At 53.2% G+C, this 57000-nt stretch carries 58 protein-coding genes and 2 pseudogenes (1 of these 60 cut by a window edge); 38 read left to right on the top strand and 22 right to left on the bottom strand.

Annotation, left to right across the window (positions count from 1 at the left end):
- The 3 genes in view from gsiB to gsiD are tightly spaced (at most 17 nt apart) and all read left to right on the top strand, a layout consistent with a single transcriptional unit that may run on beyond the window.
- Window positions 1–564: the end of a glutathione ABC transporter substrate-binding protein GsiB gene (gene gsiB, locus OGY35_RS16575; RefSeq protein WP_286632855.1), read on the top strand. Its footprint begins 975 nt before the window's first position; 564 of the gene's 1539 nt are visible here — the last part of the coding sequence; the start codon falls outside the window, past its left edge; its stop codon occupies window positions 562–564.
- 17 nt (window positions 565–581) lie between these two features.
- Entirely contained in the window at window positions 582–1502 is a 921-nt protein-coding gene (gsiC, locus tag OGY35_RS16570) for a glutathione ABC transporter permease GsiC (RefSeq protein ID WP_286632854.1), read from the top strand.
- Between the two features lie 2 nt (window positions 1503–1504).
- Window positions 1505–2416: a glutathione ABC transporter permease GsiD gene (gene gsiD / locus OGY35_RS16565; RefSeq protein WP_286632853.1), complete on the top strand. Its 912-nt coding sequence runs from the start codon at window positions 1505–1507 to the stop codon at window positions 2414–2416.
- A gap of 85 nt (window positions 2417–2501) precedes the next feature.
- Here gsiD and rimO read toward each other — a convergent pair whose 3' ends face one another.
- Window positions 2502–3827: a 30S ribosomal protein S12 methylthiotransferase RimO gene (rimO, locus tag OGY35_RS16560; RefSeq protein WP_286632852.1), complete on the bottom strand. Its 1326-nt coding sequence runs from the start codon at window positions 3825–3827 to the stop codon at window positions 2502–2504.
- Window positions 3828–4057: 230 nt separating this feature from the next.
- Here rimO and bssR point away from each other — a divergent pair, with 230 nt between their 5' ends.
- Together bssR and OGY35_RS16550 are read left to right on the top strand one after the other, a co-directional pair.
- Window positions 4058–4441 (top strand): biofilm formation regulator BssR, encoded by a 384-nt coding sequence (gene bssR / locus OGY35_RS16555; RefSeq protein WP_152405320.1) that lies wholly within the window; start codon window positions 4058–4060, stop codon window positions 4439–4441.
- Window positions 4442–4547: 106 nt separating this feature from the next.
- Window positions 4548–5675, top strand: coding sequence for a PQQ-dependent sugar dehydrogenase (locus OGY35_RS16550; RefSeq protein WP_286632850.1), 1128 nt, complete (start codon window positions 4548–4550; stop codon window positions 5673–5675).
- On the opposite strand, the gene OGY35_RS16545 is transcribed toward OGY35_RS16550, so the two are convergent.
- Complete coding sequence (locus OGY35_RS16545; protein ID WP_286632848.1) at window positions 5647–6726, bottom strand: glycoside hydrolase 5 family protein; 1080 nt, start codon at window positions 6724–6726, stop codon at window positions 5647–5649. The genes OGY35_RS16550 and OGY35_RS16545 overlap by 29 nt on opposite strands.
- Window positions 6727–6952: 226 nt before the next feature.
- On the bottom strand, window positions 6953–7579 hold the full coding sequence (locus tag OGY35_RS16540; RefSeq protein WP_286632846.1) for a glutathione S-transferase family protein: 627 nt from the start codon (window positions 7577–7579) through the stop codon (window positions 6953–6955).
- A 247-nt stretch (window positions 7580–7826) separates the two neighbouring features.
- On the opposite strand from OGY35_RS16540, the gene dacC reads away from it, so the two are divergent.
- Window positions 7827–9029: a serine-type D-Ala-D-Ala carboxypeptidase gene (dacC, locus tag OGY35_RS16535; protein ID WP_152405316.1), complete on the top strand. Its 1203-nt coding sequence runs from the start codon at window positions 7827–7829 to the stop codon at window positions 9027–9029.
- Window positions 9030–9078: 49 nt separating this feature from the next.
- On the opposite strand, the gene deoR is transcribed toward dacC, so the two are convergent.
- Together deoR and ybjG are read right to left on the bottom strand one after the other, a co-directional pair.
- Window positions 9079–9837 carry a DNA-binding transcriptional repressor DeoR gene (gene deoR, locus OGY35_RS16530; RefSeq protein WP_152405315.1) on the bottom strand — a complete coding sequence of 253 codons (759 nt, stop codon included), beginning with the start codon at window positions 9835–9837 and terminating at the stop codon, window positions 9079–9081.
- A gap of 71 nt (window positions 9838–9908) precedes the next feature.
- Window positions 9909–10517, bottom strand: coding sequence for an undecaprenyl-diphosphate phosphatase (gene ybjG / locus OGY35_RS16525; RefSeq protein WP_286632845.1), 609 nt, complete (start codon window positions 10515–10517; stop codon window positions 9909–9911).
- A 293-nt stretch (window positions 10518–10810) separates the two neighbouring features.
- Between ybjG and OGY35_RS16520 the strand changes: the two genes are divergently transcribed.
- Window positions 10811–12043 (top strand): MFS transporter, encoded by a 1233-nt coding sequence (locus OGY35_RS16520; RefSeq protein WP_286632843.1) that lies wholly within the window; start codon window positions 10811–10813, stop codon window positions 12041–12043.
- An 89-nt stretch (window positions 12044–12132) separates the two neighbouring features.
- Here OGY35_RS16520 and OGY35_RS16515 read toward each other — a convergent pair whose 3' ends face one another.
- Window positions 12133–12945: a Cof-type HAD-IIB family hydrolase gene (locus OGY35_RS16515; protein ID WP_286632842.1), complete on the bottom strand. Its 813-nt coding sequence runs from the start codon at window positions 12943–12945 to the stop codon at window positions 12133–12135.
- Window positions 12946–14154 carry an MFS transporter gene (locus OGY35_RS16510; RefSeq protein WP_152405311.1) on the bottom strand — a complete coding sequence of 403 codons (1209 nt, stop codon included), beginning with the start codon at window positions 14152–14154 and terminating at the stop codon, window positions 12946–12948.
- A gap of 83 nt (window positions 14155–14237) precedes the next feature.
- Here OGY35_RS16510 and OGY35_RS16505 point away from each other — a divergent pair, with 83 nt between their 5' ends.
- A complete protein-coding gene (locus OGY35_RS16505; RefSeq protein ID WP_286632841.1) occupies window positions 14238–14774 on the top strand; it encodes a TetR/AcrR family transcriptional regulator in 537 nt (178 codons plus the stop codon).
- 7 nt (window positions 14775–14781) lie between these two features.
- Here the strand turns inward: OGY35_RS16505 and OGY35_RS16500 are convergent, their stop codons facing one another.
- The gene (locus tag OGY35_RS16500) at window positions 14782–15579 is read right to left on the bottom strand and encodes an SDR family NAD(P)-dependent oxidoreductase (protein WP_286632840.1); all 798 of its coding nucleotides are present in this window, start codon (window positions 15577–15579) and stop codon (window positions 14782–14784) included.
- A gap of 279 nt (window positions 15580–15858) precedes the next feature.
- Between OGY35_RS16500 and OGY35_RS16495 the strand changes: the two genes are divergently transcribed.
- Window positions 15859–16266 (top strand): hypothetical protein, encoded by a 408-nt coding sequence (locus OGY35_RS16495; protein WP_286632838.1) that lies wholly within the window; start codon window positions 15859–15861, stop codon window positions 16264–16266.
- Here the strand turns inward: OGY35_RS16495 and OGY35_RS16490 are convergent.
- From OGY35_RS16490 to OGY35_RS16475, 4 genes and pseudogenes are all read right to left on the bottom strand, one after another.
- Window positions 16267–16945, bottom strand: a pseudogene (locus OGY35_RS16490) (phage integrase); the annotation flags it as partial.
- A 302-nt stretch (window positions 16946–17247) separates the two neighbouring features.
- Window positions 17248–17727 carry an Hcp family type VI secretion system effector gene (locus OGY35_RS16485; RefSeq protein ID WP_286632837.1) on the bottom strand — a complete coding sequence of 160 codons (480 nt, stop codon included), beginning with the start codon at window positions 17725–17727 and terminating at the stop codon, window positions 17248–17250.
- A gap of 194 nt (window positions 17728–17921) precedes the next feature.
- Complete coding sequence (locus OGY35_RS16480; RefSeq protein WP_286632836.1) at window positions 17922–18635, bottom strand: hypothetical protein; 714 nt, start codon at window positions 18633–18635, stop codon at window positions 17922–17924.
- Window positions 18636–19355: 720 nt separating this feature from the next.
- The gene (locus OGY35_RS16475; protein WP_046477790.1) at window positions 19356–21041 is read right to left on the bottom strand and encodes an aspartate:alanine antiporter; all 1686 of its coding nucleotides are present in this window, start codon (window positions 21039–21041) and stop codon (window positions 19356–19358) included.
- 267 nt (window positions 21042–21308) lie between these two features.
- Between OGY35_RS16475 and OGY35_RS16470 the strand changes: the two genes are divergently transcribed.
- A complete protein-coding gene (locus tag OGY35_RS16470) occupies window positions 21309–21671 on the top strand; it encodes an inner membrane protein YbjM (RefSeq protein WP_152405308.1) in 363 nt (120 codons plus the stop codon).
- A 54-nt stretch (window positions 21672–21725) separates the two neighbouring features.
- Here OGY35_RS16470 and OGY35_RS16465 read toward each other — a convergent pair whose 3' ends face one another.
- The gene (locus tag OGY35_RS16465) at window positions 21726–21989 is read right to left on the bottom strand and encodes a GrxA family glutaredoxin (RefSeq protein WP_152405307.1); all 264 of its coding nucleotides are present in this window, start codon (window positions 21987–21989) and stop codon (window positions 21726–21728) included.
- 172 nt (window positions 21990–22161) lie between these two features.
- Here OGY35_RS16465 and OGY35_RS16460 point away from each other — a divergent pair, with 172 nt between their 5' ends.
- The 10 genes from OGY35_RS16460 to rlmC all read left to right on the top strand — a co-directional run bounded on the left by OGY35_RS16460 (window position 22162) and on the right by rlmC (window position 30911).
- Window positions 22162–22449, top strand: coding sequence for a DUF1418 family protein (locus tag OGY35_RS16460; protein ID WP_152405306.1), 288 nt, complete (start codon window positions 22162–22164; stop codon window positions 22447–22449).
- Window positions 22433–23155 (top strand): nitroreductase NfsA, encoded by a 723-nt coding sequence (gene nfsA / locus OGY35_RS16455; protein WP_286632835.1) that lies wholly within the window; start codon window positions 22433–22435, stop codon window positions 23153–23155. Before OGY35_RS16460 ends, nfsA begins: the two co-directional genes overlap by 17 nt.
- A gap of 60 nt (window positions 23156–23215) precedes the next feature.
- Window positions 23216–24118, top strand: a complete 903-nt coding sequence (rimK, locus tag OGY35_RS16450) for a 30S ribosomal protein S6--L-glutamate ligase (protein WP_046477799.1) — start codon at window positions 23216–23218, stop codon at window positions 24116–24118.
- Between the two features lie 89 nt (window positions 24119–24207).
- Window positions 24208–24684 (top strand): type III secretion system chaperone family protein, encoded by a 477-nt coding sequence (locus tag OGY35_RS16445; protein WP_286632834.1) that lies wholly within the window; start codon window positions 24208–24210, stop codon window positions 24682–24684.
- 362 nt (window positions 24685–25046) lie between these two features.
- Window positions 25047–26159, top strand: a complete 1113-nt coding sequence (potF, locus tag OGY35_RS16440; RefSeq protein WP_152405303.1) for a spermidine/putrescine ABC transporter substrate-binding protein PotF — start codon at window positions 25047–25049, stop codon at window positions 26157–26159.
- Between the two features lie 97 nt (window positions 26160–26256).
- Complete coding sequence (gene potG / locus OGY35_RS16435; RefSeq protein ID WP_152405302.1) at window positions 26257–27390, top strand: putrescine ABC transporter ATP-binding subunit PotG; 1134 nt, start codon at window positions 26257–26259, stop codon at window positions 27388–27390.
- Window positions 27391–27399: 9 nt separating this feature from the next.
- On the top strand, window positions 27400–28353 hold the full coding sequence (gene potH, locus OGY35_RS16430) for a putrescine ABC transporter permease PotH (protein ID WP_286632833.1): 954 nt from the start codon (window positions 27400–27402) through the stop codon (window positions 28351–28353).
- Entirely contained in the window at window positions 28350–29195 is an 846-nt protein-coding gene (potI, locus tag OGY35_RS16425; protein ID WP_042320333.1) for a putrescine ABC transporter permease PotI, read from the top strand. The genes potH and potI overlap by 4 nt, the downstream gene beginning before the upstream one ends.
- A 59-nt stretch (window positions 29196–29254) precedes the next feature.
- Window positions 29255–29743, top strand: coding sequence for a YbjO family protein (locus OGY35_RS16420; RefSeq protein ID WP_152405300.1), 489 nt, complete (start codon window positions 29255–29257; stop codon window positions 29741–29743).
- A 40-nt stretch (window positions 29744–29783) separates the two neighbouring features.
- Window positions 29784–30911, top strand: a complete 1128-nt coding sequence (rlmC, locus tag OGY35_RS16415; protein ID WP_286632831.1) for a 23S rRNA (uracil(747)-C(5))-methyltransferase RlmC — start codon at window positions 29784–29786, stop codon at window positions 30909–30911.
- 112 nt (window positions 30912–31023) lie between these two features.
- On the opposite strand, the gene artJ is transcribed toward rlmC, so the two are convergent.
- From artJ to OGY35_RS16385, 6 genes are all read right to left on the bottom strand, one after another.
- On the bottom strand, window positions 31024–31755 hold the full coding sequence (gene artJ, locus OGY35_RS16410) for an arginine ABC transporter substrate-binding protein ArtJ (protein ID WP_152405298.1): 732 nt from the start codon (window positions 31753–31755) through the stop codon (window positions 31024–31026).
- A gap of 169 nt (window positions 31756–31924) precedes the next feature.
- The gene (gene artM, locus OGY35_RS16405) at window positions 31925–32581 is read right to left on the bottom strand and encodes an arginine ABC transporter permease ArtM (RefSeq protein WP_286632830.1); all 657 of its coding nucleotides are present in this window, start codon (window positions 32579–32581) and stop codon (window positions 31925–31927) included.
- Window positions 32581–33297: an arginine ABC transporter permease ArtQ gene (gene artQ, locus OGY35_RS16400; protein WP_046477814.1), complete on the bottom strand. Its 717-nt coding sequence runs from the start codon at window positions 33295–33297 to the stop codon at window positions 32581–32583. The genes artM and artQ overlap by 1 nt, the downstream gene beginning before the upstream one ends.
- Window positions 33298–33303: 6 nt before the next feature.
- Window positions 33304–34035, bottom strand: a complete 732-nt coding sequence (gene artI, locus OGY35_RS16395; protein ID WP_152405296.1) for an arginine ABC transporter substrate-binding protein ArtI — start codon at window positions 34033–34035, stop codon at window positions 33304–33306.
- Between the two features lie 16 nt (window positions 34036–34051).
- Window positions 34052–34780: an arginine ABC transporter ATP-binding protein ArtP gene (artP, locus tag OGY35_RS16390; protein WP_152405295.1), complete on the bottom strand. Its 729-nt coding sequence runs from the start codon at window positions 34778–34780 to the stop codon at window positions 34052–34054.
- Window positions 34781–35009: 229 nt separating this feature from the next.
- Window positions 35010–35525, bottom strand: coding sequence for a lipoprotein (locus tag OGY35_RS16385; RefSeq protein ID WP_286632829.1), 516 nt, complete (start codon window positions 35523–35525; stop codon window positions 35010–35012).
- Between the two features lie 128 nt (window positions 35526–35653).
- Between OGY35_RS16385 and OGY35_RS16380 the strand changes: the two genes are divergently transcribed.
- From OGY35_RS16380 to OGY35_RS16370, 3 genes are all read left to right on the top strand, one after another.
- The gene (locus tag OGY35_RS16380; protein WP_042320310.1) at window positions 35654–35977 is read left to right on the top strand and encodes a heavy metal-binding domain-containing protein; all 324 of its coding nucleotides are present in this window, start codon (window positions 35654–35656) and stop codon (window positions 35975–35977) included.
- Window positions 35974–36804 carry an N-acetylmuramoyl-L-alanine amidase gene (locus tag OGY35_RS16375; protein ID WP_286632828.1) on the top strand — a complete coding sequence of 277 codons (831 nt, stop codon included), beginning with the start codon at window positions 35974–35976 and terminating at the stop codon, window positions 36802–36804. Before OGY35_RS16380 ends, OGY35_RS16375 begins: the two co-directional genes overlap by 4 nt.
- A 269-nt stretch (window positions 36805–37073) precedes the next feature.
- Window positions 37074–37697: a helix-turn-helix domain-containing protein gene (locus OGY35_RS16370; RefSeq protein WP_286632827.1), complete on the top strand. Its 624-nt coding sequence runs from the start codon at window positions 37074–37076 to the stop codon at window positions 37695–37697.
- Here OGY35_RS16370 and OGY35_RS16365 read toward each other — a convergent pair whose 3' ends face one another.
- Together OGY35_RS16365 and OGY35_RS16360 are read right to left on the bottom strand one after the other, a co-directional pair.
- Complete coding sequence (locus OGY35_RS16365; protein WP_286632826.1) at window positions 37698–38339, bottom strand: type II secretion system protein GspB, cryptic system variant; 642 nt, start codon at window positions 38337–38339, stop codon at window positions 37698–37700. It lies immediately after the preceding gene.
- On the bottom strand, window positions 38339–39916 hold the full coding sequence (locus OGY35_RS16360; protein WP_286632825.1) for an ExeA family protein: 1578 nt from the start codon (window positions 39914–39916) through the stop codon (window positions 38339–38341). The genes OGY35_RS16365 and OGY35_RS16360 overlap by 1 nt, the downstream gene beginning before the upstream one ends.
- A 300-nt stretch (window positions 39917–40216) precedes the next feature.
- Between OGY35_RS16360 and gspC the strand changes: the two genes are divergently transcribed.
- The 15 genes from gspC (at window position 40217) to OGY35_RS16285 (ending at window position 56575) form a co-directional block, all read left to right on the top strand.
- Window positions 40217–40948: a type II secretion system protein GspC gene (gene gspC, locus OGY35_RS16355; RefSeq protein WP_178824230.1), complete on the top strand. Its 732-nt coding sequence runs from the start codon at window positions 40217–40219 to the stop codon at window positions 40946–40948.
- Between the two features lie 13 nt (window positions 40949–40961).
- The gene (gene gspD, locus OGY35_RS16350) at window positions 40962–42884 is read left to right on the top strand and encodes a type II secretion system secretin GspD (protein WP_286632824.1); all 1923 of its coding nucleotides are present in this window, start codon (window positions 40962–40964) and stop codon (window positions 42882–42884) included.
- 13 nt (window positions 42885–42897) lie between these two features.
- Entirely contained in the window at window positions 42898–44376 is a 1479-nt protein-coding gene (gene gspE, locus OGY35_RS16345) for a type II secretion system ATPase GspE (protein WP_286632823.1), read from the top strand.
- Window positions 44376–45584 (top strand): type II secretion system inner membrane protein GspF, encoded by a 1209-nt coding sequence (gene gspF / locus OGY35_RS16340; protein WP_286632822.1) that lies wholly within the window; start codon window positions 44376–44378, stop codon window positions 45582–45584. The genes gspE and gspF overlap by 1 nt, the downstream gene beginning before the upstream one ends.
- Window positions 45585–45587: 3 nt before the next feature.
- Window positions 45588–46037: a type II secretion system major pseudopilin GspG gene (gspG, locus tag OGY35_RS16335; RefSeq protein WP_286632821.1), complete on the top strand. Its 450-nt coding sequence runs from the start codon at window positions 45588–45590 to the stop codon at window positions 46035–46037.
- Window positions 46037–46522, top strand: coding sequence for a type II secretion system minor pseudopilin GspH (gene gspH, locus OGY35_RS16330; RefSeq protein WP_286632820.1), 486 nt, complete (start codon window positions 46037–46039; stop codon window positions 46520–46522). The genes gspG and gspH overlap by 1 nt, the downstream gene beginning before the upstream one ends.
- Window positions 46515–46895: a type II secretion system minor pseudopilin GspI gene (gene gspI / locus OGY35_RS16325; RefSeq protein WP_286632819.1), complete on the top strand. Its 381-nt coding sequence runs from the start codon at window positions 46515–46517 to the stop codon at window positions 46893–46895. The genes gspH and gspI overlap by 8 nt, the downstream gene beginning before the upstream one ends.
- Window positions 46892–47584 carry a type II secretion system minor pseudopilin GspJ gene (gene gspJ, locus OGY35_RS16320; protein ID WP_286632817.1) on the top strand — a complete coding sequence of 231 codons (693 nt, stop codon included), beginning with the start codon at window positions 46892–46894 and terminating at the stop codon, window positions 47582–47584. The genes gspI and gspJ overlap by 4 nt, the downstream gene beginning before the upstream one ends.
- A complete protein-coding gene (gene gspK, locus OGY35_RS16315) occupies window positions 47584–48594 on the top strand; it encodes a type II secretion system minor pseudopilin GspK (RefSeq protein ID WP_286632919.1) in 1011 nt (336 codons plus the stop codon). Before gspJ ends, gspK begins: the two co-directional genes overlap by 1 nt.
- Before the next feature lie 15 nt (window positions 48595–48609).
- A complete protein-coding gene (gene gspL, locus OGY35_RS16310) occupies window positions 48610–49752 on the top strand; it encodes a type II secretion system protein GspL (RefSeq protein WP_286632815.1) in 1143 nt (380 codons plus the stop codon).
- Window positions 49749–50234 carry a type II secretion system protein M gene (locus OGY35_RS16305; protein WP_286632814.1) on the top strand — a complete coding sequence of 162 codons (486 nt, stop codon included), beginning with the start codon at window positions 49749–49751 and terminating at the stop codon, window positions 50232–50234. The genes gspL and OGY35_RS16305 overlap by 4 nt, the downstream gene beginning before the upstream one ends.
- Window positions 50231–51028: a prepilin peptidase gene (locus OGY35_RS16300; RefSeq protein ID WP_286632813.1), complete on the top strand. Its 798-nt coding sequence runs from the start codon at window positions 50231–50233 to the stop codon at window positions 51026–51028. Before OGY35_RS16305 ends, OGY35_RS16300 begins: the two co-directional genes overlap by 4 nt.
- 260 nt (window positions 51029–51288) lie before the next feature.
- Window positions 51289–54027 (top strand): glycosyl hydrolase family 18 protein, encoded by a 2739-nt coding sequence (locus OGY35_RS16295; protein ID WP_286632812.1) that lies wholly within the window; start codon window positions 51289–51291, stop codon window positions 54025–54027.
- A gap of 139 nt (window positions 54028–54166) precedes the next feature.
- A complete protein-coding gene (iagB, locus tag OGY35_RS16290) occupies window positions 54167–54613 on the top strand; it encodes a type III secretion system invasion protein IagB (protein ID WP_286632811.1) in 447 nt (148 codons plus the stop codon).
- Window positions 54614–54751: 138 nt separating this feature from the next.
- Entirely contained in the window at window positions 54752–56575 is a 1824-nt protein-coding gene (locus tag OGY35_RS16285; RefSeq protein ID WP_286632810.1) for a glycoside hydrolase family 19 protein, read from the top strand.
- Window positions 56576–56613: 38 nt separating this feature from the next.
- Here the strand turns inward: OGY35_RS16285 and OGY35_RS16280 are convergent.
- Window positions 56614–57000 (bottom strand): annotated as a pseudogene (locus OGY35_RS16280) (IS4 family transposase); the annotation flags it as partial.

Here is a 57000-nt window from a genome sequence, read left to right as displayed (position 1 = left end):
GCCTGGCCTTACGATCCGGCAAAGGCACGAGAACTGCTGAAAGAAGCGGGTTACCCGAACGGTTTTAGCACCACGCTGTGGTCATCGCACAATCACAGTACCGCCCAGAAAGTGTTGCAGTTTACCCAGCAGCAGCTGGCGCAGGTGGGGGTTAAAGTGCAGGTGACGGCGATGGATGCCGGTCAGCGCGCGTCTGAAGTTGAAGGGAAAGGGCAGAAAGAGAGCGGTGTGAGAATGTTCTACACCGGCTGGTCGGCCTCGACCGGTGAAGCGGACTGGGCGCTGTCGCCGCTGTTTGCTTCGCAAAACTGGCCGCCAACGCTGTTTAACACCGCGTTTTACAGCAATCCGCAGGTTGATACCGACCTTGCCGATGCGCTGAAAACAACCGATCCGCAAGAGAAAGCGCTGCTGTACAAAGCGGCGCAGGATATCGTCTGGAAAGAGTCGCCGTGGATCCCGCTGGTGGTGGAAAAACTGGTCTCGGCGCACAGTAACAAACTGACCGGTTTCTGGATCATGCCAGATACGGGGTTCAGCTTTGATGATGCAGATTTGAAATAAGCCACAGCGGAAACCTGATGCTTAACTATATTCTCAAGCGCCTTCTGGGGTTGATTCCGACCCTGTTCATTGTTGCGGTGCTGGTGTTTTTATTTGTCCACCTGTTGCCGGGTGATCCGGCGCGGCTGATTGCCGGGCCGGAAGCCGACGCGCAGGTGATTGAACTGGTTCGTCAGCAGCTCGGTCTCGACCGGCCGCTGCACGTCCAGTTCTGGCATTACATGACGAATGTGTTGCAGGGCGATTTTGGACTCTCGATGGTTTCTCGCCGACCGGTCTCGGAGGAGATCGCCAGCCGGTTTATGCCCACGCTGTGGCTGACGTTGACCAGTATGATCTGGGCCGTTCTGTTCGGTATGGCGGCGGGGATTGTCGCGGCGGTATGGCGTAATCGCTGGCCGGATCGCCTCAGCATGACGCTGGCGGTGACCGGGATCTCCTTTCCGGCGTTCGCGTTGGGGATGTTGTTGATGCAGGTGTTCTCCGTGGAGTTAGGCTGGTTGCCGACCGTCGGGGCCGATAGCTGGCAGCACTATATTCTGCCATCTGTCACTCTCGGTGCGGCGGTGGCCTCGGTGATGGCGCGCTTTACCCGCGCCTCGTTTGTCGATGTGCTTAATGAAGACTATATGCGCACCGCACGGGCGAAAGGGGTCAGTGAAACATGGGTGGTGCTCAAACACGGACTGCGCAATGCGATGATCCCTGTCGTCACCATGATGGGGTTACAGTTCGGCTTTTTGCTCGGCGGTTCTATCGTGGTCGAAAAGGTCTTCAACTGGCCTGGTCTCGGACGGCTGCTGGTGGACTCCGTGGAGATGCGTGATTATCCGGTGATTCAGGCGGAAGTCCTCCTGTTCTCACTGGAATTTATTCTTATCAACTTAGTGGTGGATGTGCTGTATGCCGCCATTAACCCGGCTATCAGGTACAAGTAAGGATGCGATTACTTAACTGGCGCCGTCAGGCGATTTTAAATGCCATGCCGATGGTGAAACCCGAACGGGTGCGCACGCCGTGGCACGAATTCTGGCGACGTTTTCGTCGCCAGCATGTGGCGCTGATTGCAGGTCTGTTTGTGCTGTTGCTGATCCTGGTGGCAGTCTTCGCTCGTTGGCTGACGCCCTTTGATGCAGAAAACTATTTCGATTACGACAGGCTGAATGACGGACCGTCGATGATGCACTGGTTCGGCGTGGATTCGTTGGGCAGAGACATCTTCAGCCGCGTGCTGGTTGGCGCGCAAATCTCGCTGGCGGCAGGCGTGTTTGCGGTATTGATTGGCGCGGCCATTGGCACCGTACTGGGACTGCTGGCGGGCTACTATGAAGGCTGGTGGGACCGGGTAATCATGCGTATCTGCGACGTGCTGTTTGCGTTTCCAGGGATCCTGCTGGCGATTGCCGTGGTGGCGGTGCTGGGTAGCGGCATCGCAAACGTGATTATCGCGGTGGCGATTTTCTCCATCCCGGCGTTCGCCCGTCTGGTACGCGGTAATACGCTGGTACTGAAGCAGCAGACGTTTATCGAATCGGCGCGCAGCATTGGTGCCAGCGATACGACGATTATTTTCAGCCATATCCTGCCAGGAACCGTCTCGTCGATTGTGGTCTTTTTTACCATGCGCATTGGCACCTCGATAATCTCAGCGGCAAGCCTGTCATTTCTGGGGCTGGGCGCACAGCCACCGACGCCGGAGTGGGGCGCGATGCTAAATGAAGCGCGGGCGGATATGGTAATAGCACCGCACGTGGCGCTGTTCCCGGCAGTGGCCATCTTTCTGACGGTACTGGCATTTAATCTGCTCGGCGATGGCCTGCGCGACGCGCTGGATCCGAAGATTAAGGGGTGAATCGTAGGCCTGATAAGACGCGTTAGCGTCGCCATCAGGCATTGCCGGATGGCGGCACAAATGCCTTATCCGGCCTACGTTAGCATTAAACGCGCGTGCCCCACAGATCGTACTCGTCGGCGTTTTCCACCTTCACGCGGATCACGTCGCCCGGTTTCACCTTGGTTTCACCATTCAGATAGACCGCGCCGTCGATTTCCGGTGCGTCGGCCATACTGCGGCCAATCGCGCCTTCTTCGTCGACTTCATCGACGATCACCAGAATTTCGCGACCCACTTTCTCCTGCAGGCGTTCAGCGGAGATCTGCTGCTGCAGTTGCATAAAGCGGTTCCAGCGCGCTTCTTTAACCTCTTCCGGTACCTGATCCGGCAGTTCATTGGCACCTGCGCCGTCTACCGGGCTGTATTTGAAGCAGCCTACGCGGTCAAGACGCGCTTCTTTCAGGAAGTCGAGCAGCATCTGGAAATCGTCTTCCGTTTCCCCCGGGAAACCGACAATAAACGTCGAGCGCAGGGTCAATTCCGGACAGATTTCGCGCCATTGTTTAATGCGCGCCAGTTGACGGTCGACCGAGCCAGGGCGCTTCATCAGTTTGAGAATGCGCGGGCTGGCGTGCTGAAGTGGGATATCCAGGTATGGCAGGATCTTGCCTTCCGCCATCAGCGGGATGACGTCGTCGACATGCGGATACGGGTAGACATAGTGCAGACGCGTCCAGATGCCCAGTTTTGACAGTTGTTCGCACAGGCTGACCATACTGGTTTTCACCGGCTCACCGTTATAGAACCCGGTGCGGTGCTTCACGTCTACGCCGTAGGCGGAGGTATCCTGTGAAATTACAAGGATCTCTTTGACGCCCGCATCGACCAGACGTTTTGCTTCGCTCAGCACATCGCCAATCGGACGACTGACCAGATCGCCACGCATCGAGGGAATGATGCAGAAGGTGCAGCGATGGTTGCAACCTTCAGAAATTTTCAGGTAGGCATAATGGCGTGGAGTCAGCTTCACGCCTTGCTCTGGCACCAGGCTCAGGAACGGATTGTGCTTCGGTTTCGGCACGTAGTGGTGGACGTGTTCCAGAACCTGTTCATAGCTATGCGGACCCGTGATTTCCAGCACTTTCGGATGGACTTCACGGATCTGATCTTCTTTCGCACCCAGACAGCCGGTGACGATCACCTTACCGTTTTCATTCAGCGCTTCGCCAATGGCTTCCAGTGATTCCTGCACTGCGCTGTCGATAAAACCGCAGGTGTTGACGATCACCATATCGGCGTCGTCGTAGCTCGGGACAACATCGTAGCCTTCGGTACGCAGTTCAGTCAGGATACGTTCCGAATCGACGAGGTTTTTCGGACAGCCGAGGGAAACGAAGCCGATTTTCGGCTGGTGGGTTACTTTGCTCATAGCTTAAAAATTGTTCAGTTATTGGAATGTTCAGGGCAGGGATTCTACAGAGTTCCGCACAAAAATTGTATTGCTATCTCACCCGATCGGTGAGGGGAAAGCGGCATCGGCTTATAACTAGTATGTAAATAATGTTAATTCTGAGTGAATTGTTGATCCCAGGCATCATTTTGTACAAAAAATAGCCATACTATTAAGTTGCACCATGGCTGGAAGAGGAGGAACGAAGTATGTTCGTTGACAGACTGAGAACCGATCTGCTGAATAAGCTCATCAACGCCAGGATCGACCTCGCTGCGTATCTGCAGCTAAGGATGGCGAAAGGATACATGTCAGTCAGCGAGAATGATCATCTACGTGAGAACTTTTTCGAACTGAACCGCGAGCTGCACGATAAATCGTTGCGCTTGAATCTGCATCTCGATCAAGAAGAGTGGGATGCATTGCACCATGCCGAAGGTGCACTCGCCGCTGCGGCGGTGTGCCTGATGAGCGGACACCACGACTGTCCGACTTTTATTGCCGTCAATGCAGAAAAACTCAATACCTGCCTGACAGCCTTAACGCTGAGCATTCAGAGTTTGCAGGCTCATTCAACGCTTGAAAATGCCTGATTTTCGGGGGGAGGCGACTCCCCCCTTCATCGTTAAGTTTTTGTAAAAATGCCCACCTGACGTTCCTCGCTGACTACGCTTTAACCAGAGTCAACAAGGAGGCGTTATGCGTCGCTCGCTTATCCCTTTAATTCCATTGTGCATTATTCCCTGGTTTACACAGGCCGAAACGCCTCGGGTTAATGTCGAGGTGCTGCAAACCAAACTTGACCATCCGTGGGCGCTGGCCTTTCTGCCAGGCGACAACGGCATGCTTATCACCCTGAAGGGCGGACAGTTGCGCCACTGGCAGGCAGGTAAAGGGCTTTCTGATCCGATCCCTGGCGTACCTAAGGTCTGGGCGAACGGTCAGGGCGGCCTTCTGGACGTGGCGTTGGCGCCGGACTTTAGCCAGTCGCGACGCGTCTGGCTCAGTTTTGCGCAGGCCGATACGCAGGGTAAGGCAGGAACCGCGGTGGGCTATGGTCGACTTAGCGACGATCTTTCGCGACTGGAAAACTTCCAGACCGTCTTCCGCCAGATGCCAAAACTGTCAACCGGCAACCATTTCGGTGGGCGGCTGGTTTTTGATGGCAAGGGCCACCTGTTCATTGGACTGGGAGAAAACAACCAGCGGTCGACCGCGCAGGATCTCGACAAATTGCAGGGTAAAGTGGTGCGTCTGACCGAACAGGGGAAAATCCCGCAGGACAATCCGTTTGTCAATCAGCCGGGGGCGCGTGCGGAAATCTGGTCTTACGGCATCCGCAACCCGCAGGGGATGGCGATGAACCCGTGGAGCGATGTGCTGTGGCTGAACGAACACGGGCCGCGCGGCGGTGATGAGATCAATATCCCTGAAAAAGGGAAAAACTATGGCTGGCCGCTGGCGACCTGGGGTATCAACTACAGCGGGCTTAAGATCCCGGAAGCGCAGGGCGAAAAGGTAGCAGGCACCGAACAGCCCATTTTCTACTGGCAGAAATCACCTGCCGTCAGCGGAATGGCATTTTATAACCGCGAGACGTTCCCCCAATGGCACAAGAAACTGTTTATTGGTGCACTGAAGGAGCAGGATGTGATTGTGATGAGCGTTGACGGCAATAAGGTGACTGAAGACGGACGTATTCTGGGAGAACGGAGGCAGCGGATCCGTGATGTACGCGTCGGGCCTGACGGTTATCTGTACGTGTTAACCGACGAGTCCGACGGCGAGTTACTTAAAGTCAGTCCCCGTTCCGCCGGGAATCCGTAAGCCGTTTCACCAGTTGCATTTCCTCCTCACACCAGGGCGTGCCATCCGGTTTCAGAACATCGTGAAACCACAGTGATTGCGGAACCGGATGAGATTGATTCACACCAGGCCAGGGGATCCAGGTCTGGGTTTTTCCCTGCACCAGTCCCCAGTGATAACAACCTGTATCAAAAGCGCTAAAAAGGGGAAGCTGTTCGCTGAACACGCAGTGGGTATGGCGTGAAAGCCACTCGGTACACAGCACCGGGCGATTAAACTGCGAAAGGGCGCGCAAAATGTCCGACTGCCTGGCGGCAGGCACGTAGGCGTGATAGCTGATGATATCCGAGAGCGCCAGCGCAGCGACGTCGATCGGGTGCTTAAGCGTTCCCCAGCGTTCATGATCCACATGCCATGCACCGACGGTTAATGGTTGTGACGGATCCACGCTGCGCGCCCAGCGAAAAACGGCGTGCACCAGTTGCAGAGCATACTCTTCCAGCGCCACATCCGCTTCGGCATACTCTTGCGGGGAGAGGAAAATTCCCCGGTTGCCGGGTTCATTGTATAAATCCCAGATTGCAATGCGCGTGTCGCGGGAAAAGTGCGTGAGGATATCGCGAACGTAAGCTTCAACCTGCGGCCACTGGTCGGGATCCATCACGATGGCTCTGCCTGGGCTGGCCGCCGCCTGGCTGTTATGCACTCCCGGCGTCGGCGCTTTTTGCGGACCGAACCACGGTTCATCGCCAGAAAAGCCGCAGTCGTCCATCAGCGTCAGCATCACCTGCATCTGGTGACGCGCGGCGACGTCCAGAAACGCGTCAATCCGTGACAGTAACCCCTCCCGGTCGTGCTGCCAGACGATAAACGGCAGGTTGGTCCGTAAGGCGTTATAGCCGTAGCGTTCCGCCCAGGCGAGTTCCTGCTCGATGACCGGTAAATCGAAAGTGTCGGCCTGCCACATCTCGTTCCAGTTGACGGCGGTTCGTGGCAGATAATTAAACCCGCACGCCCATCCATGTTGTTGATACCAGGACTGCGCCCGGGCGGTACTCCATTGGTGTGGCATCGTTGGTCTCCATGCAGATAGTTTGCTTGCTAATGTTTATGAGTTTCGACTTTGCGGCAATGGCCGCAGCGACTTTCTGCAAAGCGCTTCACGAATTCAGTACCGTATTCTGAAAGAGGGTTCTGGAAGGATAATGTGATGAAATATAAAGAAAAAAATGATAGGGGCGAGTGATGGTTTTTAGCGGGAAACGGGCACGCGGCAACAGGCCGCGCGCCGGAATGACTTAGCTGACGGAAATCATGACCGTTTTACGAAACGCCGGGCGCTCGCTGAGCTGCTGATACCAGCGCTCAAGATGTGGACGCGGCGTCCAGGTCAGGCCCACGTTGAACAGGTTGTAGACGAACGGGGCGACGGCGATATCACCGGTGCCAAACTCGTTGCCTGAAAACCAGGGCTGGTTGGCCAGTGCGGCATCAAGTATCGCAAACAGCTCGTCGCAGCGTTTCGCCCCCGCATCAATAGCGGCACGATCGCGCTGTTCCGGCGGCGTTCTCACTAAACCAAAAAGCACCACGCGGTGCGCCGGACTTAAGGTTTGATTCGCCCAGTCCATCCATTTTTCGCCTTCCGCCCGACGCGCCGGAGATTCGACCCACAGACGTTTTTGTCCATACTGTGCCGCCAGATAACGCACGATGGCGTTGGATTCCCACAGCAGCAGGTCGCTTTCATCATCACGCAGCAAAGGCACCAGACCGTTCGGGTTCATCGCCAGATAGTCAGCGTCGTGGTTCAGGCCAAACTGACCGCCTGCCAGGATATGGTTAAACGGCAATTCCAGTTCTTCGAGCGTCCACAACACTTTCTTGACGTTGGTTGAGTTATTCCTGCCCCACAGCGTAATCATAATTACCCCTCAAAAAATGGACAGCCTCAGGGCTGCGTTCACTCCACATGGTGAGATAAACCCAACATTTACGCAACAGCCAACAAAAAATTCCTCTCCGTTGCGGCGTAGCGGGGGGATATTGCATAAACTTTAAAAACTTTACCAACTTACGGTTCACTTACGCTTCTTAGTGCGTTATTACTCACCGCACTTATTATACGGTGGTATGACGTATATTTTTTGAATGGATACTCGGGTGGCATTTATGACGCAATACGTTTCTTCCCTTCGTAATTTCGCAGCGGGTTCAGCACTTTTATTTCTCTTCGCGCCAACGGTGATGGCGGCGGAACAGACGATTGACGCGCCAGGCGTCGATGCGCGCGCGTGGATTTTAATGGATTACTCCAGCGGTAAGGTGCTGGCAGAAGGCAACGCCGATGAGAAACTGGATCCCGCCAGCCTGACGAAAATCATGACCAGCTATGTGGTGGGACAGGCGCTAAAAGCAGGGAAAATTAAACTGACCGACATGGTGACGATAGGCAAAGACGCCTGGGCGACCGGTAACCCGGCGCTGCGCGGCTCCTCGGTCATGTTCCTGAAACCTGGCGATCAGGTGGCGGTTTCCGATCTCAATAAAGGCGTGATTATTCAGTCCGGCAACGACGCCTGTATCGCGCTTGCAGACTATGTTGCGGGCAGCCAGGAGTCGTTTATCGGTTTGATGAACGGCTATGCGAAAAAGCTCGGGCTGACAAACACCACTTTCCAGACGGTACACGGTCTGGATGCGCCGGGCCAGTTCAGCACCGCGCGTGACATGGCGCTGCTGGGTAAAGCGCTGATCCATGATGTACCGGAAGAGTATGCGATTCATAAAGAGAAAGAGTTCACTTTTAACAAGATTCGCCAGCCCAACCGTAACCGTCTGCTCTGGAGTTCCAGCCTTAACGTTGACGGCATGAAAACCGGCACCACGGCGGGAGCCGGATACAACCTGGTCGCGTCGGCCACCCAGGGCGATATGCGGCTTATTTCGGTTGTGCTGGGCACCAAAACCGACCGTATCCGTTTTAATGAATCAGAAAAATTGCTGACCTGGGGCTTCCGCTTCTTTGAGACCGTAACGCCTATCAAACCGGATGCCACCTTTGTGACCCAGCGCGTCTGGTTTGGTGACAAGAGTGAGGTGAACCTGGGGGCAGGTGAAGCCGGTTCCGTGACCATTCCGCGTGGTCAGTTGAAAAACCTGAAAGCCAGCTTTACGCTGACCGAACCGCAACTCACCGCGCCGCTGAAAAAAGGCCAGGTGGTTGGGACCATTGATTTCCAACTGAACGGCAAGTCGATTGAACAGCGTCCGCTGATCGTGATGGAAGCGGTAGAAGAGGGCGGGTTCTTTGGCCGGATGTGGGATTTCGTGCTGATGAAATTCCATCAGTGGTTCGGTAGCTGGTTCTCTTAAGCGTTTGTGGATTGCCGGATAGCGCTGACGCCTGTCCGGCAAGCGGCAATTAGTACATCAGCGTAATCCGCTGTGCTTTGGCGAAGCTGACAAATTCATCGTCAGGGCAACTGTCGCTGATCACCGCGTCAAAGTGCTTTAAATCCCCCATCCGCGCCGGACGGACCTTACCAAATTTGCTGTGATCGACCACCAGCACGTGGTACTGAGCCATCGACATCGCCCAGTGTTTCACCGGCAACTCTTCCAGATTAAAACAGGTCGCCCCTTTACTGATGTGGATGCCCGCCGCCGAGTAGAAGGCAATATCCGGACAGATCGTGTTTAACGTTTCCCTGGCATCAAGCGGTTTGAAAATCGCATTGCTGGCGTGGAATTCGCCGCCAGAGAGGATCGCCCGACAGAGCGGTTTTTCCTGCAACGCCAGAAACGTATTCAGGGAATAGCAGACGGCAGTAAACGGGATGTCATTATCGATCGCTTCGATGATCCACGGTGTGGTGGTGCCGCAGTCAAAAAACAGCGTTTGATGTGGCTGCACCAGATTTGCTGCCAGTTGCGCCGCGCGACGCTTTTCTTCCACCAGACGGGACTTTTGATCGCTGAGCAGATAGTGGCTGGCGCTGCGGGGTTCCAGCACAATATAGCCACCTAACAGCACCACCGGCGCGCTGTTGTTATTCAGGTCGCGACGAATGGTCATTTCAGAGACGCCCAGCAGGGTCGCGGCTTCCTTAAGATGGAGCTTATCGCTGCGTTTCAGTGCCTGCAGCAATTGACCAATACGCTCTTCGCGACGTGTTTCCATAATTCCCCTGGATGAATAATTAAGCGCTCTGTCCGCTACAGAGTGCCTAATATTACTCTTTTTTCCTTCGTTTAGTCACGCACCCAGCCTTTACGAATCGGCAGGGCGAAGCAGATACGGTAACAATATTGCAGGCCACGATAGAGGGCCGGGCCGAATTTTTGCCACAAAATCTGCGCGCTCAGACAGCCGATCATCCCCGCCAGCAGTCCGCCGAGCATGTCGAGCGGCCAGTGTACGCCGAGATACACTCGGGACCAGGCGATGGTCACGGCCAGCGCCATCAGCAGAACGCCGGACCAGAGACGATGCCAGAGTAAAAACGCCAGCGCGAAGGTGAAAATCACCGTGCCATGATCGCTGGGGAACGAGTCATCAGCCGCATGCTGGAGATAATTATAGCCAATGTGATCGGCAAACGGACGGTCGTGCGGGAACAGATGTCCCATTACCCAGGACACCAGCAGGCTGACCACCAGCGCCATCGCCATTTTGACGATCATCTGCCGCTGTGCGCAAACCTGTTCGCGCGGTCCCCACAGCCAGAGGACAACGGCTAACAGCGGGACGATGTTGATCAGATCTTTGGCGATAAAAATGGCAAGGGAAATCATCCACGATGCCGAGTCCGGCGTGGCATTGATTAAGTAGAACAGCGAATAGTTAATATTTTCCAGCATAGCATTCAGACTCAGTACGTTTAATGAATATCCAGGCAGGGCGAGAATAAAAGTGTCCATCCTCGGGGTAAAGAGGGATTGTCTTATTTACCTGTAAATTGAAGGTGTTTCAGACACCGCTCGCGATTTACCCCAGAGTAGCCGCAGTAACTTAGATTAACCTTAAACCCAGGGGCGGATTTTCAATGAGCGTGTAAAAATGTGCGCATTTTGCCTTTACCGGACATAATTCACTATCTCAGGTGAGGCACTTTCATTACACTTTGCGCGATTTTTACTGTCGAAGAGATTGCATGCAAAACCGTTTACAACAAGGTGCCCGTCTTGGACGTCAGGCGCTGCTTTTCCCTCTCTGTCTGGTGCTCTACGAATTTTCCACCTACATTGGCAACGATATGATCCAACCCGGCATGCTGGCGGTGGTGGAACAATTTCAGGCGGGAATAGACTGGGTTCCGACCTCCATGACCGCCTATCTGGCCGGGGGGATGTTTCTGCAATGGTTGCTAGGGCCGTTGTCGGATCGAATAGGTCGCCGTCCGGTGATGTTAGCGGGCGTAGTGTGGTTTATTGTGACCTGTCTGGCCACGCTGTTGGCGCAAAGCATTGAACAGTTTACGCTGCTGCGTTTTTTGCAGGGTATCAGCCTGTGCTTCATTGGCGCAGTGGGCTATGCGGCCATTCAGGAGTCCTTTGAAGAGGCGGTGTGTATCAAAATCACGGCGCTGATGGCGAACGTCGCGCTAATAGCGCCGCTGCTGGGACCCCTGGTGGGAGCCGCCTGGGTTCATGTCCTGCCGTGGGAAGGCATGTTTGTGCTGTTCGCGGCACTGGCGGCAGTCGCCTTCTTTGGCCTACAGCGTGCGATGCCGGAGACGGCCACACGAATCGGCGAACCGCTGTCCCTGAAGACGTTGGGCAGCGATTACAAACTGGTGCTGAAGAATGGTCGCTTTGTCGCCGGCGCGCTGGCGCTGGGATTTGTCAGCCTGCCGCTGCTGGCCTGGATTGCCCAGTCGCCGATTATCATCATCAGCGGTGAGCAGCTCAGTAGCTACGAGTATGGCCTGCTACAGGTACCGATTTTTGGTGCGCTGATTGCCGGGAATCTGGTGCTGGCGCGCCTGACCTCGCGACGTACGGTACGTTCGCTCATCATCATGGGCGGCTGGCCGATTGTGCTCGGGCTGGTTATCGCCGCAGCGGCAACGGTGGTCGCGTCTCACGCCTATCTGTGGATGACGGCAGGACTGAGCGTTTACGCTTTCGGCATCGGCGTGGCAAACGCCGGACTGGTGCGCCTCACGCTGTTCGCCAGCGACATGAGTAAAGGCACGGTTTCTGCGGCGATGGGGATGCTGCAAATGCTGATCTTTACCGTCGGAATTGAGCTGAGCAAATACGCCTGGCTGGGCGGAGGGAACGGCCTGTTCAGCCTGTTTAACCTGGCAAACGGTATCCTGTGGCTGCTGCTGATGTTTATCTTCCTGAAAGATAAACAGGTCGGAAATACGCGGGAAGGGTAATGGTGCCCGCTATCAGGCAATAAAGCCGGATGGCGGTGTAAACACCTTATCCGGCCTGGTGAATGACGCTATTTTAGACCTGGCAGGCGTCAATTAAACGGCGCTTCATTCTTCAGCACGCAATCAATGATGTCCAGGACACCTTCTTTGTTGTTCGAGCCTGCGCGGTATTTCGCGGCCTTCGCCACCACATCCGCCGCATTTTCCATCGCAAAACTGAAGCCCGCCTGGCGTAGCATTTCAAGATCGTTGCCGCCGTCGCCAAACACCACCACGTCGTTATCATCAATTCCCCAACGCTGCTGGAGCAGGCGCAGACCGTTCGCTTTGTGTACGCCGGGGATAATGAGATCGATGCTGCCATAGCCGGTGTGAACAGGCACCATGATATCGCCAATGGCGTCGTGCAGCGCTTGCTGAACTTCCGGGATCCGGTCGTCAGAGATGTTGAGGCCAAATTTGAAAAACACATCATTGATATTGTCGAAGTCATCCACGAACTCAAGGCGGTGATAGTACATACCCGCAGTGGCTTTCATCTCGTCGTTGTACGCTTTCAGGGTATACGCGCTGTTCTTACCGCAGGCGATGATCTCTACGTCGGCACGGGTCAACAGATGATCGACAATGGCGGTAAAGTCGGACTTCGCCAGATCGCCATTGAAGATATCCTGACCTTCGCTCACCACCCAACCGCCGTTTTCGGCGACAAAGGAGATCTCATGGGCAATCTCGGGAAAGAAAGAGATAAGCTGGTAATACTGGTTGCCGCTGGCGACCGCAAAACGAATACCCTGTGCCTTCATCTGCTGATACTGCGCCAGAAAACGTTCGCGATTATAGGTCTTTTGATCGCTCAGAAAGGTGCCATCCATATCGACTGCAATTAACTTAATACCCATTTATCCCTTCTCCATCGCAGATTGCGTAGTTGAATGTGGTTTGGCAACGGCTCTGGCGACAACGGCGGCCAGCAGCACCAGCGCCAGCACCACCAGCATGGCGCTGCGTAAGCCGTAGTGCTCACCGAGGTAGCCCAGCAGCGGAGGGCCAACGAGAAATGCCAGATAGCCGGTGGTTGCCACGACGCTGACGCGCGTGGGTGCATCCGGCCCCGTGTCGCTGGCCGCTGAAATCGTTAACGGGAAGCCGAGCGATGCCCCCAGGCCCCACAGTACCACGGAGACGCCTGCCACCCAGGCGCTGTCGACGAAAATAATCAAACCGATTCCAAGCGCCCCCATCAGGGCGCTGGCGCGCACCACCGCCACGCGACTGTAGCGGTCAATAAACCAGCCGCCGGTAAAGCGCCCGACGGTCATCCCGAGCGTGAAGCCCGCGTAAATCAGTGAACCTGACGTTGGGCTAAACCCGTGGCCGTCCACCATCAGCAGCGGTAACCAGTCGTTGGCGGAACCTTCGGCAAACGCCATCGCCAGCACCACAACGCCAATCAGCAGCAACTGAATATCACGCCAGAAGGGGACGCCTTTCTCTTCGGGATGAGAACCGTCACTGGCGTTTTTGCCTGTTCCGTCGGGAATGGCTTTGATCGCAATAAAAACCGGCGCAATCGCCACCAGTGAGGCCAGCACAATATGGGTGGTTGCCGCGACGCCAAAGGCCGTCAGTGCCATCCCGACGCCCGCGCCCGCCAGCGTGCCGAAGCTGTAAAATCCATGCATCATCGGCAGTACGGTTTTGTTCATCTCACGTTCGACGGCCGCCCCTTCAATATTGATCGCCACTTCCGCGGAGCCAAAACTGGCACCGAACACACCTAAACCCAGCGCAAACAACAGTGGGGAGGTCAACCATAGCGCCAGACTCAGCACCAGCATCCCCACAATCGCGCAGGACATCGTAGTGCGAATCACTTTTCGCGTGCCAAATCGTTTCACCAGCCAGGCCGAACAAAGGATACCGCTCATCGAACCTATTGAGAGGCCAAACAGCACCGCCCCCATTTCCGCCGTCGAGACCGAGAGCGTGTCACGAATGGCTGGCGTACGTGTGGCCCAGGAGGCCATAAGCAGGCCGGGCAAAAAGAAGAACATAAAAAGCGCCCAGGTTCGGCGTTGCAGGGCTTTGCGTGAAGAGATGGCAGTCATAATTCCAGATCGGCAGAAAAGAGAGAAGACAACATTAGCAAGATTGTGTACATTTGTACATAAACCTGTTGAGAGGAATAAACGTGCGACGTGCTAACGATCCGCAGCGGCGAGAGAAAATCGTTGCCGCGACGCTGGAAGCAGTGAAAGTGCATGGCATTCATGCAGTGACGCACCGAAAAATCGCCGCGATGGCCGGCGTGCCACTGGGATCGCTGACCTACTATTTTTCCGGCATCGAAGAGTTGCTGACCGAAGCATTCACGCAGTTTACGCAGACGATGTCCGTGCAGTATCAGGACTTTTTTGCGCAGGTTCCGGACGAAGAGGGGGCATGTCACGCGATCGCCGACATGATCTACAGTTCTCAGGTTACCACGCCGGATAATATGGAACTGATGTATCAACTGTACGCCTTTGCCAATCGCAAACCTGCGTTAAAAACGGTGATGCAAAACTGGATGCAGCGCAGCCAGCAAACGCTCTCCCGGTGGTTCGAACCGGGTACTGCGCGTGCGCTGGACGCCTTTATTGAAGGGATGACGCTGCATTTTGTGACCGACCGGACACCGATGATGCGCGAAGAGATCCTGGTGATGGTTAAACGTATCGCCGGGTGAGGTTCCGTTATCCTGTCGTGGCGCCGGCGGTCATATTCACAATGGTTGCCGTCATGGCGCTGGCGTTATCCGATGCCAGAAAGCTCATGAGCGCGGCGATGTCTGCAAGCGTTGGCAGGCGTTTGAGCATTGTGCTTTGCGCTGCCCCTCCCAGCCATTCTTCTGTTGTTAATCCCATTTCCTGCGCCTTTGCGGCAAAAATTTCCCCGGTATAAGAACCGGCCTGAACGGCATCGACGATCGCATGGGAACGAATGCCGATGACGCGGATATTTCTGGGGGCGAGTTCGGCAGCCAGAGCTTTAACAAACGCTTCTGCTCCTGCACAGCCCACAATGTGACCTGAATGGCCTGCGATCGCCATCGCACCTGCGGGCGCGACGACGCTGAGAATCACCCCCGCGCGTTGACCTCCCATATGCGGCGTAACGGCTTTTGCGATAGTGAACTGAGCGGTGAGGAAGGGGCGGATCCCCTGCATAAACTCGTCCAGGGTTAATTCCGCGACCTCCTTACCCTGGTCGTGCATAAAACCGGTGGCATTGACGACAATATCGAAGCCGCCGCTCCTGCTCGCCAGTTCTGCTACTTGCGTCCTCATCGATTGCTCATCGAGAACATCGATGAGGGCGGTATCAACGGTCCCTGCTGCGGCACGAATTTCATGCGCCACGCGATCCAGTTTTTCCTGACCGCGAGCGACCAGATAAACCTGCGCCCCTTCATGCGCCATATTCCGCGCCACGGCGCTTCCGATAGCGCCGCTACCGCCAAAAATCACAGCGACTTTGTTTTTAAGCAACATAAGGCATTCACCTTCACGGGCCGATAATCAGGAAGTATGGGTGATGAATGGCGGGGTGCAAGGACGGGGTATGAATTTCAGGCAACAAAAAAGCCATTTATGTCAATGGGTTAATGAAAACAAAGACTTGCAGGATAATCAATAATTTAGTTTGGTGGTGAGAAGTGACGATTACGGGGTATTGCCAACCGCTGTCGCCACTTGGCATTTGTTACTTAGCCATTGCTTTAAGTTGAAGTTTATAATGAGCTTCCCACTACAGGGCTACTGGAATGAGCCATGAAACTCTTTTTTGCCTCCATACTTATGTTGTTTTCCCCTCGTAAGGGATTTGAATGGTTCGTCAGAAAATTTTTCCCAAATGAGTACCTTGACCCCAACTTCAACGAGTCATCTTGTCACTTAAGGAGAAAACTGCGTTCTGCTGCCACGTATAATTTCTTCTTTTTCTCAGTCGCAATGGTTGTTATTTGGTACTTTTGGCGGTTTGAATTTTCATGGGTCAATGCTTTTAAGGCAGTTTCCTCATACATTGCACTCACAGTCACTGTAGGGCGGGGCGGATGGAGCCTCCAAACATGGGATGGTAATACTCTCTCAGAGAGAATTGATCAAAGAATTTACAAGATGGCTCAATACACCAATGTAGTGATTTTACTGGTGACGATTTACTACCCTAATAAATAACTATGTTGCCATTGTAGCTAAGGGATTAAAGCGCAGGGCCGTTTCAAGGTGGTCAGGAGCCAGATGAGCATAGCGCATGGTCATTTTTATATCGTGGTGACCCAGGATTTTCTGGAGGGCAAGGATGTTTCCGCCGGACATCATAAAGTGTGCTGCAAATGTATGGCGTAGAACGTGCGTTAGTTGCCCCCGTGGAAGCACGATGGAGGTTTTCTCCATCACAGATAAAAACTGGAAGTAGCAGTCAGTAAAGAACCTTAAGCCGTCAAGGGCAATGATTTCTTCGTATAGTTCTTTGCTGATCGGAATGCTGCGTTCTTTTTACCTTTGGTCCTGACAAACGTGATTCGGTATTTAGTGACTTGGGAGTGTGTGAGATATACAGCTTCGCGCCAGCGTGCTCCGGTAGTCAGCATATCTTTACGACCAGGGCGAGCAGGGGACTTTGGCGGTTGCAGTCGTACAAAAGCTCGGTGATGTGTTCATACGTCAGCCAGGCCATTTCCTTTTCGGCAATAGTGAACTTGCGCATGTTCTCCTGTGGGTTTGGCGCAGTCCATTCTCCAGGGCGGGTCAGCTCGCTAAACACTTCGCTCAGATAGCTTTATTTAAGGTTCATCGTTAGCGGGCTGACGCCTTTTGTCTACTTCTCACTAAAGTAGATTTCACCCGTCAGGCGCCAGGAGGGAAGACGCAGACTACTTTTGGAGTCGATGAAGCTCTGGTGCAGAGATTTTTTATCAAGCTTGTAGCGGACAGTGAGTGTGACGATGTAGAAAAGCGGTTGGCTATCCAGTGGGTTTCTGAGTTGATGAATGAACTGATGGAAAAATTCGTGTTCATGAATACAACCGTTCAATGGCCTGGTTAGTGACAGGAACGTTGCGGGCAGCAGAAAGGGTCTTCTACGTCAAAAACGTTGAATCTTGTCTGTGATCAGGGATGCGGCAGTAGCGATGAAAGAACCTTGGTTGGAAATTTTTAGTATGTCGCCCGTTCGTTCCATGAGTCGGTATAGATAATATTACCGTCGCAGTGCTTCCAGGTTATCTGTCCATAACGCAGTAGGATGGTTTCAAGATGCGTTCCTGTGTTTGCTCCCGGATATAAAACCGGCGTGATAGATGTTAGTTTGACACCTTCAAGAAGAATATTGAAATACTCTTGTTCCAGGCCTGCCTCATTAATTTGGTACATTTTAATTGTGGCAGATTGCAGTGTTTTTCCGGTGCTTAATGCGCGGTAGAGCATTGGTGTAACGCGGTCAAATTCCTTCTGAAACATGATCGGCATATGAACACGAGTGCCTGTCAGTTTACCCGTATTACTATCAACAGGAATGTTAACGTTACGCGTGAATGATTTTAGTTCAATAGCACCTTCGCGGCCCATCACAAGTGATGAGCCAATCATAGGCGAACCATTTTCATCTGTCAGCCATAAATAAGCAGGGTTTGACATAAAAACTCCTTGTGAATTATTTGTTGTATTTATCAAATCTTGCCGTGAATTTCGGCAGGATAATAATAAGTATAATTGTTGATATGATTGTTAGTAGAAACCAGTAATTTGGAAAAAAATGAAGATAAAAGAATCCAAAGGCAATAATACTTACGATAAGAAGCACCTCATTAAACAGTAGTGACAAAATGCTCTTAAACATTATATTTACTCTTTAGTGCATCATAGATTGCATCAAAATCACGATAGACCTTCATCTGAACGTTTTTGATGACATCCGAAAGAATTGGTTCAGCAAAGTAATAAAGCATTTCCAACTGAGCCGCATACAGTATCCTGTAATATTTCGAGTCTAATGCCTTTAGCCTGCGAGCCGCCATGGTACAGTGTTGCTCTGTACCAAAGAGTTGAAAGGCCGTGACTACGTTCGGGACTCTTGCAGCTAAACGTTCAACAACAGCCTGTGCTACAGGGTTGGAGGAGGAAAGTGTTTCAGCAAAAGTAAGGGTTACACCGGATCGTACTGCCCTACTGACTGCACCGCCAGCAACGAGTTTTGTAATCTTTGTATCCGCGCTTCGAACACTGTTTTTCTTATTGCCATTCCTGGTATCTTCTTTAACCATTTCGAAATAGAGATAGAGTATTTGGCCGATCACATCCTGATAACGATAGATGGAATAAATATTCATCCACATTCGTTTTTCTTCGGAGAGCAACTCCTGACAAACGTCCTGATATTTTGGTAGCAAGCAGGAAGAATACCAACTTGATCGTTCAACGCCCGAGTAAAGATCTGACCCGATTCCTTTTAGCGCCTTCCATGTGCTGGTAATACCCTGCTGCCCGTATATAGCTAGCTGGCGATCGCTTTGAAACTTCATCTTTAAATAATCTGACGCCTGCATAAAGATATCCTTACTTTCCTTGTCGCTAATGTTGAATATACGCTGAAAAAACAACAGTTCAAAACTTTTTGTATTGAACGCTGTGATTCATTTGAGATTTGTATTTAAATTATTGCTTTCTAAAATAATAACTATCTCCTGACTAAAGCTGTTCGTATAGTTCATAATGGATACATGGCTTCAATCCTTTGTATAAATTATAAATTTCTGATAAAGCTTTTGTTGAGAAATGCAGCGATTTACAACGCAGTGATTCGCGAGAAAGGATAGTCTATGGGTTCTGGTAAGAATTGGATAAGCAACAACTACATCTATGGACCGAAAGCATCAGGCCGTTTCTGGGGCTCAGGAGGATATATTTATGGTCTGAGAAATTCTGGATAAGCAGTAATTACATTTATGCGCCTAAGCATGGCAGGAAGTTTTGGAACAGTGGTAGCTATCTCTACGGTCCTTCCGGACCAGAACTGCCCTGGATGTCGTAGCGCAGCCGCCATTTTGTCGCTACTCGTACCGAAGTAGTGCTCTCATGAGTTGATTTTAAAGGCCCCGAAATTCAGGCAACAAAAAACCCATCAACCTTGAACCAAAACGGCGGGGTTGATGGGCTCCACAAATTGGGGACATCAAAGAAAAGCAGTGGCAATAGTTATGACTGACGCCTTGAGGAAAAGTTCTACGTATCTGCAAAAAATTTTCGCTTAAGGGGCAACTTCAGTTTTATCCTAAGCCTGGCCAGATGATGATGATGAGTGTCCCAGCCAGCGTCAGCAGTACGTTGGCTATCGCGTAGGTGCCTGCGTAACCGAGTGCTGGAATGTTGCTGCGCGCGGTATCGCTAATGATTTCCATCGCCGGTGCGCAGGTACGAGCTCCCATCATGGCTCCAAAAAGGAGTGCCCGGTTCATGCGCAGAACATAGGCACCGAACAGGAAGCAAATGATCACCGGCACCAGACTGACGACCAGCCCGGCAATCAGCATCTGACCGCCGATCGCCCCCAGACCATGGCCGATGCCGCTGCCCGCGCTTAGGCCAACGCCCGCCATAAAGACCATCAGGCCGAACTCTTTCACCATATTCAGCGCGCCCTGCGGGATGTAACCAAACGTGGGATGGTTGGCTCGCAGGAAGCCCAGCATGATCCCGGCGAACAGCAACCCTGCCGCATTACCAATGCCGAAACTGAAGTTGCTGAACTGGAAGGTGATCATGCCGATCATCAGACCAATAATGAAGAATGCGCAGAAGGCCAGCAGATCGGTCACCTGGCTGTGAATTGAGATAAAGCCGATACGGTCTGCGATTGTTTTCACGCGACGCGCGTCGCCGCTGACCTGCAATACGTCGCCTTTATTGAGTACCACGTTGTCATCGATTGGCATTTCAATCTGCGAACGAATCACGCGGTTCAGGAAGCAGCCGTGGTCGGTGAGCTTCAGTTGGGCAAGACGGCGTCCCACTGCATTGTGGTTTTTCACCACGATCTCTTCTGTAACGATCCGCATGTCGAGCAGGTCGCGGTCGAAGACCTCTTTGCCGTTACGAAAGCTGGGGTCGAGACGGGCATGGGCATCCGGATAACCGACGAGCGCAATCTCATCGCCCATTTGCAATACCGCATCGCCATCCGGGTTTGCCAGAATACCATTGCGCCGGATGCGTTCAATATAGCAACCGGTCGCGCGGTAAATGCCAAGCTCACGCAGGTTTTTTCCGTCGGTCCAGGCCACCAGTTCAGGACCGACACGGTAAGCGCGAATGACCGGCAGGTACACCTTCCGGTTCGTGTCGGTGTCCAGACCGCGTTCACGGGCAATCTGCTGGGCGCTGGTTTGCAGATCCTGATGTTGTAATTTAGGCAGATAGCGTGCGCCGACGATCAGACTGACCAGACCAATCAGGTAAGTTAGCGCATAGCCCAGACTCAGGTTATCCAGCGCCCGGGAAAGCTGTGCACTTTCCATCCCAAAATGGCGTAGCGTATCGCCAGCACCGACCAGAACCGGGGTGGACGTCATTGAGCCAGCCAGCATACCGGCCGTTAGGCCGATGTCCCAGCCAAACAGCTTACCCAGCCCCAGGGCGATCAGCAGCGCACTGCCGACCATTACCAGAGCCAACATCAGGTAATTTTTCCCATCCCGAAAAAAAATGGAAAAAAAGTTAGGACCCGCTTCGACGCCGACACAAAAAATAAACAGCATGAAGCCCAGATTTAGTGCATCGGTGTTAATAGTGAAATGCTGTTGCCCTAATAAGAGAGAGACGACTAAAACGCCAATGGAATTACCCAGTTGGACAGAACCCAGGCGCAATTTACCGAGACACAGGCCAAGAGCCAGTACAACAAATAATAACAGGATGTAATTCCCATTTAACAAATCGGCGACGTTTATATTCACGGAGACTAACTTCTTGTTTACGAGTAAGCTGTTGAAAGAAATAGTAATTTGGGCTACTGTTTTTGCCATCAATTAAGGGGATTGTGACATATCCACACCCCGAATATAAGCAACACAACAATATATTTGGCTAGTTTAATCTCATTACGTATCAACGGCTATAAGAATCGTGTTGGCGTATTTTAGCACGGAATGCTGAACGGCTTTATCTGACTGGACGCCATTGGCGAAAAGTGTGCTTGATAGAGACAGTGTCAGGAGAAATGATTGAAATATAAACATGGTTGGGCAAGCGCGGTCTGCTGCTTTGTGCTCTTTGTGGTCGTCTGCCTTTCACTGGCAATGCACATGAGGGGGGCATTCCGGGCAACCGGGCATCCAGAAATGGGGCTACTGTTTTTTACGTTGCCAGGTGCGGTGGCCAGCTACTGCTCTCAACGTCGGGAAATAGTCAAACCGCTTCTCGGTGCGATGGTTGCAGCGCCTTGTTGCCTGCTACTCATGCGGTTTTTCTTTACGCCCACTCGCTCGCTGTGGCAGGAGATGGCATGGTTATTCAGCGCGGTGTTCTGGTGTGCGCTGGGTGCCTTGTGTTTCCTGTTCATCAGCAGTCTGTTCAGACCGCGGTAGCGTTAAAGTAACGAACGCCCTCCTGAGAGGGCGTGTTTGCATCTGTCACTGCGGTTAAGCAAACAGATTCACATTCTCTTTCGCCCAGGCTTCAAAATCGGTACAACCGCCAATGTGTTTCTGATCAACAAAAATCTGCGGTACAGTTTCAACCGGTTTGCCAACGGTCTTTTCCAGATCCGCTTTGGTGATACCTTCCGCGTGGATGTCGATGTAGCGATAGTTGAAATCTTCGTGCTCGTTGCTCAGTTTCTCTGCCAGTTCTTTTGCGCGAACACAGTAAGGGCAACCCGGGCGACCAAAAATAACGGTGAACATTGTAGTCTCTCTCCTCGAACTCAAAGCCTGACGGCGAATGACTGCTATGATGACGCCAATCGTCAGCCTTGAACAGTAGGTTGCACCTTTTACTTCAATACATTTAGTCTATATCTGTTAAATACATTCACGCTGAACGCCTTACACTATGTCTCACAAAAGAGGGCTTCCTGTGCGTACAATTGGCGCGTTACCGAAAAGTGTATTGATCCTGGAAATAGTGGGGATGGTGCTTCTGGCGCTGGCTTTGCTGTCGCTGAACCACTACCTGACACTACCCGCACCGTTTAACACCTCGCTCGCGGTCGTTGTCATGCTTTTTCTGGGTGTACTGTTGATGATCCCCGCCGCGCTGGCGTTTGTCTGGCAAGTCGCGCAGCGGCTCGCCCCACAGCTAATGAAGGCCCCATCCAATTCATCCCATTCAGACAGAGAAAAAGAGAATGACTCCAACCATTAACCTTCTGCGTCATCACCGCTCGATTCGTCATTTCACCGATCAACCGATTACGTCTGAACAGCGAGAGGCGATTCTGGCCGCCGCTCAGGCGACGTCCAGCTCCAGTTTTTTGCAGTGCACGTCAATAATTCGTATTACGGATCCGGCGCTACGTGACGCGCTGGTGCCATTAACCGGGGGACAGCAGCACGTCGCGCAGGCTGCTGAGTTTTGGGTCTTCTGCGCGGATTTCAATCGCCATCTGCAGATTTGCCCTGAAGCGCAATTAGGTCTTGCAGAGCAGCTGCTGCTGGGGGTGGTGGATACCGCGATGATGGCGCAAAACGCGCTGACGGCGGCGGAATCGCTGGGGCTGGGCGGTGTCTATATCGGAGGGCTGCGCAATAATATCGAGTCCGTCACCGAATTACTGGCGCTGCCAAAACACGTATTGCCGCTGTTTGGACTGTGCCTGGGCTGGCCTGCCGATAACCCGGATCTGAAACCGCGCCTGCCTGCGGCGATTGTGATGCACGAGAACCACTATCAGCCGCTCGACAAGGATGCGCTGGCAGACTATGACGAACAGCTCGCGCAATATTATCTCAGCCGCGGCAGCAATACCCGTCGTGACACCTGGAGCGATCATATCCGCCGCACACTGATTAAGGAAAATCGTCCTTTTATCCTGGAATATTTGCATAAACAGGGTTGGGCCACGCGCTAAAAATTCCACCGCTGTGTATGATACACGGGATTTTGATCGGGTTATGTAGAGAGGTGCAGGGTGAAAATTGCCATATTGTCCCGGGATGGAACGCTCTATTCGTGTAAGCGCCTACGTGAAGCAGCGATGAAGCGTGGCCATCTGGTCGAAATACTCGATCCGCTTTCTTGCTATATGAACATCAATCCGGCTGCGTCCTCGATTCACTATAAAGGACGCAAGTTGCCTCATTTTGATGCCGTCATCCCGCGAATCGGCTCGGCTATCACCTTTTATGGCACGGCGGCGCTGCGCCAGTTTGAGATGTTGGGTAGCTATCCGCTAAATGAATCCGTGGCGATTACCCGCGCGCGCGATAAACTGCGCTCGTTGCAGTTGCTGGCGCGGCAGGGCATCGATCTCCCGATTACCGGCATTGCGCACTCGCCCGATGACACCAGCGATTTGATTGATATGGTCGGCGGTGCGCCGCTGGTGGTGAAGCTGGTGGAAGGAACGCAGGGGATTGGCGTGGTGTTAGCAGAAACCCGTCAGGCCGCTGAGAGTGTCGTGGATGCCTTTCGGGGGCTTAACGCCCATATTCTGGTGCAGGAATATATTCAAGAGGCCAAAGGTCGCGATATTCGCTGCCTGGTGGTGGGTGACGAGGTGGTTGCCGCCATTGAACGGCGGGCGAAGGACGGCGATTTTCGCTCTAATCTTCATCGCGGCGGCGTGGCCTGCATTGCCAACATTACCCCCCGTGAGCGAGAGATTGCGATAAAAGCCGCACAGACGATGGCGCTTGACGTCGCCGGTGTCGATATTTTACGCGCCGAGCGCGGCCCACTGGTGATGGAAGTGAATGCGTCTCCGGGTCTGGAAGGGATCGAAAAAACCACCGGCATCGATATCGCCGGGCGGATGATTCAGTGGATCGAACGCCACGCGACGGCTGAATTTTGTCTCAAAACGGGCGGCTAGTCTTAATATCGCCGATGATCGTGGAATGACGAACGCTTTTTGCGTAAGCTGTGCCGGTATTTTTTCATCGTAAGAGGTAGCACATTATTATGACAGAATTGGTCGTTCCCACTCTGGATACGTTGCGGCAATGGCTCGACGACCTGGGCATGAGTTTTTTTGAATGTGATACCTGTCAGGCACTGCATTTACCTCACATGCAAAATTTTGACGGCATCTATGATGCAAAATTAGATCTCGTCGACAATACGCTGCTGTTTTCTGCGATGGCGGAAGTGAGGCCTTCTGCGTTACTGCCACTGGCGGCGGATCTGTCTGCCATTAATGCCAGTTCCCTCACCGTAAAAGCGTTTCTGGATATGCAGGATGATAATCTGCCAAAGCTGGTGGTTTGCCAGTCTTTATCCGTTATGCAGGGGGTGACTTACGCGCAGTTTGAATGGTTCGTACGCCAGAGCGAAGAGCAGATATCCATGGTCATTCTGGAAGCAGGCGCGCACCAGATGCTGTTTACCGCCGAAGAAGACACGCAAAAAAGTAGCGCTGAGAACCATTTTCTTCACTGATTTCAACTTGAAGTCTGACCGTATAGCGCAGTCGCTGCCAGAGCGGCTGCGGTTTACGTTCTTTTATTCTGCATTTAACCTTTCTTTAAAGAATTATTCACCTCCTTTCCCGCCGTTTCGCTTTATCACATAGACGTAAATTGCATAAAAAATTGATAAAAGGCGTTTTTTAATCTGGGCTATAGCCTGAAACCCTGGCTAAAGTTATTCTTGCGAAGCTTAATTACAGCGAGCAATAACGGTCGGGGGAGCGTCCACTCTTCCTGGTTTTTGCCGAATGACAAACTATGCACGTTTCTTGCATAGCATTGAGTGCAACTTTTTGGTTCGTTTGTTAACGAACTTTGATAAGGAAAGAGATTATGACCGCCTTAAATAAAAAATGGCTATCGGGTCTGGTTGCGGGTGCTCTGATGGCCGTCTCTGTCGGCACGCTCGCTGCGGAACAAAAAACACTCCATATCTATAACTGGTCTGATTATATAGCGCCGGATACGGTGGCTAATTTTGAGAAAGAGACCGGTATCAAAGTGGTCTATGACGTCTTTGACTCCAACGAAGTGCTGGAAGGCAAACTGATGGCAGGCAGCACCGGTTTTGACCTGGTGGTGCCTTCCGCGAGCTTCCTTGAGCGTCAGTTGACGGCAGGTGTCTTTCAGCCGCTGGATAAGAGCAAACTACCGGGCTGGAAAAACCTCGATCCGGAACTGCTGAAACTGGTCGCCAAACATGACCCGGACAATAAATTCGCCATGCCGTATATGTGGGCGACCACTGGTATTGGCTATAACGTCGATAAAGTGAAAGCGGTACTCGGTGCTGATGCGCCCGTCAACAGTTGGGATCTGGTGCTGAAGCCGGAAAATCTCGAAAAGCTGAAGAGCTGCGGCGTCTCTTTCCTCGATGCGCCGGAAGAGGTGTTTGCTACCGTGCTGAACTATCTGGGTAAAGATCCGAACAGCACCAAAGCGGACGATTACACGGGGCCTGCCACCGATCTGCTGCTTAAGCTGCGTCCGAATATCCGTTACTTCCACTCCTCGCAATACATCAACGACCTGGCTAACGGCGATACCTGCGTGGCGATTGGCTGGGCAGGGGATGTCTGGCAGGCGGCTAACCGGGCGAAAGAGGCGAAAAATGGCGTCAATATCTCCTTCTCAATTCCGAAGGAAGGGGCAATGGCCTTCTTTGACGTCTTCGCGATGCCGGCAGATGCTAAAAATAAAGACGAGGCCTATCAGTTCCTCAACTATCTGCTGCGCCCGGACGTGATTGCCCATATCTCTGACCACGTGTTCTACGCCAATGCTAACAAAGAGGCGACGGCGCTGGTGAGCCCTGAAGTGCGTGATAATCCAGGCATTTATCCGCCAGCCGACGTGCGCGCGAAAATGTTTACCCTGAAAGTTCAGGATCCGAAGATTGACCGCGTCCGTACGCGTGCCTGGACCAAGGTGAAGAGCGGTAAATAATCCGCCGTTGAAGCGCCGGGTATGCGCTGCGCTGCCCGGCAAAACGCACCTTTTGGGTGCGTTTGCACCATGATTTGTTTCTGCCGGAGAGCACCCCGTGAATGATGCCACCCCACGCCCGCAGGCGAAAACCCGTAAAGCGCTGACGCCGCTCCTCGAAATCCGCAATCTGACCAAATCTTTCGACGGTCAGCACGCGGTTGATGACGTGAGTCTGACTATTTATAAAGGCGAAATCTTTGCCCTGCTGGGCGCATCCGGCTGTGGAAAATCCACGCTGCTGCGCATGCTGGCAGGGTTTGAACAACCCACTACCGGACAAATCATGCTGGACGGCGTCGACCTGTCCCAGGTGCCGCCTTATTTGCGGCCCATCAACATGATGTTTCAGTCCTACGCGCTGTTTCCTCATATGACGGTGGAACAGAATATCGCCTTTGGTCTGAAGCAGGACAAACTGCCGAAAGCGGAAATCGCCAGCCGGGTCGAAGAGATGCTGGGTCTGGTGCATATGCAGGAGTTCGCCAAACGCAAACCGCATCAGCTTTCCGGCGGTCAGCGTCAGCGCGTGGCGCTGGCGCGAAGTCTGGCAAAACGTCCCAAACTCCTGTTACTCGACGAGCCGATGGGCGCACTGGATAAAAAACTGCGTGACCGTATGCAGCTTGAAGTGGTCGATATTCTTGAGCGCGTCGGCGCGACCTGCGTGATGGTGACGCACGATCAGGAAGAGGCGATGACCATGGCCGGGCGTATTGCCATCATGAACCGTGGCAAGTTCGTGCAAATCGGTGAGCCGGAAGAGATTTATGAGCATCCGACCACCCGCTACAGCGCGGAGTTTATCGGCTCGGTCAACGTTTTTGAGGGGGTTATCAAAGAGCGGCAAGATGACGGTCTGGTGCTGTATTCCCCAGGTCTGGTGCATCCACTGAAGGTCGATCCGGATGCGTCGGTGGTGGACAACGTGCCGGTGCACGTGGCGCTGCGCCCGGAAAAAATCATGCTGTGCGACGAGCCGCCCGCCGACGGATTTAACTTCGCCGTGGGAGAAGTGGTGCACATTGCCTATCTTGGCGATCTCTCCATTTATCACGTTCGCCTGAAAAGCGGACAGATGATCAGTGCTCAGTTGCAGAATGCCCACCGTTATCGCAAAGGTCTGCCGACCTGGGGCGATGAGGTGCGTTTGTGCTGGGATGCGGACAGCTGTGTGGTGCTGACGGTTTAAGGAGCGAAGATGAGTACACTTGAACCTCCGGCACGCGTGGAAAAGCCGGGCGGCTTTACGCTCTGGCTGGCGCGCGTGCAGATGAAACACGGGCGCAAGCTGGTCATTGCGCTGCCTTATGTCTGGCTTATCCTGCTGTTTCTGCTGCCTTTTCTGATCGTCTTTAAAATCAGTCTCGCGGAAATGGCGCGGGCGATCCCGCCGTATACCGAACTGATGGCGTGGGCCGACGGCCAACTGTCTGTCACCCTTAATCTCGGTAACTTCCTACAGCTAACGGACGATCCGCTCTACTTTGACGCCTATTTGCAGTCGCTACAGGTGGCAGGGATTTCGACGCTTTGTTGTCTGCTGCTGGGCTATCCGCTGGCGTGGGCGGTGGCGCACAGCAAGCCGTCAACGCGTAATATTCTGTTGCTGCTGGTGATCCTGCCATCGTGGACCTCGTTTCTGATCCGCGTGTATGCGTGGATGGGGATCCTGAAAAATAATGGCGTGCTGAATAACTTTCTGCTGTGGCTGGGGGTGATCGACCAGCCGTTGACCATTCTGCACACCAATCTGGCGGTGTATATCGGCATTGTATACGCCTATCTGCCGTTCATGGTGCTGCCGATTTATACCGCACTGACGCGGATTGACTATTCGCTGGTGGAAGCGTCGTTGGATCTGGGCGCGCGCCCGCTGAAAACCTTCTTTAGCGTGATTGTCCCGTTGACCAAAGGCGGCATTATTGCCGGTTCCATGCTGGTGTTCATTCCGGCGGTTGGGGAGTTTGTTATCCCGGAACTGCTCGGCGGGCCGGACAGCATCATGATTGGGCGCGTGCTGTGGCAAGAGTTCTTTAACAACCGCGACTGGCCGGTGGCGTCTGCGGTCGCGATTGTCATGCTGCTGCTGTTGATCGTACCGATTATGTGGTTCCACAAACATCAGCAAAAAAGCGGAGGGGTCCACGGATGAACAACTTACCGGTAATTCGTTCACCCTGGCGTATTGTGATTCTGGTGCTCGGGTTTACTTTCCTGTATGCGCCGATGCTGATGCTGGTCATCTATTCGTTTAACAGTTCCAAACTGGTCACGGTGTGGGCAGGATGGTCAACGCGCTGGTACGGTGAACTGTTCCGCGACAGCGCGATGATGAGCGCGGTGGGGCTGAGTCTGACTATCGCCGCCTGTGCAGCGACCATGGCGGCGATACTCGGCACCATTGCCGCGGTGGTGATGGTGCGCTTTGGCCGCTTTCGCGGGTCGAACGGCTTTGCCTTTATGATAACCGCGCCGCTGGTCATGCCCGATGTGATCACCGGGCTCTCACTGCTGCTGCTCTTTGTTGCGCTGGGCCACGCGATTGGCTGGCCGTCGGATCGTGGAATGTTGACCATCTGGCTGGCGCACGTCACGTTCTGTACGGCGTATGTGGCGGTGGTGATTTCATCTCGCCTGCGCGAACTGGATCGCTCCATTGAGGAAGCGGCGATGGATCTGGGGGCGACGCCGCTGAAGGTGTTCTTTGTGATAACGCTGCCGATGATTATGCCGGCGGTGGTCTCCGGCTGGCTGCTGGCGTTCACGCTGTCGCTGGACGATCTGGTCATTGCCAGCTTTGTCTCCGGGCCGGGCGCAACCACGTTACCCATGCTGGTCTTCTCCAGCGTGCGGATGGGCGTTAATCCGGAAATCAACGCCCTGGCGACGCTGATCCTCGGCGTAGTCGGAATTGTCGGTTTTATCGCCTGGTATCTGATGGCTCGTACGGAAAAACAGCGGATCCGCGATATCCAACGTGCAAGACGCGACTGAAGACACTAAAATCGGTCAACCTGGCTACACAATGCCGCGCTCGTCGCGGCATTGTTTTCATGGAAGACGACTCGTTGGGATTTTTTAAAAAATCATCCTCATCACATGCCCGCCTGAACGTGCCTGCGCTGGTTCAGGTGGCGGCGCTCGCCATTATTATGATCCGTGGGCTCGACCTGCTGATGATCTTTAACACGCTCGGCGTCCGCGGACTGGTTGAGTTTATCCATCGCAGCGTACAAACCTGGAATTTGACGCTGGTTTTTCTGGGCAGTCTGGTGCTGGTGTTTGTTGAGATAGGCTGCGCATTTTCACTGGTGAAAGGGCGTAACTGGGCGCGGTGGCTATATCTCCTCACTCAGGTGATTGCCGCAGGCTATTTGTGGGCGGCCTCGCTGGGCTACGGCTATCCCGAGCTGTTCAGCATTGCCGGTGAGTCAAAGCGGGAGATTCTGCGTACGCTGGTGATGCAAAAATTGCCCGATATGCTGGTGCTGTTATTACTGTTTGTGCCCGCGGCCAGTCGTCGCTTCTTCCGCTTACAATAATGTGTATAATCCTCGCCCCTGTTTAGATAAAGGTTTCTGTATGCAGTGCGCACTCTATGACGCCGGTCGCTGTCGCTCCTGTCAGTGGATAACGCAGCCCGTTGACGAGCAACACGCCGCCAAAACCGCCGATCTGAAAAATCTGCTTGCCGGTTTTTCGGTCGGAGAATGGTGCGCACCGGTCAGCGGCCCGGAAAAGGCGTTTCGTAATAAAGCGAAAATGGTGGTCAGTGGCAGCGTGGAGAAACCGCTGCTGGGGATGCTGCATCGCGACGGGACGCCGGAAGATTTGTGCGAGTGCCCGCTCTATCCCGCCTCGTTTGCGCCAGTGTTTGCCGTGCTGAAACCGTTTATTGCGCGCGCCGGATTAACCCCTTATAACGTGGCGCGCAAGCGTGGGGAACTGAAGTACCTCCTGCTGACGGAAAGCCAGTTTGATGGCGGTATGATGCTGCGCTTTGTGCTGCGTTCCGAAAGCAAACTGGCGCAGTTACGCGCTGCACTGCCGTGGTTGCAGACGCAACTGCCGCAGCTGAAGGTCATCAGCGTTAATCTCCAGCCGGTGCATATGGCGATTATGGAAGGGGAGACGGAAATCTTCCTGACCGAACAGCAGGCGCTGGCGGAGCGGTTTAACGACGTGCCGCTGTGGATCCGTCCACAAAGTTTCTTCCAGACCAATCCGGCGGTGGCAAGCCAGCTGTATGCAACAGCGCGTGACTGGGTGCGACAACTGCCGGTGAACCACATGTGGGATCTGTTCTGCGGCGTTGGTGGTTTTGGCCTGCACTGCGCGACGCCGGACATGCAGTTGACTGGAATTGAAATCGCGCCGGAAGCCATTGCCTGTGCCAGACAATCTGCGCTGGAACTGGGCTTAACCAATCTTCATTTTCAGGCGCTGGATTCGACGCAATTTGCCACCGGGCAAGGGGCGGTGCCGGAACTGGTGCTGGTGAATCCGCCGCGGCGCGGTATCGGCAAACCGCTCTGCGATTATCTGGGACAGATGGCGCCGCAGTGCATTATTTATTCCAGCTGTAATGCGCAGACGATGGCAAAAGACATTGCCGCGTTGCCGGGCTACCGTATTGAACGGGTACAGCTGTTCGATATGTTCCCACATACCGCGCATTATGAAGTGCTGACATTGTTGTTGAGGGACTAGTCACGGTTTGCCGGATGGCGGCGCTGGCGCCTCATCCGGCCTACGAGCGGTGCAGATATTCCAGGCCTGATAAGCGTAGCGTCATCAGGCATTCTACCACCAGCGACTCGACTTACTGTGGGAACCACTGATCGTTGATTTTTTGGTAAGTCCCGTCAGCTTTAATGGCCACCAGTGCCGCATTCAGTTTCTCCAGCAGCACTTTGTTGTCCGGGCGAACCGCGATGCCGAGACCAGTGCCGAAGTACTGCGGGTCGGTTACTTTCTCGGTTGCTGGCCCCAGTTGTGGGTTGGTTTTCAGCCATTCGTTCACCACCGCGGTATCACCGAACACGCCATCAATACGGCCATTTTTCAGGTCGATAAACGCATTCTGATAGCTGTCATAGGCCACCGTTTTCACTTCCGGATGCTTATCCTGCAAGTACTTCTGGTGGGTGGTGCCGTTTTCCATCCCGATACGTTTGCCTTTCAGATCGGCAAAAGTTTTGTAAGTCCCTTTCTTCGAAATTACCAGCGCCGAGTTGGCATAGTAGGGGGCTGTAAACGCCACCTGCTTGCTCCGCTCCGGCGTGATATCCATACCGGAAATCACCGCGTCATATTTCTTGAATTTGAGTGCCGGGATCAGACTGTCAAACGCATGGTTGGTGAAAGTACATTCTGCCTGCATCTGTTTGCACAAGGCTTTTGCCAGATCGAGGTCGAAACCGACGATTTGGTTATTCGCATCCATAGATTCGAACGGTGGATAGGTCGCAGAGACGCCGAAGCTGATTTTTTCAGCGGCAGAGGCGCCGACGGCAAAAGAGGCAAGTAATGCGGCCAGAACTAACTTTTTCATGGTTGGACTCCCGTTATGATGAAGCGCCGTTTCTGCGGCATGGATTTACAATGCCAGTAATTGAATTTGTATGCAATAAAAATGATTAACTATTTTTATGAAAATAAAAAAAGACGGACAGGTTATAAACTTGTCCGTCTTTTGAATTGTGTTTTATGCAATATAATGCTTAGTTGCGGCGTTCGAAAGCCAGCGCTTTGCGCTCGATAAGACGCATCATTAACGTCAACAGGCCGTTGACTAGCAGGTAGATGACGCCCGCTGCGCCGAACACCATCACATCGTAGGTGCGACCATACAGCAGCTGACCGTATCCCATCACTTCCATCAGGGTAATGGTATAAGCCAGAGAGGTACTCTTGAACACCAGCACCACTTCGTTGGAATACGAGGAGAGGGCGCGTTTAAAGGCATATGGCAACAGGATCGCCAGCGTGTCTTTCTTGCTCATCCCCAGCGCGCCGCAGGACTGCCACTGGCCTTCCGGAATTGCGCGGATCGCGCCGTAGAACAGCTGCGTGGTATAGGCTGCACTATTGAGCGACAGCGCAATCAGCGCGCACAGCAGCAGATGCCACAGAACCGGATACTCTTGCAGCGTCGGGAATTGCCCCGGTCCATAGTAGATCAGGAAAATCTGCACCAGCAGCGGGGTACCGGTAAACAGTGTGATATAGCCACGAACCAGCCAGACCACGACCGGCGTTTTAAGCGTCAGAACGATAGTAAAAATCAGCGCCAGAATCAGGGCGACGACAATGGACGCTACCGTCAGCGTCAGGCTGGTGTGCAGCCCTTTAAGCAGTTCAGGTAAATACTCAAGCATCAGCCCGGTCTCCGCTCAAAACGTGTCGCACGCAGGTCAATGCGTTTGAGAATGTACTGACTCACCAGCGTAATCACCAGGTAGATCGCCGCCGCAATAATGTACCAGTTAAACGGTTCCTGAGTTCGCGTGGCAATGCTCTTGGTTTGCAGCATCAGGTCGTTGACGCTGATAAGGCTTACCAGCGCAGTATCTTTCAGCAATACCAACCACTGGTTGCCCAGCCCTGGCAGCGCGTGACGCCACATCTGCGGCATCACCAGCCGGAAGAAAATGGCGGTCTTCGACAGTCCCAGCGCCTGACCGGACTCCCACTGACCCAGCGGTACGGCTTTCAGCGCGCCGCGCAGCGTTTGTGACGCATAGGCCGCGTAGAGCAGAGAGAGGGCAATCACGCCGCACAGGAAGGGGCTGACGTCGAAGTTTTCGATCTCCATTTGTACCGGGATCTGCACCACGCCCAGGTTGACAGTAAAGCCATCAGAGAGCATCAGCAGCAGTTGAGAGGAGCCGAAATAGATAAACAGCACCACCAGAATTTCCGGCAGGCCGCGTAAAATGGTGACCAGCGCGGAACCCGTCCACGCGACAGGACGCCATTTCACTGACTCCCAGACGGCGAACAGCATCGCCAGCGCCAGGCCGAGGATCAGTGCACAAACGGCAAGGCCGACGGTCATCCCGGCGGCGCTTGCAAGTGGGAAAAATTCGTTCATCAAGGCTTACTTCTGGAACCATTTGTTATAGATGGTCTCGTAAGTCCCATCTTTCTTCACTTTTTCCAGCGCAGTGTTGAATTTCTGCTGCAGTTCCGCGTTGCCCTGGCGGACGGCGATGCCGAGGCCGGTGCCGAAGTAATCTTTATCCGTCACTTTGTCGCCAACCGGGGCCAGCTTCGGATTGTCTTTCAGCCACTCTGTGACCACCGCCGTATCACCAAATACGCCGTCAATGCGGCCGTTTTGCAGATCCAGTTTCGCATTCTGGTAGCTGTCATACGGAACCGTGGTGATTTCCGGGTGTTTATCCATGATGAATTTCTGGTGAGTGGTGCCGTTTTGCACGCCCACTTTCTTACCTTTCAACTGATCAATGCTGGCGAATTTACCCTGCTGACCAATGAACAGTGCGGAGTTGTCATAGTAAGGGGTGGTGAACAGCACCTGTTTTTCACGCTCAGGCGTGATATCCATCCCGGCCATCACCGCATCGAAACGGCGGAATTTCAGGCTGGGAATCAGGCTGTCGAACGCCTGGTTGGTAAAGGTACAGGTCGCGTCGATCTCTTTACACAGCGCATTGGCCAGATCGACATCAAAGCCGACAATCTTGTTATTAGCGTCCATCGATTCAAACGGAGGATAGGACGCTTCGGTCGCAAAACGAATGGTCTGGGCTGCTGTAGCAGAAAGGCTAAAGCCTGCGATAAGCGCGGCAATCAGAACTTTTTTCATTGTGTTGTCCCGAATCTTAGTGAGAGAGATAGTTTTTAAATGCTTCGGTCTGCGGGTCGGCAAAGCAACTTGCATTACCCTGCTCGACGATATGACCGTTTTCCATATACACGACGCGACTGGCGGTTTTACGCGCCACTTCCACTTCGTGCGTCACGATCACTTGTGTAATGTTGGTTTCCGCCAGTTCACGAATGATGCTGACGATTTGCGCGGTGATTTCTGGATCCAGCGCGGCGGTGGGCTCATCAAACAGCAGCACCTGCGGCTCCATCATCAGCGCACGGGCAATGGCCACACGCTGTTGCTGACCGCCGGAAAGATGCAGCGGAAAACGATCGCTGTAAGGTTTCAGACGCAGGCGATCCAGCAGTTTTTCCGCACGGGCTAACGCCTGATCTTTTGACAGGCCCAGCACGCGGCAGGGCGCTTCAATCAGGTTCTGTTGCACGGTGAGGTGCGGCCACAGATTGTATTGCTGAAAGACCATTCCGACGTTCTGACGCAGTTCGCGAATCGCTTTATCTGACGGCGTTTTGCGGAAGTCGAACTGGTTTCCCGCAATGCTGAGCGTACCTGAACGCGGCATCTCTAGTAGATTGAGTACCCGCAGCAGTGAGCTTTTACCGGCCCCGCTTGGACCCAGTAACACCAGTGTTTCACCCTGCGGGCAATCCAGCGTGATATCGAACAGCGCCTGATGCGCGCCGTAGAAGCAGTTAATGCCGTTTAATTGAATACTCATTGATACTCGTATACTGGCCGTCTGATAGCTATTGAAGCCGCAGATAGTACCTTTGACAGAATAGTTATGCAATATTTATGCTTTAAAAGTTAAATATAGCGCGCATTTCCCCTTAAACATAGCACAAAATAGCGAGGGCAAAGCGCGGTAAGAACAATTGTCGGCATTCCATGCAGAATGCCAGACAATTTACGGGGGTTACGTTTTTTATCGCGGTAAAGCGGCGGGATTAACGGTTTTCTACCGACTGGCGAAGCGTACCGGCAGGGGCATGCACGCTGCCGCCCAGATAACGCACGTCATCAATGACCCAGCACTGACCTTCGCGGATCATCAGCACTTCATCCTGCCAGTTCTTATCGCCCTGTTTCAGTGCAACGCGCAGCGGAATGTTGCGTGCATCACTATTCGGTATGGTCGAGGCGCTGGCAACGCTGGCGCTGTCCGGCGGCGTTGCGCGACTGGAGAACGGATCGCTGCTCATCAGTTGACGATGCGCACTGTCCCGACTGGCATCCGACAGCAGTTTCGCCAGGTTGTCGCTCAGGTAAGGGCGCAGGGCGGTGATATCATTACTGCGGTGCTGGATACGATAGTCATAGAATTGTTGAGCCACACTGTCCGGGCCGCCATCCACACAGGCACCCGTACGCGGCCCATTGTCTTTGTAGGCTGGCGTGACGGTGGTGCAGGCGCTGATCAGCAGCGCACAGGGGACAAGCAGGGAGAGTTTCGAATAGCGCATAGTGATTTCCTTATAAGCTTTCTGCCATGAGTCTTCTAAGATAACAGTCATCTACGATAATCAATTATATCCTTTCAATGATAGTGTATGGCGCTGATAATGTGCTGAATGTAACCAGGAGAGACATCATGCAATTTTCGACAACCCCCACGCTTGAAGGACAGAGCATCGTGGAATACTGCGGTGTGGTCACCGGCGAAGCCATTCTGGGCGCGAACATCTTCCGGGACTTTTTTGCCGGTATTCGCGATATCGTCGGCGGTCGTTCAGGCGCTTATGAAAAAGAGTTACGTAAAGCGCGTGAGATTGCCTTCGCAGAACTGGGTGAACAGGCGAAAGCGCTGGGCGCTGACGCGGTGGTCGGCATTGATATCGATTACGAAACGGTCGGCAAAGACAGCAGCATGCTGATGGTCAGCGTGAGCGGGACCGCGGTGAAAACCCGCCGATGAAGACATGGCTGTGGCTGGTGGCCCTGGCACTGCTGTTAACGGGGTGTACGGGTGAAAAGGGGATCGTTGACAGAGAAGGCTACCAGCTCGATACCCGTCATCAGGCGCAGGCGGCGTATCCTCGCATCAAAGTGTTAGTGATCCACTATACGGCGGATGATTTCGATGGCTCGCTGGCGACGTTGACGGATAAAAACGTCAGCTCGCATTATCTGATCCCGGCGGTGCCGCCGTTACATCGGGGTATACCGCGTATCTGGCAACTGGTACCGGAGCAGGATCTGGCGTGGCATGCGGGCATCAGCTTCTGGCGCGGTGCGACGCGCATTAACGACACCTCAATTGGCATTGAACTGGAAAATCGCGGCTGGCAAAAATCGGCGGGTGAAAAATATTTTTCCCCGTTTGAACCCGCGCAGATTCAGGCACTGATACCGCTGGCGAAAGACATTATCGCCCGTTATGACATTAAGCCGCAGAACGTGGTTGCGCATGCGGACATCGCCCCGCAGCGAAAAGACGACCCCGGCCCGCGGTTTCCCTGGCAGGCGCTGGCAGAGCAGGGGATTGGCGCCTGGCCTGATGCGCAGCGGGTCAATTTCTATCTTGCCGGACGGGCACCGAACGCCCCTGTTGAGATGGCATCACTGCTGGGCCTGTTGTCGCGTTATGGTTATGAGGTGAAGCCTGACATGACCGCACGTGAGCAGCAGCGCGTGGTGATGGCGTTCCAGATGCATTTCCGCCCGACGCTATGGAACGGCGTTGCCGATGCCGAAACGCAGGCGATTGCTGAGGCGCTGTTGGAGAAGTACGGGCAGGGGTGAGCCTGCCTGTCAATCATGGCGCAAGCCCGAACTAGTCTTTTTCTGGACTGATAAAAACTGAAGTATTCCTTCACATAACTTATAGTTGACCCACTTTAAATTACTCGCATCAATGATTGACATCGAACATGCGACGTAATGATAAAAAATAAACAAACAATTGAGATTCGTTCTCACCGTAAAGTAATTTCTTATTTAAAAAGGACTGCTGGTAACGCGAGATCGCGGAAATTACACGTCTTTATTAATTATCTTAAGCGGGTATTATAATGTTAAGTACTTTTGGTAAAAAACTGCGTCCTCATCAAGAAAAAGAAGCTATTATTTCCATAACGGAAGGTTACGAAGAAAAAACCTTAAAGAAATGGCAAAAGTTATCAACGGCTGATTCCAAATATATTTATATTATCGTCAGCGGCGAAGTAGAGTTTCGCCGTGAATCAGATGAACTTTGCATGTTCACTGTCGCGGGGCCGTGTATCTTTGGTCTCTCCTCCATGTTCTGTCATACTTCACATATGTACGCTCTTGTCCGTACTAATACCGTGGTGCGCTCTATCCCAAAAGATGAGTTCACTCAACTGATCACAGAACATAACTTATGGGAAGACCTTACCAGACTGCTCTTCTGGTATGTTCTTCTCATGAGCAAGCGGGATGATATTCTGGTCGCCCGCAGCGCCTATTCGGTAGTACGTGAATTTTTATATGAAATTCATGAGTTAAAAATTAACTATCAGCGTGATATTAACGTTTATGACTATATCCAGGAATACACTAACCTGGCACGCAGCACCATTATTAAAATTCTATCCGACCTGAAAAAAGGGCAATATATCATTGTGGAAAAGGGTCGACTCCTTAACATGACGCACTTGCCGGAAAAATATTGATTACTCCAGCCGGTCTCCTTTTTTCAGAAGAGGAGACCGCGTCACATCACTCTGCGTGAGTTTTGCCTGGGGAGTTTCCTGCGTTTCGTCAACCGGCGGTGCGGGAATTTTCCCTTGCGCATAATCCTGCTGCTGCTCCTTTAATGCCTGCTTAAACAACTCAGTTAACGACGTATTATCACGACCTTCGCTGACGCTCTCGTTCGCGGCATCATCCTCGTGCGCCTGCGTGCCTGGCAATGTATCGCGAGAGGTATGCTGAGATATATTTCCGTCCGGCGCCTGCCGCCAGTCACTCTCATCGCTATTTATCGGGATATCCTGCATGGCCGGGATATCATCCTCATGTCTGGGCGCAGGTTCAGAATGCGGGTGTGGGAACGGTTTACTCACGTACACATAGTGCATATCTGAAAGCCTGGCCTGCGGCATGACAACACTTGCGTTAACCGGCTCCGGCGTCGGGTGACGCAGGTTCCAGTAAATATGTGTGTAAATCCCGGCTGCCAGCAACGTGAAGAGTCCCAGCATCCATAATATGCTGTGACCGACTATTTTTTTCATACCGGGGAGGCGATATGAAAACCAGACCGCCTCCCCGGTGGCGTAGCTCCGTTGAGCCGCAAGACATATTGTCGACATCAGGAACGTTTCTCCTGGGGTGAGGTATCGTGAGTGGCATGAGACGCCTGGAGCAGTACGCTCGGCGTGGTGTTGGTTTCTCGCATCAGCTGCATTAGCGTGTCTTCGCCAGGGATGCCGTCGACATGCAGATTCATTCTCTGCTGGAATTCACGGGTACGCTTCATCATTTCCGCCGTCCAGCTCTGCGCATGCGTTTCGGGCTGTGCGAGCGCGAGACTCAGTTGTTGGTCGAGCCAGGCCAGATCTTTACTGTCACTGGTTGCGCTGATGGCGTCTTTGCCCTGTGGCGTCAGACGGTGCAACTGCGTGTAATGTCCGGTTGCATGTTGAGTAAACCAACTGCGGCTGACCTGCCAGGTGCGGTTATTCATCAGCAGATCCAGGGACTCATTGCCGGCACGAGCAACAACGGCATAGTTAAGATGATCGCCGGTTTTGATTTCGCTGACCCACGGATAACCTTCCTTTGCCAGTTCCTCCAGCGGCGCGGTGCCTTGTTTGCACATCAGATTCACCTTCGCGGCATTCTGGCATAAGGCATCTTCCGCTGAAGCATCGTAACCCCACATCACATACAGTTGATGCATCGCGTCGGGCTGATTCACCATTTCATTATCGATAGTCGGCGCAACCGGCACCTGGGTTTTCAGCGTCTGCTGCTGCCAGCTCACTGGAACCGGTAGGTGAATCGGAAGTCTGGCGCTGATTGGTGCCATCAGAGACCAGCCGCAGGCTGCGAAAATCGTAGACGCCAGTACACCGACGGTTGCCAGGCGCTTACCGTGGTTTTGGGCGGGCAGAATCTCGCCGGCAGCCAGGCGTAAATGACGGGGTCCCACACAAGCGGCGCGTTCGGTCCATGCCGCAAGCATCGATAAGTGCGCCAGTTCATTGAATTTGCTGAGATGACCTTTTGTCAGTTTATGCATTTTGCGTATGCGTGCGGGGGCTAACGGTGACGTTTCGCAGTCCTGCTCATCACACTGGGACTGTACATAGTCCAGCATTTCACGGCAGGTCAGGGAACGAACCACATGATGCGTATGAACGTACTCCTGAAGACCGGACTTTTGCATCAGAACCGTTTCCTGATCCACCGAGCCCATCAGCACAATCGATAGCGGAAATGCCAGCTCCTGCGCATGGGCTAACAACATGCCCAGCACGTCGCGGCAGTTATCTTTCATGGCTTCCACGTGCGAAATCACCAGCACTTTACTTTTCGCCTTACGGGAAGCTGGTGCTTCCTGCCACTGGCGCAGCACGGCATCCACCGCATGAAGACGGGTTTGGCTTTCTTTGCTTCCGGGATTGAGCTTGTACAGCAGGCTACTGGCACTCAATTTGGGGAAAGCATTAATAGACAGTACATCGTGACCGCTGCTTTTCAGCGCCTCGCTGTACTGAAAAAGCAGCGCCGTGTCGTTGCAAAAGAGCCCGGTAATTCCCGCCTGTCCGGTTTTCTCTTTCAGCAGGTTGAAAATATCCTGATGATAAGGCACAAAAAAGTCGCCCGAGGCACGGGTGACTTTCCTGAATGGCGGATTTTTAAAATTAAAATGACTCTGATACATAACGACTTACCGTCTCTTTACATGAATAGCACTGAGACGAAAAGTAAGGGAAAGCAGACGGCGGAGCAATTTTTAAAGAGAGTAAAAATAACCTCTTGTTCATCCTTAACATTAGGATTTTAACCGGTCAATATTTTTCTTCGTTAAAGTTAATGGTAATGCCGATAGTCGGATGCAGACCCGTTAATTACTATTTGCTGCATATATTGGTGCAGCACGATGCTGCTCATTTTCGTTTTGCAACAGGACAGATGAATAATGAATTACTCATTTCTCTCCCGCTGGAGAACGCCTTTTATGATGTTTGTATTGCTTATATTTTGCGGACAGCAAGGGTATGTGATCATCAAAGATTATCAAAAGGTAGCAAAAAAGCTGGCGAACGCGGATGCAAAACCCGTGAAACAACGCGGGGAAGAAAAAGCGTTTGCGCTTTTCGCTGCGGCGGTGCGCCCACAACACCCATCCACGTCTGCCCAAAAAACGTTATCTGCTGAAATTGAGGGGATTGTCAGGAGTGACGATGCCTGGCTTTCCTTTGCCGTGATTAAGACCCAGAGCGGGCAGAAGAGCTATCGCGAGGGAGAGAAACTGACCGGGTTCGACGACGTCTATATCGAGTCAATCAATAAAGACAACGTCGTGGTGAATTATGAAGGAACGTCGCAGGTACTGACATTAAAGACACCTGATTATTTTAAGGGCGACGTTGACAGCGGCCCGGTAACGAAATCGACAAAGGATGCAGGAGCCGACCAATTGCATCTTGATGATTATCTGGTGTTGAAACCGTTAATCGAAAAGGGACAACTGGAAGGCTATAACATTAATCCAAGGGATGCTTCACCATTTTATACCCATTCAGGGCTGGAAAAAGGTGATGTGGCGATTGAAGTTAATTCTGTCGATATGACGAAAGAAGCACAGGCGAAAAGTATTCTCGCTAACTGGTCGAAGATGAAAGAAGCGGAGGTCGTCGTCAGACGTCACGCTCACCTTGAAAATATTCGGGTTAATGTTCTAAACAATTAACAAGTGTACAGACATGAAGAAATTTCCCTGGGCGTGCGTGGCGCTGACCGCATTGTCGTTGTATTCAAGTTCGCTGTTTGCAGCAAACTTTAGCGCCAGTTTTAAAAATACCGATATTCGTGAATTTATCGATACGGTGGGGCGCAATTTAAATAAAACCATCCTGGTGGATCCCTCCGTGCAGGGATCGGTGTCGGTCAGAACCTACAACGTGCTGACGGAGGATGAGTATTACCAGTTCTTTTTAAGCGTGCTGGATCTGTACGGTTTATCGGTGATTCCGATGGATAACGGCATGGTCAAAGTGGTGCGCTCAAGCGTGGCGCGTATGGCGGGCGCACCGGTCGTCGACAGTAATAATCCCGGCAAAGGGGATGAGATCATTACCCGTGTCGTGCGAATGGAAAACGTCCCTGTGCGCGAACTTGCACCCTTGCTCCGTCAGCTCAATGATGCTTCTGGTATCGGTAACGTGGTGCATTTCGAACCGTCGAATGTGCTGCTGTTAACCGGCAAAGCCTCGGTGGTGAACCGACTGGTGGATCTGGTACAGCGCGTGGATAAAGACGGCGTTCAGCGCCGCGAGATAGTACCGCTGCGTTTTGCCTCCGCGAAGGAACTGTCGGAAATGTTGAATAACCTCAACAACGAAGAGCAGAAAGGACAAAGCGCGCCGCAACTGACCACGAAAGTGGTGGCCGATGATGAAACCAATAGCCTGGTGATCAGCGGTTCGGAAGAGGCGCGAGCGCGCACCCGTTCGCTGATTGGTCAACTGGATCGTGAGCAGAATAACGAAGGGAATACCCGCGTGTTCTACCTCAAATACGCTAACGCCAGCAAAGTGGTACCGGTGCTGACCGGGATTGGCGAACAGTTGAAAGATAAGCCCGGCGCGGCGAAGGGCAAAACGTCGATGGCCGCGTCTGACATGAATATTACCGCCGACGAATCGACTAACTCACTGGTGATCACCGCGCAGCCTAATGTGATGAACTCTCTTGAGAAGGTGATCGATAAGCTGGATATTCGTCGCCCGCAGGTCCTGGTGGAAGCGATTATTGCTGAAGTACAGGACGGTAACGGCCTGGATCTCGGCGTGCAGTGGACCAGCAAACACGGCGGCGTACAGTTTGGTTCGACCGGTATGCCGATTAGCCAGGTTGATAAAACGAAAATTATCGGCAGCTTTACCGGTCTGGCGACCGGCTTTTTCAACGGTGATTTTGGCGGGCTGATGACGGCGCTCTCAACCAATGGCAAAAACGACATCCTCTCCACGCCGAGTGTGGTCACGCTGGATAACAAAGAGGCGTCGTTTAACGTCGGACAGGATGTGCCGGTACTTTCCGGATCGCAAACCACCAGTGGTGATAACGTCTTTAACTCGGTTGAACGTAAAACGGTGGGGACCAAGCTGAAAATCGTGCCGCAGATTAACGACGGCGACATGATTCACCTCAAGATCGAGCAGGAAGTTTCCAGCGTGGACAACAGCGCGACGGAAGATGCCAGCCTTGGTCCAACCTTCAATACGCGCACCATCAATAACGAAGTGATGGTACACAGTGGTCAAACCGTGGTACTTGGCGGTCTGATGGAAAACGTGACCAAGCAGTCGGTCTCCAAAGTCCCGCTGTTGGGCGATATTCCGCTGGTGGGGCAGTTGTTCCGTTACACCTCGCAGGATTCCGCGAAACGTAACCTGATGGTCTTTATCCATACGACCGTGCTGCGAGATGACGACAACTACAGCGCGTCATCGAAAGAGCGATATGACCAGATCCGCGCGCGGCAGCAACAGCGCATGGAAGAGAAAAAGCTGGGTATTGTTGAAAATACCGACAACCCGATACTGCCTGCGTTCCCGGGGCAGATCGGCACTGCGCCGGTAAAACCCAGCGCCACCCCCTCCCGTAATCCGTTTAAAGAGTAAGGAGGGACGCTAAGTGGACGAACTGAGTAACGCGCTGTGCAGCAGTAGCTATGCAAAAGATAACGGCATTCTGTTTTACAACGACGAGGTATATGTCCGTAGTGAAACTCCCGCGTTTGCCTTGCTGGAGATGCGTCGGGTTCTGGGACGTTCTTTTGCGCCCGTTACCCTGACGCCTGAAGCCTTTGACGAGATGCTGGCGAAGATCTGGCAGCAAAGCAGCGGTGTCTCCCAGCAACTGGTGGACGACATGGATGCGGACATCGATCTGATGGCGCTAACCGAGGAGATCCCGGACAACGAGGATCTGCTCGATAACGACGAAAACTCGCCGGTGATCCGCCTGATCAACGCCATTCTTGGTGAGGCGGTAAAAGAAGGCGCCTCGGATATTCATATCGAAACGTTTGAGCGGACGCTGAGTATCCGCTTTCGCGTCGATGGCGTGCTGCGACCGGTGCTGCAACCCGCGCGCAAGCTCGCACCGCTGCTGGTGTCGCGTATCAAGGTTATGTCCAGGCTCGATATCGCTGAAAAACGTCTGCCGCAGGATGGTCGCATCTCTCTGCGCATTGGTCGCAAGGCGATCGATGTGCGCGTGTCGACTATTCCCTCGCAGTATGGTGAGCGGGTGGTCATGCGTTTGCTCGATAAAAGCAACCTTAAGCCAGACATCAATAAGCTTGGCCTGATTGATGAAGAACTGGATAAATTGAAAGGACTGATAGACCGTCCACACGGCATCATCCTGGTGACCGGGCCGACAGGCTCCGGGAAAAGCACCACTCTCTACGCCATTCTCTCGGCGCTCAACGGCCATGAACGCAACATTCTGACCGTCGAGGACCCGATTGAGTACGAGCTCGAAGGGGTGGGGCAAACGCAGGTGAACCCGCGCGTGGACATGACTTTTGCCAGAGGACTGCGCGCCATTTTGCGCCAGGACCCGGACGTGGTGATGATTGGCGAGATTCGCGACGGGGAAACGGCGCAAATTGCGGTGCAGGCATCGCTCACGGGTCACCTGGTGATGTCCACGCTGCACACCAACAGCGCCGCCGGGGCCATTACCCGCCTGCGCGATATGGGGCTGGAGTCGTTTTTAATTGGCTCATCATTGCTCGGCGTTATAGCCCAGCGTCTGGTGCGCCGGCTGTGCTCTCACTGCCGTACCACCAGTCCGCTGGGGGACAATGAAAAAGCGCTGTTCAGCTTCATGGACGCGCCGCCAACCGCGATTTATCGTGCGGTGGGCTGCGAACATTGCCGTCAGAGCGGTTATCAGGGGCGTGCCGGGATCCATGAATTTCTGGTCGTCGATACCGCCATGCGTCGCGCCATTCACGAAGATAAAGATGAGATGTCCATCGAAACGCAGTTGTTTAAGCAGGCTTACAGCCTGCGCGAAAATGGACTCCTGAAGGTGATTAACGGTGTGACGTCGCTGGAAGAGGTCATGCGCGTCACCGCCGAGCGCGGAGGGGATCAGTAATGGCTTTCTACGCATGGACGGCGACAGATGCTACAGGGAAAACCCGGCGCGGCACGCTGCAGGCCGATGGGCAAAAGCAGGTTCGCCAGATGCTGCGCGAACAAAAGCTGATGCCGAGCAGTATTGCGGAAACCCGCGAGAAGGCGGTGGTGGGACAAGCGAAAACCGGCACAAAACTGTCGACACCCGTGCTGTCGATGTTTACCCGTCAACTGTCGACGCTGGTTAACGCCGCGCTACCGCTGGAAAGTGCGCTAAAGGCGATATCAAAACAGACGGAAGATAAAAAACTGGCGGCGATGGTGGTGGAAATCCGCGAGAAGGTGGTGGAAGGGCATACGCTATTTGACGCTTTCAGCCAGTTCCCGCGCACGTTCGACACGCTTTACTGCACGCTGGTGATGGCGGGGGAAAAGACCGGCCATTTGGGCGGTGTGCTGGAAAAACTGGCAGAGTACAACGAGCAGCGTCAGAAGATGAAAAGCAAGCTGACGCAGGCGATGGTCTATCCGATCACCCTGACCGTGGTGGCGATCGCGGTAATCAGTATTCTGCTGGTGGCGGTGGTGCCGCAGGTGATCGAACAGTTCACCCATATGAAGCAGCAACTGCCAATGACCACCCGTACGTTAATTGCGGTGAGTGATTTTCTGCAAGCTTTCGGGATTTATATCGCGGGCAGCCTGGCGGGAGGCATTATCGGCTTTAAGACGTGGCTTAAAAACGCGAAAAATCGATTTCGCTGGCACCGTTGGCTGGTGAATGCTTCACCTGTCAAAAAGCTGGTCTGCGCTATCAACAGCGCCCGCTATATCCGCACGCTGAGTATTTTGCAGGCGAGCAGCGTCCCGCTGCTGGAAGGGATGTATATCGCCATGGACGGTATCGAAAATCTTTATGCCCGGCAGGTGCTGGAACAGGCGGCGGATACCGTGCGTCAGGGGGCGACATTATATGCGGCGCTGGACCAGGCGAAATTATTTCCACCCACCATGCTATATATGATCGCTTCCGGCGAAGAGAGTGGGGAGTTAGGCAATTTAATGGACCGCGCGGCGGAAAACCAGGAATCCGCATTACAGCACCGCATTACATTAACGCTGTCGGTATTTGAGCCGGCACTGGTGGTCTCCATGGCGACAATTGTTTTATTTATCGTGCTGTCGATATTACAACCGCTTCTGCAACTTAATAATATGGTAGGTTAAATTATGGCTATGAAACAAAAACACCTGGCTCGCCAGGCGGGCTTCACGCTGCTCGAATTAATGGTGGTGATTGTTATCCTCGGGGTTCTTGCCAGTATGGTGGTACCCAACTTAATGGGGAATAAAGAAAAAGCGGACCTGCAAAAGGCAACCAGCGATATTGTAGCGCTCGAAGGCTCACTGGATATGTATAAACTGGATAACCACCGTTATCCCACGACTGAGCAGGGCCTGCAGGCGCTGGTTAGCAAACCTGAAATCGCGCCAATTCCAAACGGCTATCGCGCAGATGGCTATATTCGTCGCTTGCCGCAGGATCCGTGGGCCAGTGATTATCTGTTAGTCAGTCCCGGCGAGCATGGCGCTGTAGATGTCTTTTCCGCCGGTCCGGACGGTGAAGCGAATACCGCCGATGATATTACTAATTGGTCTCTCGATAAAAAATCGAAATAATGAAAAAACAACGTGGCTTTACGTTGCTGGAAATTATTCTGGCGCTGGTGATATTTGCCAGTTGCGCCATGATGGTGGTGTCAACCATTCCTTCACGCAGCGGTGCGGATATATTTGGCCAGCAATTAAAAGCCCTTGTTGATTATGGTTCTGACTGTGCCGTAATGGACGGAAATATCGTGGGACTGGTGGTCACAACGGACAATTATCAACTGGTGACGCTGGACGATAAAAATGGCGAGCGTCACTGGGCGCCTTTATCCGCAGGTCGTATTACCACGCAAGGCGATTTTCCTGAAGATATGCACGTTTCGCTTGCGCCGCAACGCCTGGCCGCCACGGTGGATGCCGAACCCCAGGTCGTCTTTTTACCGGACGGCGAAATCAGTCGATTCACGCTGTCGCTGCAAAGTGATGACAAGCAGCACCATTTTCGCGTGGTGTCGCAAGGGGCGGCCCCCGTGTCGGTAGAGAACGATGAATAACGACAAGAAAAAACAAAAAGGGATGACGTTGCTGGAGGTGATGGTGGCATTGGTCATCTTCTCCACCGCCGCGCTGGCGCTGATGAACTCGGTCACCCTCAGCGTGCGTTTCACCCATGGTCTTGCCGATACGCTACAGGCCAGTTGGGTGGCAGAAAACCAGTTAGTGGAAGCACAGTTGAGCAAAAGTGATTTTCCAGACGCGCAAGAGCATGGGACGGAGATGATGGGCGGGCGCGACTGGAACTGGCGCAAACAACGGGTAAAGACGGCGGATAACGGCTGGGCTAACGCGATACGGGTCTATGCGGAAGGCGACGAGAGCCAGCCGGTCATTACGTTGCAGATTATTCCGCCAGGAGAAAGCCAGTGAACAACAGACAACGCCAGCGCGGATTTACTCTGCTGGAGGTCATGATTGCGCTGACCATTTTTGCGGTGATCAGCACCCTGGCCTGGCAAATTCTGGACGGGGCGATGCGGACCAGTTCTGCGACGGAGTCCAGTACGGCGAAGCTTAATCAGCTTCAGCGTGCCTGGAGCCTGATGGAGCGCGATTTCTTTCAGCTTCAGGCGCGTGCGCCGCGTAATGAGCCAGACGTATTCCGCCAGGATGACGATGCCATTGAACTGACCACGCTGAATGGCGTGAGCGGTTCAGTGCAACTGGAGCGTGTACGCTGGCGGTTGGATGCGGGGCATTTGTATCGCGATGTCTGGCCAGCCATTGATAGCCCGGTGGACGTCAAACCAGAAGCCGTGCCGATCGTCAGCGAAGTGAAATCAGCGGAATGGCGTTTTTACAGGAAAGGCTGGCAAAAAAGCTGGAGTGATTCTGCGCACCAGCCGGACGGCGTGGAACTGACGCTGACCATGAAAGAGGGGGAGACCTGGCGCTGGGTGTTTATGACGCCGGGCGATCTGCCGGATGCAGCCGTGGTCGCGCCGAAAGACAATGCCGACGCGTCAGCCTCGAAAGACAACGCAGATATGCCAGCATCGGCGGCAGACGCCGCGCCCGCGGTACAGACGACACCGCAGCCTGCGCCGGAAGGTAAATGATGAGCACATTGCGCAAACAAAAAGGCGTGGCCCTGCTGGTGGTGTTGATCCTGCTGGTCATGATGTCGGCGCTGGCGGCCAAAATTAGCCAGCAGTTCTGCCGTAACCTGCAGAAAACCCACTATCAGGTGAGCCAACAGCAGTTGCGCTGGGCGGTACAGGCGCAGGAAAAGGTGGTGAAGGACAGGCTACAGTCCGACGCCAGCGGCGAAAGCAAAGCGCTGGCTCTTGATGGCGACTGGCATCAACCGCTGGAAACCCGTGGAGAAGATTACACGGTAGTGAGCCAGGTGGAAGATGCGCAAACCTGCTTCAACGTCAATAACCTGCTCGCCGAAGAGAAGGAAGCGCAGGGGCAAAATGCCCCTGCGGTGCCGGAAAAACCGCTTAAGGAGCGGATTGTTGAGCAGATTCTGGCCCAGAGCGGCATCAGTCTGACGACGGCAGAGGAGATCTATTGGCAACTGGTGGACTACCTCGATGGCGACAGCACTACGGCCAAAGAAGGCGCGGAGAGCGATGCCTGGGCTGGCGTGGTGCCGGCCCGCCAGCCCGCCAACCAGATGATGCGTAACATCTCAGAGCTAAAACTGTTGCCTGCGTTCCCGACCATGGCGTATGCAAAAGTGAGCAAGCTACTGTGCGCGTTGCCGGATTCCGCGAGCAAAGTGGACGTCAATACGCTAAGCCCGGAACAGGCGGCCGTTTTGGCGGCGCTGTTTCCTGGAAAACTGACGGAAGATGATGCCGTGCGCATGATTGAGGCGCGGCCTGAAACCGGCTGGGAAAACAGGGAGGCTTTCAGTAAGGCGCTGGAACAAAACTTCCCTCAGATTAAAGACGATTTGCCAGCAGTGGCGGATCAGATATCCATTAATAGTCGCTATTTCCGCGTCAACTATACCGGCAATACCGATGATCTAACGCTGCGCGTGGTCAGTCAGCTTCAGGTAAATCAGGAAGCTGGCGAGATTATCACGTGGCAGCGTCGTTACCGAATGATTGAATAACAAAAGTCGAATGCTATGAAACAGGTGCTTTTTATTCGTCCCGACAGCCGCGAGGACGGGACGTTATGGTGGTGCGAATCGGGAAGCCAGCAGGTGGCAATGCTTGATAACCTGGAAAGGTTGGGGGAGTTGTCGGACCATCCGCTGGCGGCGCGTGTATGTCTGTTGTTGCCAGCCAGCGAGATGATTTTCCGCCACTTCACGCTGCCGAAAAAGATCGCATCAAACGCGACAGCATTCTCGTGGATGGCTGAGGATACGCTGATCGGTGACGTGGATAACCTCCACTGGACGGTGCTCAATAAGAAAGGGCGCGAGGTGGATGCGGCAGCGATTGACGCCGCGCGTTTACGCCATTGGCTGCGTTGCTTTCACGATGCGGGACTCACGGTGGTCCAGGCGTTGCCGGATGCCTGGCTGTTGCCGATGTCCCAGGGGGAAAGCACGGTAGTCTCCCTTAATGAGAGCTACTGGCTGCGTTTTTCTCCGGCTGCCGCCTGTGAAGTTGACGCGACGCTGCTCCCGTTGTTATTGCAGAAAACCCGTGAGGGTGAAGTGTGTTGCTACGGGGAGATCCCCGATGGCGTGGACGTAGATGAACAGCGGCCGTGGCAACACCCGCTGGTGTTGATTCAGCCGCAATGGCAGACCTGCCGGATTAATTTGCTGCACGGTGAATTCAGTACCCGGGTTGTATCAGGCGGGGCAGTCAAAGGGGTCAGAGCGGCGATGGTGGCGGCCGGCATTCTGTCTCTGAGTTTGCTGTTAGGTCCGCGAATGGCGCTGGCCTGGATGTTGGTACAGGAAGAGAATCACGTCCAGCAGGAGATTGTACAAGTCTACCAGCATTACTTCCCGAGCATGCGTCAGATGACCAACCTTAAGTATCACTTTGGTCAGAACATGAAGAAACAAAATAAAGGCCTCTTCCTGCAACTTGATGAACTGGAAAACGCCAAACGGTCGGCTCCGGAAATGGAAATCTCTTTGCTGGAGTACGATGGCGACCGGGGGGCATTGACGCTGAGTGTCAGCGCGGAAAATCCGCAGGCGCTGCAGGAGTTTGTTAATCGGACGGGAGAGCATTTTGATTTTGCGCTGCAGCCTGTGTCAAAAGAGGCACCCTATACCGCTATGATTACCGGGAAATATAAATGAAAGAGCGAATCGCGCAGCTGAAATCGCGCTATCAGAATTACAGCGACAGGGAAAAAAAAGGGTTAATAATGTGTGCCGCAGTGATGTGCTGCGCTGCCGTTTATTACACTGCCGCTATTCCGCTGGATAATATGATTCAAAGCAGTAAATCAACGCTGACGCGGCAAAGAGAGACGCTGAACTGGATGCGCGGAGAAATTGATAAAAACCATCTTCAGGTACAGCAGGTGAAAACCAATAATCCGCGCAGCATTGTGGAAAAGAGCGCACACGATATTCATTTATCACTGATGGATGTGCGCCAGGACGGGCAGACGTTATCGTTTGTGGTGGAGCGGATCAATATTTATCAATTAAAGAACTGGCTGCGGCAAATGAATATGACCTCCGGTATCCGGCTGGAGAAAATGAGCCTCACATCGGTGGACCATCTGAGTGACGTTAAAGCAAAAATTCAGCTCACCTGGAAAAAAGGGGTATGAATACGTTTGCTCTGCTCCGGGACAGTTTCCCGCTGGCGGTGACCGGAATGAGTGCGGTTCTGGGGGCGATAATCGGCAGCTTCCTCGGCGTGGTCGCGGAACGTGTGCCGGCAATGATCATGGACGAAAAACCGCGCGGTAATTTGCTGTTTCCTGCGTCGCATTGTCCGGTATGCCAGCATTCACTTCGGGCGTGGGAGAACATCCCAATGGTCAGTTGGCTGGTACTTCGCGGCCGCTGTAGCCAGTGTCAGGCCGCTATTCCGCTACGTTTATTGGTCGTTGAATTTATCACTGCGCTTTTCTTTGGCGCAACGGCCTGGTGGGTGTCAGATGTTCAGGTACTTCTCTCACTCTGGCTGTTAGCGGCCTTTTTATTACCGTTGGCCATGATTGACGCGCAGCATCAGCTGTTGCCCGATTGTCTGACGCAACCGCTGCTGTGGAGTGGATTGCTGGTACACAGCGTCGACCTCGCGTTACCGCTTCATGATGCGCTTTTTGGCGCGGTAGCGGGTTACCTGTCGCTCTGGTTACTCTATTGGGCGTTTCGCTTGATCACCGGGCGTGAAGGCCTGGGCTACGGCGATTTTAAATTACTGGCTGCACTGGGAGCCTGGTGTGGCTGGCAGGCGTTGCCATCGATCGTACTGCTGGCGGCAATAAGTGGCATTGTCGGTTATTACGTTTTAATTAATTTAAATAAAAATAACCAAACTATTCCTTTTGGTCCCTCACTGGCCTTTGCTGGCGTGATGGTATTTGCTTACCAGACGCTCGCAGTCACATTCTAAATATTGTGGTCAAGTTTTTTTAAAAGTTTTTTTCAGCGGGGAAAAGAAGGAATAACATTTTCTCTCTCAGTATATTGTAGAAAGAACAGAAGCTATATGGATTTGAGATCTGTATCTTTTTATGGAGGAACGGAACGCACATAAATAATGTTCAGATAGAGATATCTCTTTGCTTTAAATAAAGTCTGTAAAAGATATTCCATGTTTTAAAGGAAGACATGGTTCACAACGTTTACGAATAAATTTATCAGGAAATAAAAATGAATTTTATGAAGCCTAAATATCTGGCGCTCTTTATTGCGGCGGCAACAAGTTCCGCATTCGCGGCTGCGCCAGGTACGCCTTCTATCAGCAGCGGCAATGACAAATTTGCCCTTGTCGAAGTAGACCAGGCGGCGCAGGCGTACAACAACCTCATCAAACTGCATAAAGATGGCGTAGATGTGAAGGTTGAGTGGAATGTCTGGAGTGGCGGCACGGCAACATCAGCGAAAGTTCTGCTGGATGGCACCACCGTCTGGAGTGGCGCGGGCAGCAATGCGGGTTCTGCGACCTTCAAAGTGAAAAAAGGGGGACGCTATCAGGAGCAGGTCGAACTGTGTAACACCAGCGGCTGTACCAAGAGCGCCAGCAAGCTGATCATCGTTGCGGACACCGACGGTAGCCATCTGCTGCCGCTGAATGCCGCACTGCGCGAAAACAACAAAACCTTCGCTCAGCACACCGATAAAGTGGTGGGGGCGTATTATCCGGAGTGGGGCGTTTATGACCGTGACTTCCAGGTCGATAAAATTCCTGCGGCTAACCTGAACCATATCCTGTACGGCTTCATTCCGATTTGCGGTGGCGATGGCATCAATGATGGTCTGAAAACCGTTGAGAATGGCAACAGTTTTGCCGCGTTGCAACGCGCCTGTGACGGCAGCCAGGACTTTACCGTCGCTATCCACGACCCATGGGCCGCGCTGCAGAAGCCGCAATCCGGCGTTTCCAACTGGGACGACCCGTACAAAGGTAACTTTGGTCAGTTGATGGCGATGAAAAAAGCGCATCCGGATCTGAAAGTTCTGCCTTCCATTGGCGGCTGGACCATGTCCGATCCGTTCTACCATATGGCTGACCCGGCTATTCGTGCGCGCTTTGTTGGCTCAGTGAAAGAGTTCCTGCAAACCTGGAAATTCTTTGACGGTGTCGATATTGACTGGGAATTCCCTGGCGGCGGCGGTGTGACTGAAACCCTGGGCAACCCGCAACAGGATAAAGCCACCTACACTGCGCTGATGCACGATCTCCGCACCATGCTGAATGAACTGAAAGCCGAAACCGGTCGTACCTACGAGCTGACTTCAGCGATTGGTTCCGGTAGCGATAAGATTGAAGACGCGGATTACACCACGGTGCAGCAGTATCTCGATCACATCTTCCTGATGAGCTATGACTTCTACGGCGCGTGGAGCAATACCGAACTGGGCCACCAGGCGGCGCTGAACGCACCGGCAGATCGTCCGGATACCAACTACACCACGGTTAACGGCATTAACGCGCTGCTCGGTCAGGGCGTACAGCCTGGCAAGATTGTTGTCGGTGCCGGCATGTATGGTCGTGGCTGGACCGGTGTCCATGGTCAGACGGGCAATAACCCGTTCACCGGCACCGCAACAGGCGCAGTGAAAGGGACCTGGGAACCGGGTGTTGTTGACTATCGCCAGATTGTTAAAGAATTCAAAGGTAAAGCAGGTTGGGAATCGGGCTACGATGCGGTTGCTGAGGCGCCATACGTCTTCAATAAAACCACCGGCGATCTTATCAGCTACGAAGACGCTCGTTCTACGACCGCAAAAGGCAAATACGTCCTGGCGAACAAACTGGGTGGCTTATTCGCATGGTCTATCGATTCTGATAACGGCGACATTCTGAACGCCATGAATGAAAGTCTGCTGGGTGGCTCATCGACGCCGGTTGATCCTGTTGTGACTAACCATGCGCCAATCGCTTCCGCGGCCGATCAGAACGTGACGGGTCCGGTCACCGTCACGCTTGATGGTTCTGCATCCAGCGATCCGGATGGCGACGCGATGACTTACAAATGGACCCAGGTTTCTGGCCCAGCCGTGACCATCAGCAACAGTGCCAAAGCGAAAGCGTCCTTTAACGTTGCCGCAGCGACCAGCGACCAGACGATGGTGTTCCGCCTGACCGTGACCGACGCCAAAGGGCTGAAAAACGCGGTTGATGTTCAGATTCTGAACAAAGCGCCGAAAGCAAACCAGGCGCCGGTGGTAAACCAGATGGAAACCATCACTCTGCAAGCTGGCGAAGGCCACTCTCTGCATGCGCAGGCAGCGGATCCCGATGGTGATGCTCTGACCTATACATGGAGTGTTCCAGCGGATATGCAAGCGACCGGTACCAATACCGCGAACGTGAACATCACTGCACCAGAGGTGAGCTCTGAGTCGACCTACACCCTGAGCGTAATCGTGAGCGATGGTAAAACCAGCGTGCAGTCTAACGTACAGGTTGTGGTAACGCCGAAACCGGCAGACGAAGGCAATACGCCATCTGATGAAGGTAACACCCCATCAGACGAAGGCAATACGCCATCTGACGAAGGTAACACCCCATCAGATGAAGGTAATACGCCATCTGACGAAGGCACTGCGACCAACAGCTGCGACAAACCGGTTGATGCGAATGCCAGCAAATATGCAGCATGGAGCGCCAGCAAAGTTTACAACAGCGGCAATACCGTCAGCTTCGACAATCTGGTATGGAAAGCGAAATACTGGACGCAGGGTAACCAGCCTGGCTTTGGTGTGGATGCGTGGGAACTGGTCAGCAAAGTGAGCATGAACTGGCGTTCTGATGTGGTCTACAACAGCGGTGAAACCACCACGTACCAGGGTTCTGTCTACCGTGCGAAATGGTGGACCCGTGGTGATAAGCCTGGTAACAGCGACGTATGGGTGAAAGAAGGGGCGTCAGCAGATTGCAAATAATCTTCTGACCCTGACATTACGGGCGCGATCTTCGCCCGTAATGGCTGACGGTTCCCGACATCGGGAACCGTCAGCCACTCAACAAAATAAATTGATGTGCGCAAGGAGAGAATAAGGAAATAAAGAAGCAGGTGATGAAATGAAACGATTAATCTTGTTGTTGCTGATTGTCAGCCAAAGTGTTTTCGCCAATTGCTGGGATAAAGCTGCACATTATTATCACGTCGACCCGTATTTATTATTTGCCATTGCAAAAGTGGAGTCAGGTATGAATCCCCATGCGGTGGGCTGGAACCACGATGGTTCGCGGGATGTTGGCTTGATGCAAATTAACAGTTCTCATTTTGGTGAGTTGCAACGACAAGGGATCGATGAGTCTCGCTTAATGGCAGAACCGTGTACCTCGATTATGGTTGGTGCGTCGATATTGTCGGACATGATTAAGGTGTATGGCTATAACTGGGAAGCGGTGGGGGCTTATAACGCTGGGCTGAAAAAAGAGAATTATTCACAGCGTATGATTTATGCCCGTAAGGTCTGGAATAAATACCAGAAGATAAAACCCTATATTTCGAAAGAATATTGATTTTTGTTTTTTGAAGAGTACCGGGCGGTGTTCTTCAGAAAATGAAAAGAATGGCAATTTCAGGTTTATTTATTAACGGAGTAATACATAAGCCGGGATTGCCTACACCATTGTTCCTAACAAACAGGATTATTTGAGATGACCAAAAGGACATTACTGAGCGTTCTCGTTGCGGGGGCGTGTATCGCCCCGTTTATGGCTCAGGCTAGCACGTTGCAGGCGACCAGCAGCGAACCGTACACCCTGAAAGCCAGCGACCTGGCGAAGAAAGAAAAGGAATTAACCAGCTTTCCGCTGATGGCGTCCGTAAAGGAGACTATCCGTACGCTCGATAACGCGCAGGTTGAGTTGATCGAACCAGGCCGTGCTGCGAATCCGGATAACGTGAAACGCGTTGAAGGTATTGTCAAAGCCAGCGACTGGGAATACCTGTTTCCGATGCGCGCGCAGTCTTACACTTACAGCAACTTCCTGAAAGCCGTGGGTAAATTCCCTGCGCTGTGTAAGACCTATAACGACGGGCGTGATAGTGATGCGATTTGTCGTAAAGAACTGGCAACCATGTTTGCCCACTTTGCGCAGGAAACCGGTGGGCATGAGAGCTGGCGTCCGGAAGCCGAATGGCGTCAGGCCCTGGTTCATGTTCGTGAAATGGGCTGGACTGAAGGTCAGAAGGGCGGTTACAACGGCGAATGTGACCCCAGTATCTGGCAGGGCCAAACCTGGCCGTGCGGTAAAGACAAAGACGGCGATTTCGTGAGCTATTTTGGCCGTGGCGCCAAACAGCTGTCTTACAACTACAATTACGGCCCGTTCTCTGAAGCCATGTTCGGGACGGTCCGCACGCTGCTGGACAAACCGGAGCTGGTGGCAGATACCTGGCTGAACCTTGCGAGTGCGATCTTCTTCTTTGCCTATCCGCAGCCGCCAAAACCCAGCATGCTGCAGGTTATCGACGGCACCTGGAAACCCAACGATCATGACAAAGCCAACGGTCTGGTTTCGGGCTTTGGTGTGACCACCCAGATCATCAACGGTGGCGTAGAGTGCGGCGGTCCGACCGAAATTGCGCAGTCTGAAAACCGTATCAAATACTACAAAGAGTTCGCGAAATACCTGAAAGTTCAGGTTCCGGCAAATGAAGTACTGGGCTGCGCCAACATGAAACAGTTCGACGAGGGTGGCTCAGGCGCGCTGAAGATTTACTGGGAGCAGGATTGGGGATGGAGCGCGGATACGCCAAGCGGTGCGACCTATTCTTGCCAACTGGTGGGCTATCAGACGCCATTCAGTGCATTCAAAGAGGGTGACTACAGCAAATGCGTGCAGAAATTCTTTGATGTGAAGATCGTCAACGACGATGGTTCCGCCACAACGCCTGATGAAGAGCCCGTTACGCCAACGCCATCTGACGATGAGACGCCGGCACCAACGCCGACGCCGACTCCGGATGAAACGCCAGAGGAACCTGCTACCGTTAATCATGCGCCAGTAGCACAGATTGCCGGTCCGATTGGCGCTGTCGAAGCGGGCGCGAAAGTGTCTCTGAGCGCGGAAGGGTCGACTGACGAAGACGGTAACACACTGATCTACACCTGGCGTTCCCAGGATGGTCAGACTGTCACGGGTAAGGACAAAGCCGTTGTGACGTTCAACGCGCCGGAATCTGCAACCGCTCAGCAGTATGAAGTGAGTCTGACCGTAAGTGACGGCGAACTGAGCACCACCACCTCTTACCTGCTGAACGTGAAAGCGAAAGCGGCGTCTCAGGATGGCGGTACCTCCGGTACTTACCCTGCCTGGACCACTAAGTCCAAGTACAAGGCAGGAGATATCGTGAATAACCGCGGTAAACTGTTCCAGTGCAAACCGTTCCCGTACAGCGGCTGGTGTAACAACTCGCCGAAGTACTATGAACCGGGTGCGGGTCTGGCCTGGTCCGACGCCTGGTCGGCGCTGTAATAGCAAAACGGCAACCTTCGGGTTGTAATGCCAGTCAGTTAAGCAACTGACTGGCCCTTTTTCGGGGCTGTGGGGTATTTCCAGGGCCTCTCCTTTACCACTCTCGGGAAGGCTCTTTCTCTTCTTGTCGGTAACTTTACCAGTTGCCCCATACTTTCAAGATCACGCATCAGTTCCGGGATTCGACCCGGTGAAGCACCCTGCAGCGTCATCAGCATCCTCATTACCATTCCGCATGATTCTGAGAAGCTCAGTTGATTCGGCCAGTATCCTTTCAGATGTCCCGCCATTTTAATCATCTGATATCTCACCAGATTATAAGCCAGTAAGACTCCCCATAACTCCTGCTCCACAAGCTCCGGCTTTTTACTTCGCAGTGTCAGCCTGCTCAGTTGCATCGTCTGCTTGATCTCCCGGTATCCCAG

The sequence above is a fragment of the Citrobacter sp. Ct235 genome, assembly GCF_030332305.1.
GTDB classification, from domain to species: domain Bacteria; phylum Pseudomonadota; class Gammaproteobacteria; order Enterobacterales; family Enterobacteriaceae; genus Citrobacter_A; species Citrobacter_A telavivensis.
The sequence above is the reverse complement of the archived record's forward strand: the minus strand, read 5'-3'. Positions and strand labels throughout refer to the sequence as shown.

Bases quoted from the DNA above. Each gene is read 5' to 3' on its own strand.
- gsiC (WP_286632854.1), top strand. From the start codon at position 582: ATGCTTAACTATATTCTCAAGCGCCTTCTGGGGTTGATTCCGACCCTG.
- gsiD (WP_286632853.1), top strand. From the start codon at position 1,505: ATGCGATTACTTAACTGGCGCCGTCAGGCGATTTTAAATGCCATGCCG.
- rimO (WP_286632852.1), bottom strand. From the start codon at position 3,827: ATGAGCAAAGTAACCCACCAGCCGAAAATCGGCTTCGTTTCCCTCGGC.
- bssR (WP_152405320.1), top strand. From the start codon at position 4,058: ATGTTCGTTGACAGACTGAGAACCGATCTGCTGAATAAGCTCATCAAC.
- OGY35_RS16550 (WP_286632850.1), top strand. From the start codon at position 4,548: ATGCGTCGCTCGCTTATCCCTTTAATTCCATTGTGCATTATTCCCTGG.
- OGY35_RS16545 (WP_286632848.1), bottom strand. From the start codon at position 6,726: ATGCCACACCAATGGAGTACCGCCCGGGCGCAGTCCTGGTATCAACAA.
- OGY35_RS16540 (WP_286632846.1), bottom strand. From the start codon at position 7,579: ATGATTACGCTGTGGGGCAGGAATAACTCAACCAACGTCAAGAAAGTG.
- dacC (WP_152405316.1), top strand. From the start codon at position 7,827: ATGACGCAATACGTTTCTTCCCTTCGTAATTTCGCAGCGGGTTCAGCA.
- deoR (WP_152405315.1), bottom strand. From the start codon at position 9,837: ATGGAAACACGTCGCGAAGAGCGTATTGGTCAATTGCTGCAGGCACTG.
- ybjG (WP_286632845.1), bottom strand. From the start codon at position 10,517: ATGCTGGAAAATATTAACTATTCGCTGTTCTACTTAATCAATGCCACG.
- OGY35_RS16520 (WP_286632843.1), top strand. From the start codon at position 10,811: ATGCAAAACCGTTTACAACAAGGTGCCCGTCTTGGACGTCAGGCGCTG.
- OGY35_RS16515 (WP_286632842.1), bottom strand. From the start codon at position 12,945: ATGGGTATTAAGTTAATTGCAGTCGATATGGATGGCACCTTTCTGAGC.
- OGY35_RS16510 (WP_152405311.1), bottom strand. From the start codon at position 14,154: ATGACTGCCATCTCTTCACGCAAAGCCCTGCAACGCCGAACCTGGGCG.
- OGY35_RS16500 (WP_286632840.1), bottom strand. From the start codon at position 15,579: ATGTTGCTTAAAAACAAAGTCGCTGTGATTTTTGGCGGTAGCGGCGCT.
- OGY35_RS16495 (WP_286632838.1), top strand. From the start codon at position 15,859: ATGAAACTCTTTTTTGCCTCCATACTTATGTTGTTTTCCCCTCGTAAG.
- OGY35_RS16485 (WP_286632837.1), bottom strand. From the start codon at position 17,727: ATGTCAAACCCTGCTTATTTATGGCTGACAGATGAAAATGGTTCGCCT.
- OGY35_RS16480 (WP_286632836.1), bottom strand. From the start codon at position 18,635: ATGCAGGCGTCAGATTATTTAAAGATGAAGTTTCAAAGCGATCGCCAG.
- OGY35_RS16465 (WP_152405307.1), bottom strand. From the start codon at position 21,989: ATGTTCACCGTTATTTTTGGTCGCCCGGGTTGCCCTTACTGTGTTCGC.
- nfsA (WP_286632835.1), top strand. From the start codon at position 22,433: ATGACTCCAACCATTAACCTTCTGCGTCATCACCGCTCGATTCGTCAT.
- OGY35_RS16445 (WP_286632834.1), top strand. From the start codon at position 24,208: ATGACAGAATTGGTCGTTCCCACTCTGGATACGTTGCGGCAATGGCTC.
- potF (WP_152405303.1), top strand. From the start codon at position 25,047: ATGACCGCCTTAAATAAAAAATGGCTATCGGGTCTGGTTGCGGGTGCT.
- potH (WP_286632833.1), top strand. From the start codon at position 27,400: ATGAGTACACTTGAACCTCCGGCACGCGTGGAAAAGCCGGGCGGCTTT.
- potI (WP_042320333.1), top strand. From the start codon at position 28,350: ATGAACAACTTACCGGTAATTCGTTCACCCTGGCGTATTGTGATTCTG.
- OGY35_RS16420 (WP_152405300.1), top strand. From the start codon at position 29,255: ATGGAAGACGACTCGTTGGGATTTTTTAAAAAATCATCCTCATCACAT.
- rlmC (WP_286632831.1), top strand. From the start codon at position 29,784: ATGCAGTGCGCACTCTATGACGCCGGTCGCTGTCGCTCCTGTCAGTGG.
- artJ (WP_152405298.1), bottom strand. From the start codon at position 31,755: ATGAAAAAGTTAGTTCTGGCCGCATTACTTGCCTCTTTTGCCGTCGGC.
- artM (WP_286632830.1), bottom strand. From the start codon at position 32,581: ATGCTTGAGTATTTACCTGAACTGCTTAAAGGGCTGCACACCAGCCTG.
- artQ (WP_046477814.1), bottom strand. From the start codon at position 33,297: ATGAACGAATTTTTCCCACTTGCAAGCGCCGCCGGGATGACCGTCGGC.
- artI (WP_152405296.1), bottom strand. From the start codon at position 34,035: ATGAAAAAAGTTCTGATTGCCGCGCTTATCGCAGGCTTTAGCCTTTCT.
- artP (WP_152405295.1), bottom strand. From the start codon at position 34,780: ATGAGTATTCAATTAAACGGCATTAACTGCTTCTACGGCGCGCATCAG.
- OGY35_RS16385 (WP_286632829.1), bottom strand. From the start codon at position 35,525: ATGCGCTATTCGAAACTCTCCCTGCTTGTCCCCTGTGCGCTGCTGATC.
- OGY35_RS16380 (WP_042320310.1), top strand. From the start codon at position 35,654: ATGCAATTTTCGACAACCCCCACGCTTGAAGGACAGAGCATCGTGGAA.
- OGY35_RS16375 (WP_286632828.1), top strand. From the start codon at position 35,974: ATGAAGACATGGCTGTGGCTGGTGGCCCTGGCACTGCTGTTAACGGGG.
- OGY35_RS16370 (WP_286632827.1), top strand. From the start codon at position 37,074: ATGTTAAGTACTTTTGGTAAAAAACTGCGTCCTCATCAAGAAAAAGAA.
- OGY35_RS16365 (WP_286632826.1), bottom strand. From the start codon at position 38,339: ATGTCGACAATATGTCTTGCGGCTCAACGGAGCTACGCCACCGGGGAG.
- OGY35_RS16360 (WP_286632825.1), bottom strand. From the start codon at position 39,916: ATGTATCAGAGTCATTTTAATTTTAAAAATCCGCCATTCAGGAAAGTC.
- gspC (WP_178824230.1), top strand. From the start codon at position 40,217: ATGTTTGTATTGCTTATATTTTGCGGACAGCAAGGGTATGTGATCATC.
- gspD (WP_286632824.1), top strand. From the start codon at position 40,962: ATGAAGAAATTTCCCTGGGCGTGCGTGGCGCTGACCGCATTGTCGTTG.
- gspF (WP_286632822.1), top strand. From the start codon at position 44,376: ATGGCTTTCTACGCATGGACGGCGACAGATGCTACAGGGAAAACCCGG.
- gspG (WP_286632821.1), top strand. From the start codon at position 45,588: ATGGCTATGAAACAAAAACACCTGGCTCGCCAGGCGGGCTTCACGCTG.
- gspH (WP_286632820.1), top strand. From the start codon at position 46,037: ATGAAAAAACAACGTGGCTTTACGTTGCTGGAAATTATTCTGGCGCTG.
- gspI (WP_286632819.1), top strand. From the start codon at position 46,515: ATGAATAACGACAAGAAAAAACAAAAAGGGATGACGTTGCTGGAGGTG.
- gspK (WP_286632919.1), top strand. From the start codon at position 47,584: ATGAGCACATTGCGCAAACAAAAAGGCGTGGCCCTGCTGGTGGTGTTG.
- gspL (WP_286632815.1), top strand. From the start codon at position 48,610: ATGAAACAGGTGCTTTTTATTCGTCCCGACAGCCGCGAGGACGGGACG.
- OGY35_RS16305 (WP_286632814.1), top strand. From the start codon at position 49,749: ATGAAAGAGCGAATCGCGCAGCTGAAATCGCGCTATCAGAATTACAGC.
- OGY35_RS16300 (WP_286632813.1), top strand. From the start codon at position 50,231: ATGAATACGTTTGCTCTGCTCCGGGACAGTTTCCCGCTGGCGGTGACC.
- OGY35_RS16295 (WP_286632812.1), top strand. From the start codon at position 51,289: ATGAATTTTATGAAGCCTAAATATCTGGCGCTCTTTATTGCGGCGGCA.
- iagB (WP_286632811.1), top strand. From the start codon at position 54,167: ATGAAACGATTAATCTTGTTGTTGCTGATTGTCAGCCAAAGTGTTTTC.
- OGY35_RS16285 (WP_286632810.1), top strand. From the start codon at position 54,752: ATGACCAAAAGGACATTACTGAGCGTTCTCGTTGCGGGGGCGTGTATC.